General features: G+C 61.8%; 58 protein-coding genes and 1 pseudogene (1 of these 59 only partly in view). 29 read left to right on the top strand and 30 right to left on the bottom strand.

Annotation, left to right across the window (positions count from 1 at the left end; genetic code table 11):
• The 3 genes and pseudogenes from phbB to WAO69_RS08115 form a co-directional block, all read right to left on the bottom strand.
• A protein-coding gene (gene phbB / locus WAO69_RS08125; RefSeq protein ID WP_422177867.1) for an acetoacetyl-CoA reductase crosses the window boundary here: on the bottom strand, positions 1-134 show its 5' end (the start). It extends 589 nt beyond the left edge of the window; only the first 134 of its 723 coding nucleotides appear in the window; it begins with the start codon at positions 132-134; its stop codon lies beyond the left edge, outside the window.
• 129 nt (positions 135-263) lie between these two features.
• Positions 264-1,439 (bottom strand): acetyl-CoA C-acetyltransferase, encoded by a 1,176-nt coding sequence (locus tag WAO69_RS08120; RefSeq protein WP_422177865.1) that lies wholly within the window; start codon positions 1,437-1,439, stop codon positions 264-266.
• Positions 1,440-1,604: 165 nt separating this feature from the next.
• Positions 1,605-2,443, bottom strand: a pseudogene (locus WAO69_RS08115) (EAL domain-containing protein).
• A 129-nt stretch (positions 2,444-2,572) separates the two neighbouring features.
• On the opposite strand from WAO69_RS08115, the gene WAO69_RS08110 reads away from it, so the two are divergent.
• Positions 2,573-3,142, top strand: coding sequence for a DNA-3-methyladenine glycosylase I (locus WAO69_RS08110; protein WP_422177863.1), 570 nt, complete (start codon positions 2,573-2,575; stop codon positions 3,140-3,142).
• Here the strand turns inward: WAO69_RS08110 and WAO69_RS08105 are convergent, their stop codons facing one another.
• The 3 genes from WAO69_RS08105 to WAO69_RS08095 all read right to left on the bottom strand — a co-directional run bounded on the left by WAO69_RS08105 (position 3,143) and on the right by WAO69_RS08095 (position 5,018).
• A complete protein-coding gene (locus WAO69_RS08105) occupies positions 3,143-3,859 on the bottom strand; it encodes an SGNH/GDSL hydrolase family protein (protein ID WP_422177861.1) in 717 nt (238 codons plus the stop codon).
• A gap of 112 nt (positions 3,860-3,971) precedes the next feature.
• A complete protein-coding gene (locus WAO69_RS08100) occupies positions 3,972-4,358 on the bottom strand; it encodes a hypothetical protein (protein ID WP_422177859.1) in 387 nt (128 codons plus the stop codon).
• Positions 4,359-4,451: 93 nt separating this feature from the next.
• Entirely contained in the window at positions 4,452-5,018 is a 567-nt protein-coding gene (locus WAO69_RS08095; RefSeq protein WP_422177857.1) for a TlpA disulfide reductase family protein, read from the bottom strand.
• Positions 5,019-5,042: 24 nt separating this feature from the next.
• On the opposite strand from WAO69_RS08095, the gene argH reads away from it, so the two are divergent.
• The 5 genes from argH to WAO69_RS08070 all read left to right on the top strand — a co-directional run bounded on the left by argH (position 5,043) and on the right by WAO69_RS08070 (position 11,069).
• Positions 5,043-6,434: an argininosuccinate lyase gene (gene argH / locus WAO69_RS08090; protein ID WP_422177855.1), complete on the top strand. Its 1,392-nt coding sequence runs from the start codon at positions 5,043-5,045 to the stop codon at positions 6,432-6,434.
• A gap of 157 nt (positions 6,435-6,591) precedes the next feature.
• Positions 6,592-6,807: a hypothetical protein gene (locus WAO69_RS08085; protein ID WP_422177853.1), complete on the top strand. Its 216-nt coding sequence runs from the start codon at positions 6,592-6,594 to the stop codon at positions 6,805-6,807.
• A gap of 5 nt (positions 6,808-6,812) precedes the next feature.
• Positions 6,813-7,130 (top strand): DUF2834 domain-containing protein, encoded by a 318-nt coding sequence (locus WAO69_RS08080; RefSeq protein WP_422177851.1) that lies wholly within the window; start codon positions 6,813-6,815, stop codon positions 7,128-7,130.
• A 4-nt stretch (positions 7,131-7,134) separates the two neighbouring features.
• On the top strand, positions 7,135-8,400 hold the full coding sequence (gene lysA, locus WAO69_RS08075; RefSeq protein WP_422177849.1) for a diaminopimelate decarboxylase: 1,266 nt from the start codon (positions 7,135-7,137) through the stop codon (positions 8,398-8,400).
• Positions 8,401-8,435: 35 nt separating this feature from the next.
• Positions 8,436-11,069, top strand: coding sequence for a TIGR02302 family protein (locus WAO69_RS08070; RefSeq protein ID WP_422177847.1), 2,634 nt, complete (start codon positions 8,436-8,438; stop codon positions 11,067-11,069).
• A 46-nt stretch (positions 11,070-11,115) separates the two neighbouring features.
• Here WAO69_RS08070 and WAO69_RS08065 read toward each other — a convergent pair whose 3' ends face one another.
• Positions 11,116-11,991 carry a zinc-ribbon domain-containing protein gene (locus WAO69_RS08065; RefSeq protein WP_422177845.1) on the bottom strand — a complete coding sequence of 292 codons (876 nt, stop codon included), beginning with the start codon at positions 11,989-11,991 and terminating at the stop codon, positions 11,116-11,118.
• Between the two features lie 193 nt (positions 11,992-12,184).
• Between WAO69_RS08065 and WAO69_RS08060 the strand changes: the two genes are divergently transcribed.
• From WAO69_RS08060 to WAO69_RS08045, 4 genes are read left to right on the top strand one after another with little or no spacing between them, the layout of a single operon-like run.
• Positions 12,185-12,862, top strand: a complete 678-nt coding sequence (locus WAO69_RS08060; RefSeq protein WP_422177843.1) for a cell division ATP-binding protein FtsE — start codon at positions 12,185-12,187, stop codon at positions 12,860-12,862.
• On the top strand, positions 12,859-13,758 hold the full coding sequence (locus WAO69_RS08055) for a cell division protein FtsX (RefSeq protein ID WP_422177841.1): 900 nt from the start codon (positions 12,859-12,861) through the stop codon (positions 13,756-13,758). The genes WAO69_RS08060 and WAO69_RS08055 overlap by 4 nt, the downstream gene beginning before the upstream one ends.
• Positions 13,758-14,501, top strand: coding sequence for a lysophospholipid acyltransferase family protein (locus tag WAO69_RS08050; RefSeq protein WP_422177839.1), 744 nt, complete (start codon positions 13,758-13,760; stop codon positions 14,499-14,501). The genes WAO69_RS08055 and WAO69_RS08050 overlap by 1 nt, the downstream gene beginning before the upstream one ends.
• Positions 14,485-15,087 carry a pyridoxamine 5'-phosphate oxidase family protein gene (locus tag WAO69_RS08045; protein ID WP_422177837.1) on the top strand — a complete coding sequence of 201 codons (603 nt, stop codon included), beginning with the start codon at positions 14,485-14,487 and terminating at the stop codon, positions 15,085-15,087. Before WAO69_RS08050 ends, WAO69_RS08045 begins: the two co-directional genes overlap by 17 nt.
• A gap of 76 nt (positions 15,088-15,163) precedes the next feature.
• Here WAO69_RS08045 and lpdA read toward each other — a convergent pair whose 3' ends face one another.
• From lpdA to mdh, 10 genes are all read right to left on the bottom strand, one after another.
• The gene (gene lpdA / locus WAO69_RS08040) at positions 15,164-16,552 is read right to left on the bottom strand and encodes a dihydrolipoyl dehydrogenase (protein ID WP_422177835.1); all 1,389 of its coding nucleotides are present in this window, start codon (positions 16,550-16,552) and stop codon (positions 15,164-15,166) included.
• A 76-nt stretch (positions 16,553-16,628) separates the two neighbouring features.
• On the bottom strand, positions 16,629-17,024 hold the full coding sequence (locus tag WAO69_RS08035; RefSeq protein ID WP_422177833.1) for an MAPEG family protein: 396 nt from the start codon (positions 17,022-17,024) through the stop codon (positions 16,629-16,631).
• 79 nt (positions 17,025-17,103) lie between these two features.
• Complete coding sequence (gene odhB / locus WAO69_RS08030) at positions 17,104-18,591, bottom strand: 2-oxoglutarate dehydrogenase complex dihydrolipoyllysine-residue succinyltransferase (protein WP_422177831.1); 1,488 nt, start codon at positions 18,589-18,591, stop codon at positions 17,104-17,106.
• Between the two features lie 5 nt (positions 18,592-18,596).
• On the bottom strand, positions 18,597-21,557 hold the full coding sequence (locus WAO69_RS08025; RefSeq protein WP_422177829.1) for a 2-oxoglutarate dehydrogenase E1 component: 2,961 nt from the start codon (positions 21,555-21,557) through the stop codon (positions 18,597-18,599).
• Positions 21,558-21,622: 65 nt separating this feature from the next.
• The gene (locus tag WAO69_RS08020) at positions 21,623-22,384 is read right to left on the bottom strand and encodes an alpha/beta hydrolase family protein (protein WP_422177827.1); all 762 of its coding nucleotides are present in this window, start codon (positions 22,382-22,384) and stop codon (positions 21,623-21,625) included.
• Positions 22,381-23,262: a succinate--CoA ligase subunit alpha gene (gene sucD / locus WAO69_RS08015; protein WP_422177825.1), complete on the bottom strand. Its 882-nt coding sequence runs from the start codon at positions 23,260-23,262 to the stop codon at positions 22,381-22,383. Before sucD ends, WAO69_RS08020 begins: the two co-directional genes overlap by 4 nt.
• Before the next feature lie 20 nt (positions 23,263-23,282).
• The gene (locus WAO69_RS08010) at positions 23,283-24,083 is read right to left on the bottom strand and encodes a class I SAM-dependent methyltransferase (RefSeq protein WP_422177823.1); all 801 of its coding nucleotides are present in this window, start codon (positions 24,081-24,083) and stop codon (positions 23,283-23,285) included.
• The gene (locus tag WAO69_RS08005; RefSeq protein ID WP_422177821.1) at positions 24,080-24,601 is read right to left on the bottom strand and encodes a hypothetical protein; all 522 of its coding nucleotides are present in this window, start codon (positions 24,599-24,601) and stop codon (positions 24,080-24,082) included. Before WAO69_RS08005 ends, WAO69_RS08010 begins: the two co-directional genes overlap by 4 nt.
• 22 nt (positions 24,602-24,623) lie before the next feature.
• A complete protein-coding gene (sucC, locus tag WAO69_RS08000) occupies positions 24,624-25,817 on the bottom strand; it encodes an ADP-forming succinate--CoA ligase subunit beta (RefSeq protein WP_422177819.1) in 1,194 nt (397 codons plus the stop codon).
• 244 nt (positions 25,818-26,061) lie between these two features.
• Positions 26,062-27,024 (bottom strand): malate dehydrogenase, encoded by a 963-nt coding sequence (gene mdh, locus WAO69_RS07995; RefSeq protein ID WP_422177817.1) that lies wholly within the window; start codon positions 27,022-27,024, stop codon positions 26,062-26,064.
• Between the two features lie 160 nt (positions 27,025-27,184).
• On the opposite strand from mdh, the gene WAO69_RS07990 reads away from it, so the two are divergent.
• The gene (locus WAO69_RS07990; protein ID WP_422177893.1) at positions 27,185-27,940 is read left to right on the top strand and encodes a sulfite exporter TauE/SafE family protein; all 756 of its coding nucleotides are present in this window, start codon (positions 27,185-27,187) and stop codon (positions 27,938-27,940) included.
• 31 nt (positions 27,941-27,971) lie between these two features.
• Here WAO69_RS07990 and WAO69_RS07985 read toward each other — a convergent pair whose 3' ends face one another.
• Positions 27,972-28,286, bottom strand: coding sequence for a hypothetical protein (locus WAO69_RS07985; RefSeq protein WP_422177815.1), 315 nt, complete (start codon positions 28,284-28,286; stop codon positions 27,972-27,974).
• A gap of 181 nt (positions 28,287-28,467) precedes the next feature.
• Here WAO69_RS07985 and WAO69_RS07980 point away from each other — a divergent pair, with 181 nt between their 5' ends.
• From WAO69_RS07980 to WAO69_RS07925, 12 genes are all read left to right on the top strand, one after another.
• On the top strand, positions 28,468-29,334 hold the full coding sequence (locus WAO69_RS07980) for an HpcH/HpaI aldolase/citrate lyase family protein (protein ID WP_422177813.1): 867 nt from the start codon (positions 28,468-28,470) through the stop codon (positions 29,332-29,334).
• The gene (locus WAO69_RS07975; RefSeq protein ID WP_422177811.1) at positions 29,331-29,888 is read left to right on the top strand and encodes an NnrU family protein; all 558 of its coding nucleotides are present in this window, start codon (positions 29,331-29,333) and stop codon (positions 29,886-29,888) included. The genes WAO69_RS07980 and WAO69_RS07975 overlap by 4 nt, the downstream gene beginning before the upstream one ends.
• Positions 29,885-30,091 carry a DUF1737 domain-containing protein gene (locus WAO69_RS07970; protein WP_422177809.1) on the top strand — a complete coding sequence of 69 codons (207 nt, stop codon included), beginning with the start codon at positions 29,885-29,887 and terminating at the stop codon, positions 30,089-30,091. The genes WAO69_RS07975 and WAO69_RS07970 overlap by 4 nt, the downstream gene beginning before the upstream one ends.
• Complete coding sequence (locus WAO69_RS07965) at positions 30,092-31,123, top strand: MaoC family dehydratase (RefSeq protein WP_422177807.1); 1,032 nt, start codon at positions 30,092-30,094, stop codon at positions 31,121-31,123.
• Positions 31,124-31,219: 96 nt separating this feature from the next.
• Entirely contained in the window at positions 31,220-31,942 is a 723-nt protein-coding gene (locus WAO69_RS07960; protein ID WP_422177805.1) for a DUF1194 domain-containing protein, read from the top strand.
• A 148-nt stretch (positions 31,943-32,090) separates the two neighbouring features.
• Positions 32,091-32,474, top strand: a complete 384-nt coding sequence (gene sdhC / locus WAO69_RS07955; RefSeq protein WP_422177803.1) for a succinate dehydrogenase, cytochrome b556 subunit — start codon at positions 32,091-32,093, stop codon at positions 32,472-32,474.
• A gap of 10 nt (positions 32,475-32,484) precedes the next feature.
• Complete coding sequence (sdhD, locus tag WAO69_RS07950; RefSeq protein ID WP_422177801.1) at positions 32,485-32,856, top strand: succinate dehydrogenase, hydrophobic membrane anchor protein; 372 nt, start codon at positions 32,485-32,487, stop codon at positions 32,854-32,856.
• A gap of 21 nt (positions 32,857-32,877) precedes the next feature.
• Positions 32,878-34,683 carry a succinate dehydrogenase flavoprotein subunit gene (gene sdhA, locus WAO69_RS07945; protein ID WP_422177799.1) on the top strand — a complete coding sequence of 602 codons (1,806 nt, stop codon included), beginning with the start codon at positions 32,878-32,880 and terminating at the stop codon, positions 34,681-34,683.
• Positions 34,684-34,697: 14 nt separating this feature from the next.
• Positions 34,698-35,477 (top strand): succinate dehydrogenase iron-sulfur subunit, encoded by a 780-nt coding sequence (locus tag WAO69_RS07940; protein WP_422177797.1) that lies wholly within the window; start codon positions 34,698-34,700, stop codon positions 35,475-35,477.
• A 19-nt stretch (positions 35,478-35,496) separates the two neighbouring features.
• Positions 35,497-36,213 carry a ZIP family metal transporter gene (locus WAO69_RS07935; RefSeq protein WP_422177795.1) on the top strand — a complete coding sequence of 239 codons (717 nt, stop codon included), beginning with the start codon at positions 35,497-35,499 and terminating at the stop codon, positions 36,211-36,213.
• Between the two features lie 51 nt (positions 36,214-36,264).
• Entirely contained in the window at positions 36,265-36,477 is a 213-nt protein-coding gene (locus WAO69_RS07930; RefSeq protein ID WP_422177793.1) for a hypothetical protein, read from the top strand.
• Positions 36,478-36,488: 11 nt separating this feature from the next.
• The gene (locus WAO69_RS07925; RefSeq protein ID WP_422177791.1) at positions 36,489-37,334 is read left to right on the top strand and encodes an urea carboxylase-associated family protein; all 846 of its coding nucleotides are present in this window, start codon (positions 36,489-36,491) and stop codon (positions 37,332-37,334) included.
• 66 nt (positions 37,335-37,400) lie between these two features.
• Here WAO69_RS07925 and deoD read toward each other — a convergent pair whose 3' ends face one another.
• From deoD to WAO69_RS07905, 4 genes are all read right to left on the bottom strand, one after another.
• The gene (gene deoD, locus WAO69_RS07920) at positions 37,401-38,105 is read right to left on the bottom strand and encodes a purine-nucleoside phosphorylase (RefSeq protein WP_422177789.1); all 705 of its coding nucleotides are present in this window, start codon (positions 38,103-38,105) and stop codon (positions 37,401-37,403) included.
• Positions 38,106-38,174: 69 nt separating this feature from the next.
• Positions 38,175-38,525, bottom strand: coding sequence for an H-NS family nucleoid-associated regulatory protein (locus WAO69_RS07915; protein ID WP_422177786.1), 351 nt, complete (start codon positions 38,523-38,525; stop codon positions 38,175-38,177).
• Between the two features lie 111 nt (positions 38,526-38,636).
• Positions 38,637-40,607 carry a methylmalonyl-CoA mutase family protein gene (locus WAO69_RS07910; RefSeq protein ID WP_422177891.1) on the bottom strand — a complete coding sequence of 657 codons (1,971 nt, stop codon included), beginning with the start codon at positions 40,605-40,607 and terminating at the stop codon, positions 38,637-38,639.
• Between the two features lie 93 nt (positions 40,608-40,700).
• Complete coding sequence (locus WAO69_RS07905; protein WP_422177784.1) at positions 40,701-41,300, bottom strand: GNAT family N-acetyltransferase; 600 nt, start codon at positions 41,298-41,300, stop codon at positions 40,701-40,703.
• A gap of 68 nt (positions 41,301-41,368) precedes the next feature.
• Between WAO69_RS07905 and WAO69_RS07900 the strand changes: the two genes are divergently transcribed.
• From WAO69_RS07900 to WAO69_RS07875, 6 genes are all read left to right on the top strand, one after another.
• On the top strand, positions 41,369-42,781 hold the full coding sequence (locus WAO69_RS07900) for a 1-acyl-sn-glycerol-3-phosphate acyltransferase (protein WP_422177782.1): 1,413 nt from the start codon (positions 41,369-41,371) through the stop codon (positions 42,779-42,781).
• 112 nt (positions 42,782-42,893) lie between these two features.
• Positions 42,894-44,174, top strand: a complete 1,281-nt coding sequence (gene ccrA, locus WAO69_RS07895) for a crotonyl-CoA carboxylase/reductase (protein ID WP_422177780.1) — start codon at positions 42,894-42,896, stop codon at positions 44,172-44,174.
• Positions 44,175-44,545: 371 nt separating this feature from the next.
• Entirely contained in the window at positions 44,546-45,265 is a 720-nt protein-coding gene (locus tag WAO69_RS07890; RefSeq protein WP_422177778.1) for a helix-turn-helix transcriptional regulator, read from the top strand.
• A gap of 98 nt (positions 45,266-45,363) precedes the next feature.
• The gene (locus tag WAO69_RS07885; protein ID WP_422177776.1) at positions 45,364-46,002 is read left to right on the top strand and encodes an acyl-homoserine-lactone synthase; all 639 of its coding nucleotides are present in this window, start codon (positions 45,364-45,366) and stop codon (positions 46,000-46,002) included.
• Between the two features lie 42 nt (positions 46,003-46,044).
• Positions 46,045-47,574 (top strand): ATP-dependent DNA helicase, encoded by a 1,530-nt coding sequence (locus WAO69_RS07880; protein WP_422177774.1) that lies wholly within the window; start codon positions 46,045-46,047, stop codon positions 47,572-47,574.
• Positions 47,571-48,284 carry an SDR family oxidoreductase gene (locus WAO69_RS07875; RefSeq protein WP_422177772.1) on the top strand — a complete coding sequence of 238 codons (714 nt, stop codon included), beginning with the start codon at positions 47,571-47,573 and terminating at the stop codon, positions 48,282-48,284. The genes WAO69_RS07880 and WAO69_RS07875 overlap by 4 nt, the downstream gene beginning before the upstream one ends.
• Before the next feature lie 74 nt (positions 48,285-48,358).
• On the opposite strand, the gene WAO69_RS07870 is transcribed toward WAO69_RS07875, so the two are convergent.
• From WAO69_RS07870 to WAO69_RS07835, 8 genes are all read right to left on the bottom strand, one after another.
• Complete coding sequence (locus WAO69_RS07870) at positions 48,359-48,565, bottom strand: cold-shock protein (protein ID WP_422177770.1); 207 nt, start codon at positions 48,563-48,565, stop codon at positions 48,359-48,361.
• 222 nt (positions 48,566-48,787) lie between these two features.
• On the bottom strand, positions 48,788-49,546 hold the full coding sequence (locus WAO69_RS07865; RefSeq protein ID WP_422177768.1) for a TIGR02186 family protein: 759 nt from the start codon (positions 49,544-49,546) through the stop codon (positions 48,788-48,790).
• Complete coding sequence (locus WAO69_RS07860; RefSeq protein WP_422177766.1) at positions 49,546-50,472, bottom strand: sulfite exporter TauE/SafE family protein; 927 nt, start codon at positions 50,470-50,472, stop codon at positions 49,546-49,548. Before WAO69_RS07860 ends, WAO69_RS07865 begins: the two co-directional genes overlap by 1 nt.
• Before the next feature lie 122 nt (positions 50,473-50,594).
• Positions 50,595-51,560: an ABC transporter permease gene (locus WAO69_RS07855; RefSeq protein ID WP_422177889.1), complete on the bottom strand. Its 966-nt coding sequence runs from the start codon at positions 51,558-51,560 to the stop codon at positions 50,595-50,597.
• Entirely contained in the window at positions 51,560-52,654 is a 1,095-nt protein-coding gene (locus tag WAO69_RS07850; RefSeq protein WP_422177764.1) for an ABC transporter permease, read from the bottom strand. The genes WAO69_RS07855 and WAO69_RS07850 overlap by 1 nt, the downstream gene beginning before the upstream one ends.
• Positions 52,654-54,219, bottom strand: a complete 1,566-nt coding sequence (locus WAO69_RS07845; protein ID WP_422177762.1) for an ABC transporter ATP-binding protein — start codon at positions 54,217-54,219, stop codon at positions 52,654-52,656. The genes WAO69_RS07850 and WAO69_RS07845 overlap by 1 nt, the downstream gene beginning before the upstream one ends.
• Before the next feature lie 9 nt (positions 54,220-54,228).
• On the bottom strand, positions 54,229-55,224 hold the full coding sequence (locus WAO69_RS07840) for a BMP family lipoprotein (RefSeq protein WP_422177760.1): 996 nt from the start codon (positions 55,222-55,224) through the stop codon (positions 54,229-54,231).
• Positions 55,225-55,375: 151 nt separating this feature from the next.
• Positions 55,376-55,656: GNAT family N-acetyltransferase (locus tag WAO69_RS07835; protein ID WP_422177758.1), on the bottom strand; the 281-nt coding region annotated here is incomplete at its 5' end.

The raw sequence follows: 55,656 nt of genomic DNA, 5'->3' as shown, positions 1-55,656 counted from the left end.
GCGGTGAACTTGGCCGCGGCCTCATCATTGCCGGCATAGGTCGCGGCGACCTCATAGCCTTCGGATTTCAGTTTTTTCGAGATGGCTTCGCCGATACCCCGGCTGCCGCCGGTGACAAGTGCTACACGGGCCATATTGGGCTCCTCCAAAATTCATTCAGTAACGTTGTTACGCCGGGGGAAGTTTCGGCGCAATAATATTTCGTGACGGATGTGGGATTAAGTTGGGTGGGGCGGAGCGCCTTGGCCCCCCGCCCGGCCGGATCAGTCGCGTTCGACGCAGAGCGCCACGCCCATGCCGCCGCCGATGCACAGCGTTGCAAGGCCTTTCTTGGCGTCGCGGCGCTTCATTTCGAACAGCAGGGTGTTGAGAACCCGCGCGCCAGATGCACCGATCGGGTGGCCGATGGCGATGGCACCGCCGTTGACGTTCACAATCGCCGGATCCCAGCCCATGTCCTTGTTCACGGCGCAGGCCTGTGCGGCAAAGGCTTCGTTGGCTTCCACCAGGTCAAGGTCTTCAACCTTCCAGCCGGCTTTTTCCAATGCCTTGCGCGAGGCATAGATCGGGCCGACGCCCATGATCGACGGGTCCAGACCGGCTGTGGCATAGGAGGCGATACGGGCCAAAGGCTCGATCCCGCGCTTTTCGGCATTCGCCGCGCTCATCAGCAACATGCCGGCGGCACCGTCGTTCAGGCCAGAGGCATTCGCGGCCGTGACCGAACCGTCCCGGGTGAAGGCGGGGCGCAGTTTCTGCATCGCTTCCATGGTCGCCCCGTGGCGGATGTATTCGTCGGCATCCATCACGATGTCGCCCTTGCGGGTCTTGATGGTGAATGGGATGATTTCATCCGCGAATTTGCCGGCCTTCTGAGCCGCTTCGGCCTTGTTTTGCGAGCCGACGGCGAATTCATCCTGCATGTCCCGGGTGATCTGCCACTGATCGGCCACGTTTTCGGCGGTCTGACCCATGTGATAGCCGTTGAAGGCATCCCACAGACCATCGCGGATCATCGTATCGATATAGGACATGTCACCCATCTTGTGACCAGCGCGCAGGTTCGCGGCATGGGGAGACATTGTCATGTTCTCCTGACCGCCGGCTGCGACGATCTCAGCATCACCCAGTTGGATATGCTGGGCGGCCAGCGCCACGGCGCGCAGGCCCGAGCCGCAGACCTGGTTGATGCTCCAGGCGGCGCTTTCCTTGGGCAGGCCTGCGTTGATATGGGCCTGGCGGGCGGGGTTCTGGCCCTGTGCGGCGGTCAGAACCTGACCGAGGATGGTCTCGGAGACTTCGCCTTTTTCGATGCCTGCGCGTTCTACGATGGCCTCGAGCACGGCTGCTCCCAGATCATGGGCGGGGGTGTTGGCGAAAGATCCGCCGAAGCTGCCGACGCCGGTGCGGGCGGCGGATGCGATTACGACATTGGTCATGTATCCTGTCCTCTAGGTCCTGTGTGCGACGGGACCGCTCCGGGGTACGAAAACCAGTCGAATTGGCGCGCACCCCTGATCCCCGCCTTCAGGTTGCTGATAACGCCTGAGTGCCGGAGCGGCAACAGTCAGGGTGTCTCAGGCAGGATGTGGCATCCGGGTTGTTTATCCGAACAGGCCGGGTTTGGGTTGCGGCAGCCAGGGCGGTCGCACGGTGGGCGCGCCATAGAGATAGCCCTGAAGGCAATCCGCCCCCGATGAGATCAGGAAATCGGCATCCGCCTTGGTTTCGACATTCTCGGCGATGACGAACATGTCGAACTGGCGGGCAACCGAGATCAGTGCCGCCGTGACCACCTGTTTGTCGGGATCGGCGTGGATGCCATTGATGAACTGGCCGTCCACCTTGACCATGTCGAAATAGAAATCCTTGAGATAGCGAATGGATGTCATGCCCGACCCAAAGTCATCCAGGGCAAAGCAAATGCCGTTGGATTGCAACTCGGCCATGAAACCGGTCACGATCTCGGGCACGGTCATTGCGGATGTTTCGCTGATCTCAAGGATCAGCCGTTCGCCCAGGGTGACATCCTGTTTGAGAAACCGCCCCAGGATCTGGCGCCAGCGGTTATAGCCGATCGAGCGGGCGGACATGTTGATCGAGAGCCGCAGTTTGGGATGCGCCTTAGCGCCTTGAGCCCGAGTTTGAGCGCCTTACAGTCCAGCATCCGGCCCAGTTCGCTTTCTTCGGCCTGCCCGATGAATTCACGGGCGGGAATGACGCGGCCGGTGGCGTCAAGCACGCGAATCAACCCCTCATAGAATGCCACCTGACCGGGTGCGCGCGCCTGCATTACCGGCTGAAAGGCCAACAGCACCTCATCCGCCTCAAGCGCGCGGCGCACGTTGCCCAGCACATCCCGGTCGCGCAGCTTGACGGCCATGTTCAGCGGGCTGTCGGCCCCGTCAGGCAGATCGGCGAACCGGGTTTTTCTGATCGGCATCGGCTGCCCCCTTGCGTTTCATCCCCCGCGCAGAATGGCGCATGCTCTGCTAACATCTGCTTAATGCCGGCGGTGGTTCCCATTTCAGCCAAAAGCTGGAAAAGTCTGGCCAACAGCAGGAGGGTGCGCATGGAACGTTGCGGCTGGGCCGGTCCGGAGCCGATTTATCTGGAGTATCACGACACCGAATGGGGGGTGCCGGAATATGACAGCCGCGCTTTGTGGGAAAAGCTGATCCTGGATGGGTTTCAGGCCGGTCTGAGCTGGATCACCATCCTGAAAAAGCGGGATAATTTCCGCGCCGCCTTTGCCGGGTTCGACCCGGATGTGATTGCAGGATGGGGCGAGGCGGATGTTCTGCGTCTGCTTGGCGATCCCGGCATCATTCGCCATCGCGGCAAGATCGAGGCGACCATCGGGAATGCACAGGCCTGGCAGCGGATCGAGGCCGACAGGGGGTTCGACCGCTTTCTATGGGACTATGTCGGTGGCAAGCCGCTGCGAAACACCTGGCACAGGCTGGAGGATGTGCCGGCCTTCACGCCACTGTCGACACAGATTTCCAAGGATCTGAAAAAGGCGGGCTTTCGGTTTTGCGGGCCGACGATCGTTTATGCATTCATGCAGGCGACCGGTCTGATCAATGACCATCTGGTGGGCTGTCCCTGTCATGACCGGGTGGCCGCGCTTGCACGTTGATCAGGGCGTGAAATCCCCGATCTGACCCATCAGCATATCTGCCCAGGCGGCATAGACTTCGGGACCGGGATGAAACCCGTCCTCGGCCATGTGATCGACACTGAGGTCGAACGCCAAGGATGTGACCGAGACCGCCGGATAGCTGTCGGCCAAACTGCGCAGATGGGTATCTAAGCGGCGCGCTTGGCGTCCCAACACCCAGCGCAGCGGGTGGGGCAGGAGCGGAAACTCACCCATGGGCGGCAGGCCGGACAGGCAGATATGACGCACTGCGAACGACTGCTGCAGGCGCAGGATCAGGCGTTCTTGTTGCGCAAGCCACACCCTGAGGGGCACGGCGCGGGTCACGTCATTCACCCCCAGGGCGACAACGGCGATGTCGAACCGCTCGGGCCCAAGCCGATCCAGTCGGGTCAGCGCGTCCCTGGTCGTGGCACCGGTTCGGGCTTCGAGCCGCCAGGTAACGCGATGGTTCTGGCCAAGACGTCGGACAAGCTGGCCGCTGAGCGCCTGATCCTGATGCGCGACGCCGACACCCGCAGCCGAGCTGTCTCCCAGAATCAGCAGTTTCAGCTCGGACCCGGTTCCGTCCTCTCCGAATCGTGGTCCTGCCGCTTCGGGCAGTTTGAGCGCGCGTCGGCGCACCTGAAGCGCCTGGACGATCAGAAGGGGAAACAGGCCGATCCGCGCGGGTATGTCGATCAGATAGTGGTTCATCGCGAGGCGGTTGTCCTGTGATCTTCGGGATGGTGGTCGCTGTCGCGCCCTCTCACGATTCCTGCGCGGTCGATCAGGAGGGCAAGCGCCATCTGCGCAGGGCCATGTGCGGTCATTGCGGATAGATCAGCTTTTGCCAGACCAGCCGTTCATCGCTGTCCAGATGAAGGTGGACACTGGGTGCGGTGTAGTCGTGGAACGTTATGGTCAGCCCGTGTGCTTCGTCGATCAGGTCGAAATCCAGCAGGTGACGCGCGGTGGTATCCGCGCCGGTGACCCAGAGCAGGCCCGGGCCATCCTGGGTCATCACAAGGGCGGCGCGGCTGTCATGGGTGATCCAGACAGAGCGCACCATGTCATCGGGAAAGTGGCGCGCCCATTGGGTGCGTGCATCGTCTTCATCAAGCTGGCGCGGTTTGGCCAGACCCGCGATCCAGGTCAGAAAAACGATGCCCGCGACTCCTCCGATCACCACTATGAGCAGGATTTCCAGCGGCATGCGCCCTCCTTGTGTCAGCGCAGTCAAGCGCAACAGGGCAAGCCTGTCAAAGAGCGCGTCGCGTCAGAGCTGCGTCCTGCGGTCCGTGCCGCGTCAGCCCCTGGGCTGTGCAAGGATCGCCGCGATGATCGCCTTGGCATTGTCGCTGGCCCAATCTGCGTCACCGCGCAGCCGCGCGATTTCGTTGCCGTCCGGGTCGATGATGACGGTGATCGGCAGGCCGAACACGCCCATTTCTCGGGCGACATTCTGTTTGGGGTCCTGATGGCGGGGCAGGTTGGTGATGCCGGTCTCGGCAAAGAACTTCACGATTCCCTGCGGCGAGTTGCGCCCCGTGGCCAGGGTCACGACCTCGAATGTCTCGCCGCCGAACTCATCCTGCAACTCGGACAGCATCGGCATTTCCTTGCGGCAGGGCGCGCACCATGTGGCCCAGAAATTCAGCAGGACATATTTCCCGCGATAGTCCGAGAGCCGGCCCTCGCCGGCGTCGTCTTCCAGGTTGAACGGCGCATCCGACACGGCCGTGGGTTCGCTGAGGAAAACCAGTTTCTTCATGTCTCCTTCGCGCATGGCTTCGATTGTGGACATATCGGCACCTGCAGTGTTTGCACCAAGCGCAAGCGAGGTGTAGAGCAGCGCGGCAAAGAGTTTTTTCATGATCCCTCCAAAAGGGCAGGCAAGATGAGCGACAATTCCTCGAACCAGATGTGGGGCGGCCGGTTTGCGGCAGGTCCGGACGCGATCATGGAGGCAATCAATGCCTCGATCGGGTTCGACCAACGCATGGCAGCGCAGGACATTGCAGGCTCAAGGGCCCACGCCGCGATGCTCGCCGCGCAAGGCATCATCAGTACTAGCGATGCCGAGGCGATCCGGGAAGGGCTGCTCACGGTCTTGTCAGAGATCCAGGCAGGCACATTCACCTTTTCCACCGCCCTGGAAGATATTCACATGAATGTCGAAGCACGTCTGAAGGATGTGATTGGCGAGCCTGCGGGCCGGTTGCACACGGGGCGGTCGCGCAATGATCAGGTGGCGACGGATTTCAAACTCTGGGTCCGTGATCAGCTGGATGCGGCGGATGCGGGGCTTTTGGCACTGATCCGCGCGCTGCTGGATCAGGCCGAGGCAGGGGCGGCATGGGTCATGCCGGGCTTTACGCATCTGCAAACCGCACAGCCCGTGACATGGGGCCATCACATGATGGCCTATGTCGAGATGTTCGGCCGTGATCTGTCGCGGGTGCGCGATGCACGGGTGCGGATGAACGAAAGCCCGCTGGGGGCTGCGGCACTTGCCGGAACGTCCTTTCCGATCGACCGCGAGGCAACGGCCAGCGCGCTGGGGTTTGACCGGCCCGCCGCCAATTCGCTGGATGCGGTGAGTGACCGGGATTTCGCGCTGGAGTTCCTGAGCACCGCCTCGATCTGCGCCATGCATCTGAGCCGCTTTGCCGAAGAGCTGGTGATCTGGTCCTCGGCCCAGTTCCGCTTTGTGACACTGTCGGATCGGTTCTCGACCGGTTCCTCGATCATGCCGCAAAAGAAAAACCCCGATGCGGCCGAGCTGATCCGCGCCAAGGTCGGGCGCATCTTTGGTGCGAATACCGCGTTGATGATGGTGATGAAGGGGCTGCCGCTGGCCTATTCCAAGGATATGCAGGAAGACAAGGAACAGGTCTTTGATGCAGCGGACAACTGGATGCTTGCGCTGGCGGCGATGGAAGGCATGGTCAGGGACATGACCGCCAACCGCGACAGCCTTGCCGCCGCAGCCGGGGCGGGATTTTCGACCGCGACCGATCTGGCGGACTGGCTGGTGCGGGTTTTGGGGATGCCGTTCCGGGATGCCCATCACGTCACCGGAAGCCTTGTGGCGCTGGCGGAATCCAACGGCTGTGACCTGCCCGACCTGAGCCTTGCGCAGATGCAGTCCGTCCATGCCGAGATCACAAATGATGTGTTCGATGTGCTTGGCGTTGAAAACTCGGTCAACTCACGCACATCCTACGGGGGCACCGCACCCGTACAGGTGCGCGCCCAGATCGCCCGTTGGAGAGAGGGTTTGGGATGACACGTCTGATTGTCGCGGGGCTTTGCATGGCGACGCTGGCGGCTTGTGAGCCTGCCAGGGGCTCGTATGATCGTGCAGGACCTGCGCCCCAATCCAGTGTTGAATCCGGTGTCCGCATCAGCGGTTCGGTCCGCGTTGGCGCATCAAGGAGTTGGTGATGAAACATGTGACGTCAGTTCTGTTGTGCGCCATGGTGCTGAGCGCCTGCGGTGCCGATGGTGAGCCGCAACAACCGGTGCCAAGCGATGGCACAACAGGGGTTCCCGTTTCCGGGACGGCCTGGACGGGAATGGCGGTTGGCGACAGCGGAACGCGTGGCTTTGGCGGCATCGCCTTGAACAATGGACCTGTCACACTGGCGCTGGGATTTTGATCACCATGTCACCTCTGAGAATGATTTATCTGGCGCTTGCCATCTGGGGCGCAATCCATCCGATGTATTACTTCATCACGTGGTTCAACGAAAATGGCTTTGATATCATGGCCATGGTCGATGCCTGGCATGTCAATGCGGCCACCAGCGGACTGGTGTGGGATCTGACGATCGCGGCCGTCACCCTGACGGTCTTCGTCATTGCCGAGGTTGCCGTGCGCCGCAACTGGATCGGCCTGATCGCCATTCCGGCAACCTTCTGCATCGGGGTCAGCTGTGGTTTGCCGCTGTACCTGTTCTTGCGCTCGCGCCCGGTGACCTGAGCTCATGGATCATTTCCTGTATCGCGACGGGGTTCTGTACGCCGAAGACGTGCCCGTGGCCGAGATTGCCGCGCAGGTCGGCACGCCGTTTTACGTCTATTCCACCGCGACGCTCTTGCGCCACTTCCGCCTTTTCGACGAAGCGCTTGCGGGGATGGACCATCTGGTGTGCTACGCCATGAAAGCCGCAAGCAACCAGGCGATCCTCAGGACCCTTGCCGCGGCGGGGGCGGGGATGGATGTGGTATCGGCTGGCGAATATCTCAGGGCCAAGGCCGCCGGCGTGCCCGGAGAGCGAATCGTTTTCTCGGGTGTGGGCAAGACGGCGGATGAGATTCGCCTCGCGCTGGAGGGTGGGATCCGCCAGTTCAACGTCGAATCCGAGCCCGAGATGGAGCTTCTGAGCGCGATTGCCTCGAAAATGGGCAAAACCGCGCCGATCACCATTCGCGTCAATCCGGATGTTGATGCCAAGACCCATGCCAAGATCGCCACGGGCAAATCCGAGAACAAGTTCGGCATTCCGATTGCGCGCGCGCGTGAGGTCTATGCCCTTGCCGCATCGCTGCCCGGCCTCGAGGTGATCGGCATCGATGTGCATATCGGCAGCCAGTTGACCGACCTCGCACCTTATGAGCTGGCCTATAAGAAGGTGGCGGAACTGACCGGGGTTCTGCGGGCCGACGGGCATGATATCCGCCGTCTGGATCTGGGGGGCGGGCTGGGTATTCCCTATGAGCGCAGCAACCTGGCTCCGCCTTTGCCATCCGAGTACGGCGCGCTTGTGGAACGCACCGTAGGCCACCTGGGCTGTGAAATCGAGATCGAGCCGGGCCGTCTGATCGTGGGAAATGCGGGCATTCTGGTGAGCGAAGTCATCTATGTGAAATCCGGTGAAGGGCGGGATTTCCTGATCCTTGACGGGGCCATGAATGACCTGATCCGTCCGGCCATGTACGAGGCCTATCACGACATCATTCCTGTGGTCGAACCCGAGGCCGGGGCCGAGCAGGTGCCTTTCGACATCGTCGGTCCTGTCTGCGAATCGGGCGATACCTTCGCGCGCCAGCGCATGATGCCACCGCTGGCATCGGGCGACCTTGTGGCCTTCCGCAGCGCCGGAGCCTATGGCGCGGTGATGGCCAGCGAGTACAATTCGCGCCCTCTGGTGCCCGAAGTTCTGGTGCATGGAGATCAATTCGCGGTTATCCGCGCAAGACCAACCTTTGACGAAATGATCAATCGCGATACCATTCCAGAGTGGCTGTAACGCTATCCCGCATTATCGCCGGTTCGGAGACCGCAATGAGCGAACCCAAAACGTCCGCTCAGGACCCTGTTCTGAGAAAGCTGCGCCTGCCTTTGGCGCTTACGCGCCTTGGCATGGTGGCCGAGCGTGCGTTGCGCAGTTTCTGGCCCCTGTTCACCGTCGTGATGCTGGTCATGGCGGCCCTGATGCTGGGCCTGCAGGATGTTCTGGCGGTCGAAGCGGTCTGGGCCGCAGCGGTTCTGTCCGTCCTTGGGGCATTGGTTGCCTTTGGCTATGGGGTGCGCGCCTTTCGGGTGCCGACCCGGACCGAGGCGTTGGCCCGGCTGGACGAAAGCCTGCCGGGACGTCCGATTCAGGCCTTGATGGATCAGCAGGCCATCGGCGTGAACGATGCCGCCTCTGCCGCGGTGTGGCGCGCCCATCAGCAGCGCATGGCGCGCAGGATGGAAGCGGCGCGCGCGGTCAAACCGAATCTGCGGATTGCCGAACGCGACCCCTTTGCGGTGCGCTATGTGGCCATTCTGGCTTTTGCGGTTGCGCTTATCTTCGGTTCGATCCTGCGGGTGGGCTCGGTTGCGGATATGGCACCGGGCAGCGCGCAGGCGGCCGCCGGTCCCAGCTGGGAAGGCTGGGCCGAGCCGCCGCGCTATACCGGGCTGCCGACGATCTATCTGCCGGACATCACGGATGAGAGGGTCTCGTTGCCCGAAGGCACGCGCATCACCATCCGCATGTATGGCGAGCCGGGCGCGCTGACGCTGGCGGAAACCGTCTCGGGACGCATTGGCGAGGTGCCTTCCGCTGCTGATCCGGTGCAGGATTTCGTCATCGCCCGTGACGGTGAACTGAGCATCAATGGTCCCGGCGGGCGCGGCTGGAGCGTCGTGATGATCGAAGATGCAGCCCCCGAGATCGCAGTCTCGGGCATCGCCGAAGCCGGCGCGATGGGTGAGATGACTTTGCCCTTCACGGCCAGCGATGACTATGGCGTGGAAATGGGCGAAGCGGTGATTTCTCTGGATCTGGCTGCGGTGCAGCGGCGCTATGGGTTGGCGACGGAGCCCGAAGCACGCGAGAGCATCACGCTTCCGTTGCCCATGCCGATCGCCGGTGATCGCGACGCCTTCACGGAAAACCTGATCGAGGATTTCTCTCAGCACCCATGGGCGAACCTGCCGGTCACCATCTCGTTGTCGGCCAGCGATGCGGCGGGCAATACCACGATCGGCGAACCGGTCGCGACACCGCTTCCGGCGCGCCGGTTCTTTGATCCGATGGCCGCAACTGTCGCCGAACAGCGCCGCGATCTGCTGTGGACGCGCGAGAATGCAACGCGTGTGTCTCAGGTCTTGCGGGCGGTCTCGCACCGGCCTGATGGGCTTTTCCGCTCGGAAACCGCCTATCTGCGCTTGCGGGTGATCCTGCGGCGCCTTGAGACGCAGACGCAGATCGGTCTGACCCCCGAGGTGCGCGACGAGATCGCCGCGGCCCTGTGGGATCTGGCTGTTCTGCTTGAGGAGGGCGATCTGAGCGATGCTTTGGAACGCATGCGGCGCGCGCAGGAGCGGCTGAGCGAAGCCATGCGCAACGGTGCTTCGGATCAGGAGATCGCCGAGTTGATGCAGGAACTGCGCGAAGCAACGGATGACTACATGCGCCAGTTGTCTCGTCAGGCCCAGCAGGACGGCCAGCAGGGCGAGCAGGGTCAGCAACAAAGCGGCGAAAACGCGATGCAGATGACGCAGGACGATCTGCAACGCATGATGGACCGGATTCAGGAGCTGATGGAGCAGGGCCGCATGGCTGAAGCCCAGCAGGCGCTGGAGGAATTCCAGCGGATGATGGAAAACATGCGCGTCACGCAAGGGCAGGGCCAGAGCGGCCAGTCCGAGGGTCAGCGCGCCATGGAAGGTCTGGCCGAGACGCTGCGCGAACAGCAGGGCCTGTCGGATCAGGCGTTCCGCGATCTGCAGGAACAGTTCAATCCCGGCGCAAACGCGGGTGAGAATGAAGGCAATGAAGGCCGCAGTGGCGGTCAGGGTCGCGGAGTTCAGCACGAGGGCCAGAGCGGCGAAGGCCAGGGACAACAGCAGGGTCAGGGTCAGGCGCAGGGGCAGGGGCAGGGCAATCAACAACCCGGTCAGAACGGTGAAAACGGCGGCGAAGGCGGGCTTGAGGAAAACCTTGCGCAGCGCCAGCGCGAATTGCGTGATGAACTGCGCCGCCAACAGGGCCAGTTGCCCGGTGCGGGCACCGCCGAAGGCGACGCGGCACGCGACGCTCTGGACCGCGCGGGGCGTGCCATGGAAGGTGCCGAAGAGGCGCTGCGCGGCGATAACCTGGCCGAAGCGATCGACCAGCAGTCCGAAGCCATGGAGGCCCTGCGTGAAGGCATGCGTTCACTGGGCGAAGCCATGGCTCAGCAACAGCAGGAAGGCCAGCCGGGTCAGGGTATGGAAGGCGCGGACATGCGCGGCCAGAACCGTGATCCGCTGGGCCGCAACGCCGGATCGAACGGCACTATCGGGACCGACGAGGGCCTGTTGCAGGGCGAGGACGTCTATCGCCGCGCGCGCGACCTGCTGGACGAGATCCGCCGCCGTTCAGGCGACGGGGAACGCCCGGATGTCGAATTGGATTATCTCAAGCGGTTGCTTGAACGGTTCTGATGCCAGAGCATGCAGCGTGTCGCCCAAGGGGCGGCACGTCAGTTCGTCAGGGCATGAACGCGCTGAGTTGCTCATTGAGCCACATGCGCAGCTGATCCACTGCCAGCACATAGGAATTCAATGCGGACCCCAGCGCCGGAACCGCCTCGGCGATGCGCGGGGCGTTCGCATAGATCAGCACCAGAATGACCATGATCAGCAATGGAATGGCAAAGCCACGGGCGAAACCGCTTTTGCGCGGTTCGTCGTCCATCGCGCCCCTGTCGTGATCCTGAACCCCTGCGGGGGCGTTGGAGGGGCGCAGGCTTGAATTGATCTCATCAATATCGGGCAACCGATCCCGCCGGGATGGTTGCGCGGTCGCCGCGGCTGCGGCTGCGGCGGCTGCAACCGCCTCCTCGACTTTCATGTCCGCGTCGGGGCCTTTCAGCCGCTCCATACGGCTGCGTGCCTCATAGGCGCGACGCTCGGCATCATCCGCAGTATCGTCGAGCCCCAGATCAGGTTGTGTTTCCAGGCTCGAGCTTTCTCGGGCGCGCAACTGGGCCTCATGCTCGGCTTCTTCCTTCAGGATGTCGGTGACCTCGGGGTCAAGGCTGCGCCGCGCCGGTGCGGGCGCAGGTGACGGGGTCTGATCGGGCATGGTGGCGGTGTCATCGCCCTTATCCTCGTCCTCGTGATGGACCTCATCGGCGAGGTCTGCCTTGTGGGATTCGGGTTCGGGAGGGGTCTCGCCCAGATCTGCGAGCGCGCTGCGCAGTTCCTCGGGATCGGGCCGGGTCGGTTCGGGGTTCATGGCATCGCCATGCGGCTGAAACCACGTTGTTCCGCAATTGGAACATTGCACATCCCGTCCATCCTTCGGGATTACATCATCGGGTACTTCGTATTGCGCGCCGCAATTCGGACATGTCAGCCGCATCCTGCCCTCTCGTTGCAAAAACTACTGTTTTGCCTACCCAAGTTTCTTTTTATTTGAGCATAGGTGTTTACGGCAAAAGAAAAAAGGGTGCAATTGGCAAGTCTTTCCCAGCGTTGCCGATCTGCCCAAGACGGATTGAATCCGGGCAGTCTCTCAGGCACAACAGGTCGAACCATCCAAGGAAGCGGCGCACGTGATCGAGCTGGAAAATGTAGCCTATAGCTATGGCGGAGGTGAGTTGTTGAGCGACATCTCGGTGCGCTTGCAGCCGGGTTCGTTTCACTTTCTGACCGGGCCATCGGGGTCTGGAAAAACAACGCTGCTCAAGCTGTGTTATGGCGCGCTTTTGGCCACGGCGGGCAGCGTGAAGGTATTTGACACCGAAATGCGCAGTCTGGATCGCGACCAGATAGCGCTGATGCGCCGGCGCATCGGTGTCGTGCATCAGGATTGCCGGTTTCTGGATCATTTTCCGGTCGATGAAAACATCGCGCTTCCCCTCACGGTGTCGGGGCGTGATCTGGCACAGGCGGCGGGAAACCTGTCCGAGCTCATGTCCTGGGTCGGGCTGAATGATCGGGCCAGTGCCCTGCCGCCAGAGCTGTCTGGTGGGGAAAGGCAGAGGGCCGCTCTGGCGCGTGCGCTGATCATGTCACCGGATGTGATCCTTGCAGATGAGCCGACGGGCAATGTCGATTGGGAGATGTCCCAGCGCCTGCTGCATTTGCTGGTGGAACTGAACCGGATGGGCAAAACCGTTCTGATCGCCAGCCATGATCTGCAACTGATCCGCGCGGCCAAGGCGCAGGTGCAGGCCCGCGTGCTGCGCATCTCGAACCGTCGCCTCCAGCTTGCGGGGGCGGATCTGTGAACCTGAGCAACCTGACTTCGGTGCTGGCCCCGGACAACCATGCAGACCGCGTGGTGCCACCGACCGGGTTTACCGCAAATCTCACGCTGTTCGCCGCCGGGGCGATGGCCTTTCTGGCGGTGTTCGCCTTGGCGCTGTCTCTGGCGGCGGGACGTCTTGCGGATCGCTGGGCCGAGGAACTGGCGCGCAGTGCCACGTTGCGCATCAGTGCCCCCGCCGATCAGATGATCACGCAGACCGATGCGGCGTTGCGCGTGCTGCGCCAGACCCCGGGCGTGGCCAGCGCCCGCGCGCTGAGCGATGCGGAACAGTCCGCGCTGCTGGCGCCGTGGTTCGGAGCGGATCTGCCGCTGGATCAACTTCCGGTGCCGCGCCTGATCGAAGTGATCGAGACCGCCGAGGGCTATGATGCGCAGGGGCTGCGCCTGCGGTTGTCGGCCGAGGTGCCCGGTGCGGTTCTGGATGACCATACGCGCTGGCGCCGCCCCCTAGTGGAGGCTGCCGGCACGCTGCGCAGGCTGGGGTTCTTTTCGATCCTTCTGATCACCGGTGCGATGGCGGCGATGATCACGCTGGCGGCCAATTCGGCCCTTTCGGCCAATGGGCAGGTCATCGAGGTGATGCGGCTGGTGGGCGCACGCGACAGCACCATCGCGCGCGCCTTCGTGCGCCGCTTTACCCTGCGCGCGCTGATCGGGGCGACGGTTGGCATGCTGGCGGGCGTTCTTGCCGTGTCTCTCTTGCCGTCCACATCCGAGGCCGGCGATTTCCTCACGGGGCTTGGCTTTGAGGGCATGGGCTGGTTCGCACCGCTGTTGATCCCGGTTCTGGGAGCCGTCGTGGCCTTTGGTGCAACGCGCTATGCGGCCGGGCGCACGCTCAGGGGGTTGAGCTGATGCCATTTGCGATACGCTGGGTCGTTTCCCTGATCTATGTGGTGCAGATCTATCTGGCGATGCTGGTGATCGGCCTGCTGTTTGCGCCCTATGCTCTGGTGTCGCGCAACGGGGCCTTTGCGGCCTGCAAGACCTATTGCCGCTGGGTGTTCTGGACTGCGCGCTGGATGGTGGGCATCCGCACCGAAGTGCGCGGTGTCGTGCCCACCGGCGAAGTGATGATCGCGGCCAAACATCAATCCTTTCTGGACATCATGATGATCTTCAACGCCGTGCCGCGTGGAAAATTCATCATGAAGCGTGAGCTGCTCTGGACGCCGGTCATCGGGATCTATGCCAAGCGCCTTGGATGTGTGCCGGTCAATCGCGGCAAGCGCGGTGCGGCGATTGCCAAGATGGTGCGGGACGTGGCGCGCGAGTTCTCCGATCCGGGCCAGTTGATCATCTATTCCCAGGGCACGCGCGTCGCGCCGGGCGACAAGGTGCCCTACAAGGTGGGCACCGGCGTGCTCTATCAGGAGCTGGACCAGACCTGCGTGCCGGCGGCGACAAATGTCGGTCTGTTCTGGCCGCGCAAGGGTATCCTGCGCAACCCGGGCCTTGCGGTCGTGGAATTCCTCGAGCCGGTCGCGCCGGGCAAGGATCGGCTGCAATTCATGGCCGATCTGGAGCAGGCGGTCGAGACGCGTTCGGATGCTCTGATGGCGGAGGCGGGGTTTCAGGCAGATGGATCACATCGATAGTATCGAGGCTCTGGAAGCGCTTTATGGCAGCCCGGGAGCGCCGGCGCTGCGCAAGGTGGCGGGCCAGCTTACACCGCTTTACCGGCAGTGGATCATGGCCTCGCGGTTTTGCATGCTGACCACGGTCGGACCTGATGGCAGCGATGGCAGCCCGCGCGGAGATGATGGCCCGGTGGTTCTGGAACTGGATCCGGGCACCCTGGCGATGCCCGATTGGCGGGGTAACAACCGTCTGGATTCATTGCGCAATATCGTGCTGGACGGGCGTGTGTCACTGATGTTCATGGTGCCCGGGTCGAACACGGTTGTGCGGGCGAACGGGCAGGCGCGGCTGACATCGGATGCAGCGCTTCGGGCCCGGTTTGAGCGCAATGATCGCCAGCCTGCCACGGTGATCGTGATCGCGATATCCGAAGTCTATACGCAATGCGCCCGTGCCCTGATGCGCGCGGGTCTGTGGACGCGCGATGACAGCGCGGGCCTGCCGACGCCGGGCGAGATTCTGGCCGAGATCAGCCAGGGCGCAGAGGGCGGCGCGCCCTATGATGCGGCCTGGCATGCGCGGGCGCTGCGCACCATGTGGTAGCGCCGGGGGGTTCTACCCCCCGAACCCCCCGGGGTATTTCAGACCAGAAAGAAGCCGGTGGGCCCGAAGGCCCTGGTCAGCTGTGGATGGGGCCGTCGCCGCAGGCAAGGGCGGCTTCGCGCACGGCTTCCGAATAGGTCGGGTGGGCGTGGCAGGTCATGGCCAGGTCTTCGGCGGAGGCACCGAACTCCATCGCGACGCAGATTTCATGGATCAGATCGCCGGCGGCGGGGCCGATGATATGGGCCCCCAGGATGCGATCGCTGTTCTTGTCGGCGAGGATCTTGACGAAACCGTCGGCGGCGAAATTGGCTTTGGCGCGTCCGTTGCCCATGAAGGAGAACTTTCCGACCTTGTAGCTGCATCCCCGTTCTTTCAGGGATTCCTCGGTCTCTCCGACATTGGCGACTTCGGGGTGGGTGTAGATCACGCCGGGAATCACGCCATAGTTCACATGGCCATGTTTGCCCGCCACCTGTTCGGCGGCGGCCATGCCTTCGTCTTCGGCCTTGTGGGCCAGCATCGGGCCGTCGATGCAATCGCCGATCGCATAGATGCCGGGGATGTTGGTTTGCCAGTCCTTGCCGACCTTGATCTGGCCACGCGGGGAGGTGTCGATGCCGAGTGCGTCGAGGCCGAGCCCGTCGGTATAGGGGCGCCGGCCGGTGGCGACAAGGACGACGTCGGCATCCAGCGTGTGCTCACTGTCATCCTTGCGCAGTTTATAGGTGAGTGTGGCTTTGGATCTGGTTGTTTCCACCTTTTGGACGGCAGCACCCATGATGAAGTTGAGCCCTTGTTTAGCAAGCAACCTTTGGAAGGTTTTCTGGACTTCGCCATCCATGCCGGGGGTGACCACGTCGAGGTATTCCACGACCGTGACCTTCGAGCCGAGGCGCTTGTAGACCGAGCCGAGTTCGAGGCCGATCACGCCTGCGCCGATCACCGCCAGATGTTTGGGAACCTTGCCCAGTTCCAGCGCGCCTGTGGAGGTCACGACGGTCTTTTCGTCGATCTCGACGCCGGGCAATGCGGCGGGTTCGGAGCCGGATGCGATGATGATGTTGCTGGCTGTGTGGATGGTGTCAGCGACCTTGACCTGGCCTGCGGCGGGGATCGTGGCCCAGCCTTTGATCCAGTCTATCTTGTTCTTCTTGAACAGAAATTCGATACCCTTGGTGTTCTGGGCAATGGTGTCGTCCTTATAGGCGAGCATCTGTTTCCAGTCGACCGTGGGGGATTTGCCTTTCAGGCCCATGGCGGCAAAGTTGTGTTCCGCCTCATGCAGCATATGCGAGGCGTGCAGCAGGGCCTTGGAGGGGATGCAGCCCACGTTGAGGCAGGTGCCGCCCAGGGTTTCGCGGCCTTCGACACAGGCCACCTTGAGGCCCAGTTGCGCGCAGCGGATGGCACAGACATAGCCGCCGGGGCCAGAGCCGATGATGATCACGTCATAATTTGCCATAGCGTTGGTCCTTTTGTCTGGCGGAGCCGGGGGCGCTGCCCCCGGACCCCCGGGAATATTTGGAGCAAGATGAAGATCACAGCAGGGCTGCGATCAGCATGAAGAGCGTGGCGAAAAACCCCACCGCCCAGATGATCGAACGCCAGGGCCGCCAGCCGAAGGCATAGGCCGGCAGGTAGAGCACGCGCGCGCCCAGATAGGCCCAGGCGCAGCCGGCGGTGAACGGCGTTGAGGCTTCGCCCAGCGTGACGACCACGCAGGCGATGGTGAAGAGGATCAGCCCCTCGAAATGGTTGTTGAGCGCCCGCTGCAGGCGGCCCGTCATCACCGACAGGTCGCGCGAGGGAGGCCGGTCGCGTGGCCCGGAGGTGTATCCGGGGCCGAGATCGCGGTTCGCCGGAATCGCAAACAGCACGAATTGCCCGATCTGAAACAGGGCGGCGAGGGTGAGGGCGGTGAGTTCGGGGGTCATGACCTGGCTCTTTGTCCGTGGCGGGATGAATCCCGCCCTACGGCGTTCGGGGATGCCGGGCCCTGGCCCGGCACCCGATTTACAAATCCATCAACAGCCGGCGGGGATCTTCCAGCGCCTCTTTCACGCGCACAAGGAAGGTGACGGCGCCCTTGCCGTCGACGATGCGGTGGTCGTAAGACAGCGCCAGGTACATCATCGGGCGGATCACGATCTGCCCGCCCACGACCATGGGGCGGTCCTGGATCTTGTGCATGCCGAGGATACCCGATTGTGGCGGGTTCAGGATCGGTGAGGACATCAGCGAGCCATAGACGCCACCGTTGGAGATGGTGAAGGTGCCGCCCTGCATTTCGGCCATGGAGAGCTTGCCGTCGCGCGCCCGTTTTCCCTTTTCGGCGATGGCTTTTTCGATTTCGGCAAAGCTCATGCGGTCGGCGTCGCGGATCACCGGGACCACCAGGCCTTGCGGGGTGCCGGCGGCGATGCCCATGTGGACGAAGTTCTTGTAGACAATGTCGGTGCCGTCGATCTCGGCATTGACCTCGGGGACTTCGCGCAGGGCGTGGCAGCAGGCTTTGGTGAAGAAGGACATGAAGCCCAGTTTGACGCCGTGCTTCTGCTCGAACGCGTCCTTGTAGGTTTTGCGCAGCTCCATGCAGGCACCCATGTCCACCTCGTTATAGGTGGTCAGGATTGCCGCCGTGTTCTGGGCATCCTTGAGGCGGCGCGCGATGGTCTGGCGCAGGCGGGTCATTTTCACCCGCTCCTCGCGTGCGGCATCCTCGGCGGCGACCGGGGCGCGCGGGGCGGCGGCGACCGGGGTGGCCGGGGCCGGAGCGGCAGCGGCGGCTTTGGCGACGTCCTCTTTCATGATGCGGCCGTCGCGGCCCGAGCCTGTGACCTGAGCGGGGTCGAGACCGGCCTCGGCCATGGCTTTCTGAGCGGAGGGCGCGTTAGCCACATCCTTGCCAGTGGTGGCAGCCGCGGGAGCCGAGGCGGCCGGGGCGGTGGCCGGGGTCGCCGGGATCTTGCCCGAGGTGGAGATCACCGCCAGTTTGCCAGAGGCCTCGACGGTGGTGCCTTCGGGGGCGCTGATTTCCACCAGCACGCCCGCGGCGGGGGCGGGCACTTCGACCGAGACCTTGTCGGTCTCCAGCTCACAGAGCATTTCGTCCTGCGCGACCGTGTCGCCCACGGCTTTGAACCAGGTCGAAACCGTGGCTTCGGTGACGGATTCTCCCAAGGTGGGAACCATCACATCGACGCTGCCGCCCTTGGCCGCCGGGGCGGATCTGGCGGCCGGCGGATCGCCCACGGGGGCACCGGCGCCTTCGGCAATCGTGGCCAGCAGCGCGTCGACGCCGACGGTGTCACCTTCGCCGGCGACGATATCGCCCATGGTGCCGGCCACGGGGCTGGGCACTTCGACGGTGACCTTGTCGGTTTCCAGCTCGCAGAGCATTTCATCCACGGCCACGGCATCTCCGGGTTTCTTGAACCAGGTGGCGACGGTCGCTTCGGTCACGGATTCGCCCAGGGTGGGCACGCGGACTTCGATGGTCATCTCGTTTATCCTTCAATCGTCAGCGCTTCGTTCACGAGCGCGTCTTGTTGGGCTTTGTGTTGGCTGGCCAGACCCGTGGCGGGCGAGGCAGAGGTGGCGCGGCCGACGTAAACCGGGCGTTTGTACTGGGCGTCGATGCGGCTGAGCACCCATTCGATATTGGGTTCGATGAAGGTCCAGGCACCTTGGTTCTTGGGTTCTTCCTGGCACCAGACCATCTCGGCCTGTTTGAAGCGTTCCAGTTCCTTCACGAGGCTGATGGCGGGGAAGGGATAGAACTGTTCCACGCGCAGCAGGTAGATGTCGTCGATGCCGCGCGCGTCGCGTTCCTCGAGCAGGTCGAAATAGACTTTGCCCGAGCACATGATCACGCGTTTGATCTTGTCATCCGGTTTCAGCTTGGTGTCGGAATTGCCGCGTTCGGCATCGTCCCACAGAACGCGGTGGAAGGAGGATCCGGTGGTGAAATCCTCGGTCCGCGAAACGGCGAGCTTGTGGCGCAGCAGCGATTTCGGCGTCATCAGGATCAGCGGCTTGCGGAAGTCGCGGTGCAGCTGGCGGCGCAGGATGTGGAAATAGTTGGCCGGTGTGGTGCAATTGGCCACGATCCAGTTGTCCTGTCCGCATTGCTGCAGGAAGCGTTCGAGCCGGGCCGAGGAATGTTCGGGGCCCTGGCCTTCGAAGCCGTGCGGCAGCAGGCAGACCAGCCCGGACATGCGCAGCCATTTGCTTTCGCCCGATGAGAGGAACTGATCGAACATGATCTGCGCGCCATTGGCGAAATCGCCGAATTGCGCCTCCCAGAGGGTAAGGGCGTTGGGTTCGGCCAGCGAATAGCCGTATTCAAAGCCAAGCACGGCATATTCGCTGAGCATGGAGTCGATCACGTCGAACTGAGCCTGCCCCTCGCGGATGTTGTTGAGGGGGAAGTAACGCTCTTCGGTTTGCTGGTTGATGATCCCGGAATGGCGCTGGGAGAAGGTGCCGCGCGTGGAGTCCTGGCCGGCAAGGCGCACCGGGTAGCCTTCGGTGAGCAGCGAGCCGAAGGCCAGCGCTTCGCCTGTGGCCCAGTCGAAATTCTCGCCGGTTTCGAACATCTGGGCGCGGTTTTCCAGCAGGCGGCCCACGGTCTTGTGCAGCGGGAAACCCTCGGGGACGCGGGTGAGGGCGGTGCCGATCTGGGTCAGCGTTTCGGGCGGGATGGCGGTGTCGCCGCGTACATAGTCGTCCTTGTTGCGATCCAGGTGCGACCAGCGCCCGTCAAGCCAGTCGGCCCGGTTGGGTTTATAGTTCTTGCCGGCTTCGAACTCATCGTTGAGATGGGCCTGGAAGGCGGTTTTCATATCCTCGATCTCGCCCTCGGGAATGAGGCCGTCCTTGACGAGGCGTTCGGTGTAAAGCGCCAGCGTGGTTTTGTGCGACTTGATCTTGTTGTACATGATCGGGTTGGTGAACATGGGCTCGTCGCCCTCGTTGTGACCGAACCGGCGATAGCAGAAGATATCCAGCACCACGTCCTTCTGGAACTTCTGGCGGAACTCGGTGGCGACCTTGGCGGCATGCACCACGGCCTCGGGGTCATCGCCGTTGACGTGAAAGATCGGGGCTTCGACCATCAGCGCGATATCGGTCGGATAGGGCGAGGAGCGCGAGAAATGCGGGGCGGTGGTAAAGCCGATCTGGTTGTTCACGACGATATGCATGGTGCCGCCGGTCTTGTGGCCGCGCAGGCCCGACAGGCCAAAGCCTTCGGCCACGACGCCCTGGCCGGCAAAGGCCGCATCGCCGTGCAGCAGCACGGCCATCACCGCCGTGCGGTCGCGGTCGTTCAACTGGTCCTGTTTGGCGCGCACCTTGCCCAGAACGACCGGGTTCACCGCTTCGAGATGCGAGGGGTTGGCGGTCAGCGACAGGTGCACCGAGTTGCCGTCAAAGTCGCGGTCCGATGAGGCTCCGAGGTGGTATTTCACATCGCCCGAGCCATCGACATCTTCGGGTTTGAAACTGCCGCCCTGAAACTCGTTGAAGATCGCGCGATAGGGTTTGCGCATCACATTGGCCAGAACCGACAGGCGGCCACGGTGGGGCATGCCGATCACGATCTCCTTGAGACCCAGCGCGCCTCCGCGCTTGATGATCTGCTCCATCGCCGGGATCAGCGCCTCGCCACCATCAAGGCCGAAGCGTTTGGTGCCCATGTATTTGACATGAAGGAATTTCTCGAAGCCCTCGGCTTCGACCAGCTTGTTCAGGATCGCCTTGCGCCCTTCACGGGTGAAGGCGATTTCCTTGCCATAGCCTTCGATGCGCTCTTTCAGCCAGGCGGCTTGCTCGGGGTCCGAGATGTGCATGTATTGCAGCGCAAAGGTGCCGCAATAGGTGCGTTTCACGATTTCGACGATCTGACGCATGGAGGCGGTTTGCAGACCCAGCACATTGTCGATGAAGATCGGGCGATCCATATCCGCATCGCCAAAGCCATAGGTGCGCGGGTCCAGTTCGGGATGGGTGGTCTGGTCGCGCATGCCCAGCGGATCCAGATCGGCCACCAGATGGCCCCGGATCCGATAGGCCCGGATCAGCATCAGGGCGCGGATGGAATCCAGAACCGCGCGCTTGATCTGCTCGTCGGTGACTGAGACGCCGGTCTCGGCTGCCTTGGCCTTGATCTTTTCGCCTGCGGCCTGCAGCTCGCCGGTGGCCTCGGCCCATTCGCCGGTCAGCGCGTGGGTCAGATCGTCAGAGGGAACCGGCGGCCAGTCGCGGCGCGCCCATGAGGGGCCCTCGGCCTCGCGTTTGACGTCGATCTCGGTATCGCCAAGCTGGCGGAAGAACTCGGCCCAGCTTTCGTCGACCGCGTTGGGGTCGTTGGCAAAGCGGGCATACATCTGTTCAAGGTATTCCGCGTTATGCCCTTGCATGAAGGACGAGGCGTGGAAGACGTCGTTGGGGCTTTGTTCGGTCATTGGGGTGCCTGTGTTGGGTTGGGACCGGGGGTATGTGGGCGGGGGCAAGCGACAGGGATCATGGGTTACCGCCTGAGCTCGGAGTTCACGGATTTCAGAACCGTGCCTTGAAGTTTGTTGAACCCGTGGCCTGCGCCATTGACCGGGATCAGCTGAACGTTGAGGCCGCGTGCCTTGGCGGAAGCGGCATAGCTTTCCGACAGGCTGAGACGGGTGTTGTCGTCGCGCGTGCCCACGATCAGCACCAGGCGGGTGCCCTTGGCGATCTTGCTGATCTGCTTGTCCGGAGATTGGCCTGCGCTGTTTTTCCAGGGGCCACGGCCCTTGGAGGCGCGCCAGGTTGCGATGTCGCAGGGGCAGGAGACCAGCACGGCGCTGTCCAAAAGGCCCGGGGCCAGCCCCAGAACACCACCCAGCTGCGCCGCGCCTCCGGAATGGCCGACGCCGATCACCTTGGTGGTGCCAAGTTGCTGGGCCATGTTCTGGATCGTCTGGGCAACAAGCTGGTTGTTGCGCTTGGTGTAATGGTCCGATCGGTTCGTGTTCGAGCCGGGCGATTTGAGCCCCGAGCCGCCGGAATAGCCGGGGCGGATCATCGCCATGACCGTGACGTTGGGGTTGGCTCTGGCGATGCTGTTGGCGATATCGAAATGATAGGTCGCCTGGCCGCCACTGCTGAGATCGCCATGCAGCACCACCACCAGGGCTTTGTTGCCCGAGCCATAGATCTTGCCCTGCAATGGTCCGGGCGATTGCGCCAAGGCCAGCGTGGCAAGAGCAACAAAGCTCAGCGCGGCAAGCGCGGCGGTGAGCGTTGCGCGTATCATCCGATGGCCTCCAGCACGGCTTCGCCCAGGCTTGCGGGGCTTTCCGCAACGACGATGCCGGCGGCTTTCATCGCTTCGATCTTGTCCTCGGCACCGCCCTTGCCACCTGCGACGATGGCGCCGGCATGGCCCATGCGGCGGCCCGGAGGGGCGGTGCGGCCTGCAATGAAGCCGGCGGTGGGTTTCCAGCGGCCTTTCTTGCGCTCATCGGCCAGGAATTGCGCGGCTTCTTCTTCGGCGCTGCCGCCGATTTCGCCGATCATGATGATCGCCTGGGTTTCATCATCGGCCAGGAACCATTCCAGCACGTCGATATGTTCCGTGCCCTTGATCGGATCACCGCCGATGCCGACGCAGGTGGACTGGCCCAGACCCACATCGGTGGTCTGTTTGACCGCCTCATAGGTCAGCGTGCCCGACCGGCTGACCACGCCGACGCTGCCGCGTTTGTGGATATGGCCGGGCATGATGCCGATCTTGCAGGCATCCGGCGTGATGACCCCCGGGCAGTTGGGCCCGATCAGGCGGGAGTTGGAGCCTTCGAGCGCGCGCTTGACCTTCATCATGTCCAGCACGGGAATGCCTTCGGTGATGCAGACGATCACCTCCATTTCGGCGTCGATGGCCTCGAGGATCGAATCCGCCGCAAAGGGGGGCGGGACATAGATCACCGTGGCATTGGCCCCGGTGACATGTCTGGCCTCGTGGACCGAGTTGAACACGGGCAGGTCCAGATGGGTCATGCCGCCTTTGCCGGGTGTCACGCCGCCAACCATCTTGGTGCCATAGGCGATGGCCTGTTCGGAATGGAACGTGCCCTGGCTTCCTGTGAAGCCCTGGCAGATCACTTTGGTGTTTTCGTCGATAAGTACGGCCATTGTCTTGGATGTTCCTTGCTTTAGGCGGCTGGCTTGATGGCGAGTGCCTGGATGTTGTCGTCCAGCCAGATTTTGAACCGGTTCACGAGTTTGAACTGAAATCCGGTGCGTTCGCAGACGCTCTGGAGTGTGGCGGGTGTGAAGTAGTTGACGTGATCGGGATGGCGCAGGCCGGCCCAGTTGGCACCCTGAATGCGCCGATTGAGGGCCGCGAAATTCGGAACCCGGATGAAAGCGCGCCCGTTCGGTTTGAGCACGCGAAAGCACCCCTCCAGCAGCTGCGGAAAGTTGACCTCATGTTCAAGAAAGCTGTGCATCAACACGGCGCTGAACATGTTTTCGGGCCAGTCACCGATCCTTTCGGCACCGGCACCTTGCAGGCAATAGCCGCCGCGTGCGCGCATCGTGGCGTCGGCCTTCGCGCAAAGCGCCTTGCTGAGTTCGATGCCATAGGGCGTGAACGGAGCGTCAAAGCGCACCACATCGCCGCAGCCGATGTCCAGAACGGGGCCGGGCTCGAGGTGCTTGAGATAGACCTGGGCGCGTTTGCCGCGCAGCCCATAACCCAGGATCCGCACCTGTCGCGCGATGCGGCGCACCATGCCGCGTTTGGCCTCGCGGGCCTCATGCTCGGTGCTATAGGTGGTTTCCCAGGCGTGCTTTTCTTCAAGTGCGGTGTAATCGACCGGGTTGCGCAGGAACACGAAATCGCACTCGGCACACCCGCCGATATGCCAGGGCTCCGGCGCAAGATCCGGCAGGGCCGCGACGGTCGCGGACCCGCAGGCCGGGCAGTCGCGGAGATCGGGATGCGCGTTCATGCCCGACCCTCCGGCGCATGGGCCCGGCGATAGGCCTGTATCGCCTCCAGCAGTTCATCCCCGGTGGCCGCCACGCACCAATGCGCGATCAGCAGGTGGGTTGGTCCGGCGTTCTTGCGTGTTGCCTTGAGTATCCGTTGCGAGGGTGAAAACCGATAGGACCGGGCGAACGTGCGTTTCAGCGTCAGGTAGACGAATTCGCCCTTTCGGACCGCGTTCCTGATTTCGGTCCACGGGATGACGGTACCGTTCACGCGTCGATCCTGAAACCCGTCAGGTGTCATGCGGATCAGCGCGCCGACCGGCCAGACGAGCCGATAGCCGACCCAGAGCGTGAAGGGCGCGATCAAGGGAAACACCAGCCAGGATTGACTCTGAAACCGCCTTTCAAAAAAGCTGTCCACCTGCATGGTCATGCCGAACCAGAATACCACCGACACCGCGATGCACAGCGCGGGCAGGGCCAGCGATCTGGCCCAGTCGCGTCCGACGCTCAGTTCGCCGGTGGTGTCGATCATGGTCGCGTCCACGGTCAAAGGATCAGCCCTTGACCGCTTTCACGATCTTTTCGGCCCCGTCGCGCAGATTGTCAGCGGCGATCACGTCCAGCCCGGAGGTGTTGATGATCTCTTTGCCTTTTTCCACATTGGTGCCTTCAAGACGCACGACCAGCGGAACCTTCAGGCCGACTTCCTTGACCGCGGCGACCACGCCCTCGGCGATCACGTCACAGCGCATGATGCCGCCGAAGATGTTCACGAGGATCCCTTTGACCTGAGGATCCGAGGTGATGATCTTGAACGCCTCGGTCACTTTTTCCTTGGTCGCGCCACCACCCACGTCGAGGAAGTTGGCCGGTTCCGCGCCATAAAGCTTGATGATGTCCATGGTGGCCATGGCAAGGCCCGCGCCGTTCACCATGCAGCCGATTTCGCCATCCAGAGCGATATAGTTGAGGTCGTATTTGGACGCCTCGAGTTCCTTGGGGTCCTCTTCGGTGGTGTCGCGCAGTTCGGCGATATCGGCATGGCGATACATCGCGTTGCCGTCAAAGCTGACCTTGGCATCCAGCACCTTGAGATCGCCGCTGTCGGTGACGATCAGGGGGTTGATCTCCAGCATCTCCATGTCTTTTTCGACGAAGGCCTTGTAAAGAAGGCCCATCAGGGCGACGCATTGCTTGACCTGCTTGCCTTCAAGGCCCAGCGAAAACGCGATGCGGCGGCCGTGAAAGGCCTGATAGCCGGTTGCGGGATCGACCGAGAAGGACAGGATCTTTTCGGGTGTGGCCGCGGCCACCTCTTCGATATCCATCCCGCCTTCGGTGGAACAGACAAAGCTGATGCGGCTGGTCTGGCGATCCACCAGAAGGGCAAGATACATCTCGGTCTCGATGCCCGCGCCGTCTTCGATATAGATGCGGTTCACCTGCTTGCCGGCGGGGCCGGTCTGGTGGGTGACCAATGTGCGGCCCAGCATCTTCTTGGCTTCTTCGGCGGCCTCTTCCACGGATTTGGTCAGGCGCACGCCGCCTTTTTCACCGGCGTCGGTTTCCTTGAACGATCCCTTGCCGCGACCGCCTGCGTGGATCTGTGCCTTGACGACCCACAACGGACCATCAAGTGCCCCGGCTGCGGTTTTTGCGTCTTCCGCCTTGAGCACGACGCGCCCGTCTGAAACCGGAGCTCCGTAGCTGCGCAGCAGGGCCTTGGCCTGGTATTCGTGGATGTTCATGAAAAAACTGTCCCGTTTTGCTATGATTGCCTGAGCTATAGGTCGCTCGTTTATGCCGGGTTAAACGATTTTTTGCCGCAGGTGCGAAATTCGGAGAAAAAAGCGACATTTGTGATCACAGCACGAAAAAGTGTGATCACATTATTTTCGAACGGCGTGCCGCCGCGATTCGTTTCGCTGTGATCACAAACGAAAAAGGCGCACCCGCGAAGGTGCGCCTTGGTGATTTTCAGGGGCTGCGGGCTTAGGCCAGCGAGCTGTCGATCCCCTTGCAGGCCTCGACCAGACCTTTCACGGCATTGACCGAATTGTCGAACATGGCCTGTTCGTCCTTGGTCATCTTGATGTCGACGATCTTTTCGATGCCGCCGGCCCCGATGATCGTCGGCACGCCGACATACATGTCCTTTAGGCCGAATTCACCGTCGCAATAGGCCGCGCAGGGCAGCAGGCGCTTTTGGTCCTTGAGGAAGGCTTCGGCCATTTCGATGGCCGATGTGGCGGGCGCATAAAACGCCGAGCCGGTTTTCAGCAGGCCGACGATTTCGGCGCCACCATCACGGGTGCGCTGAACGATGCCGTCCAGTTTCTCCTGGCTGGTCCAGCCCATCTCGACCAGATCGGGCAGCGGGATACCGGCCACGGTCGAATAGCGTGTCAGCGGGACCATCGTGTCGCCGTGACCGCCCAGAACAAAGGCGGTGACGTCTTTCATCGATACGTTGAATTCCAGGCTGAGGAAGTGGCGGAAGCGCGCGCTGTCCAGAACGCCGGCCATGCCGCAGACCATGTTGTGGGGCAGGCCCGAAAACTCGCGCAGCGCCCAGACCATCGCATCCAGCGGATTGGTGATGCAGATCACAAAGGCATTGGGTGCGTGATCGCGGATGCCTTCGCCGACGGATTTCATCACCTTGAGGTTGATGCCCAGAAGGTCGTCGCGGCTCATGCCGGGTTTGCGCGGCACACCGGCGGTGACGATGCACACGTCGGCACCTGCGATATCGGCATAGGATTGCGTGCCGCGCAGCGAAGCGTCAAAGCCTTCGGATGGGCCGGATTCCGCGATATCGAGCGCTTTGCCCTCGGGCGTGCCTTCGGCGATGTCGAACAGGACCACGTCGCCGAGTTCTTTGATTGCTGCAAGGTGCGCTAGGGTGCCACCGATTTGACCTGCGCCGATGAGGGCGATCTTGGGTCTGGCCATTGGATGTCTCTCCGATCCGATGAAATTTCGCCGCCTCGGTTAGAGCGTTATAGCCCTCCATGCAAGGGACAGGTTCTGCGGCATGTCGCGCGAGGGGGCCTGTTCCGGGCGGCGCGAACCGGGTAAGGCTTTGACCGGCAAGGCCCTTGGAGACCCGTGCATGCTGGAATTGAACCTTGAGTTTTTCGCAATCGCGGGCCCGGCGGTTCTGTTTGCCGGAGTATCAAAAGGCGGGTTCGGGTCGGGGGCGGCCTTTGCGGCGGCAGCGATTCTGGCGCTGGTGGTCGATCCGGGGCTGGCGCTGGGGGTGATGCTGCCTTTGTTGATGCTGATCGATGTGGCAACGCTGCGGCCCTATTGGCGCAAGTGGAGCTTTCCCGATGTCAGGGTGCTGATCATGGGCGGCGTGCCGGGCGTGGCCTTGGGGGCGGCGCTTTATTCGGTGGCGGATGCGGATCTGTTTCGGTTGCTGATCGGGGCGATCTCGATCGGCTTCGTGGCCTGGCAGGTGGTGCAGGCACGCGGGATGATCCGGCCCTTTCAGCAAAGATTGCCGGTCTGGGCGGGATGGATCGCCGGCTGTGTGGCCGGGTTCACCAGTTTCGTCAGCCATGCGGGCGGCCCGCCGGCAGCGGTCTATCTGCTGTCTCAGCGCCTGAGCAAAACCGAGTTTCAGGCGACCACGGTGCTGCTGTTCTGGGCGATCAACATCGTCAAGTTCATCCCTTACGCGTTTCTGGGTCTTTTCACGCTTGAGACCCTGATCGCCAATATCGTGCTGGCACCTTTCGCCCTTCTGGGGGCCTGGCTGGGTGTGAAGGCGCATCATCTGGTGCCCGAGTGGTTGTTTTTCCGGATCACCTATTTTCTGCTGGTCGTCACGGGGAGCAAACTGATCTGGGACGCATTGACATGACCCTGCGCAGTCTGCCCGCCCGGACCGAGCTTCATGCGTCGTCGTCGGTGTTGGGCAGTGCGTCGCTCACGGTCTCGAAGGATTGACCCGAGGCAACCAGGCAGGTGATGCCGCTGGGCGCTGTGACCGTGATCGTCCATGTGCCTGTTTCGCGCGAGGCGAAGGTTTCCACCATATGCCCCTGACCGCCGAGGCCAACGCTTCGGCGGCTTTCGCCAAAAGTGTCGGCAAGCCGTTCGATGACCACCTCGCGCGGGGCGCAATTGCCCGATTGTGCAGCCACTTCCGTCGCGGCCAGCGCCAGAAGGCCCAGTCCGAAGGTGATTTTATAGACCGTGTCGTTCATTGCATGCCCTTTCCCATGAAGCGCGTTTGATGTCGCAAGACTGATGCGGGACCTCTGAAAACAGGGTTAACGCAGCGTGCGGGCGGCTGGTTCTGCTGCAGTGCGGCACATTTGCGCTTGAACATATCGGAAAAAAGCTGCACCCCTTTGCGCAATTTTATGTCGCCAGCCGGAGCCTCGCATGGATCATCGCGCCCGCCCTTATCGTTCGGTTCTGTATATTCCCGGCTCAAAACCCCGTGCATTGGACAAGGCGCGCAGCCTGCCGGTGGATGCGATCATCTTTGATCTGGAAGATGCGGTTTCGGTCGATGAAAAGGTCAATGCCCGGGGCACGCTGGCCGAGGCTCTGGCGGCGGGCGGCTATGGCGCGCGCATGAAGATCGTGCGGATCAACGGGCTGGATACCGAATGGGGGGCCGATGATGCGCGCGCGGTTGCGGGCATGGATGCCGATGCGGTGCTGCTGCCCAAGGTGAACAGCCCCGCCGATCTGGACAAGCTTGCGGCACTGACCGGCGACCTGGCGATCTGGGCGATGATGGAAACACCGCGCGGCATGCTGAATGCCGATGCCATTGCCGCCCATCCCAAGCTGACGGGCATGGTGATGGGCACCAATGATCTGGCCAAGGATCTGCAGACCCGGTTTCGCGCCGACCGTGTGCCGCTGATCACCTCGCTGGGCCTGTGCCTGCTTGCGGCCAAGGCCAATGGGGTGGTGATCGTGGATGGCGTCTATAACGCCTTCAAGGATGACGCGGGCCTGAAGGCCGAATGCGATCAGGGGCGCGATATGGGATTTGACGGCAAAACGCTGATCCATCCCGCGCAGGTCGATGTGACCAATACCGCCTTTGCCCCGTCCGAGGCGGAAACCGATCTGGCGCGCCGCCAGATCGCCGCCTTCGAGGAGGCCGAGGCCGCCGGGCAGGGCGTTGCGGTCGTGGATGGCCGGATCGTGGAAAACCTGCATGTTGCAACTGCGCTTGAAATACTGGCAAAAGCCGAAGTGATCGAACTCATGGCTGCGGGAGTACCGAAATGAGCTGGCTTTTACTTGTTCTTGGCATTGCACTCTGGTGGGGGGCGCATCTGTTCAAACGCCTCGCTCCGGCGCAGCGTGCGGCATTGGGTGACGCTGGCAAGGGGATCCTTGCGGTTGCTCTGGTGGTTTCGATCGTGCTGATGGTGATCGGCTATCGCGGGGTGGATTTCATCCCGGTCTGGTCGCCGCCCAGTTTCCTGATCCATCTCAACAACCTGTTGATGGTGATCGCCCTGTACCTGTTCAGCCCGGCTGCGAAACGCGGCAAGCTGGTCTATGGCATGCGCCACCCGATGCTGACGGGGGTCAAGATCTGGGCGGTATCGCATTTGCTGGTGAACGGGGATCTGGCCGCGATCGTTCTGTTTGGCGGTTTGCTGGCCTGGGCGGTGGTCGAGGTGATCGTGATCAACAAATCCGAGCCCGGCTGGCAGAAACCGACCGAACCCGGCACGATTGCCAAGGACGCCATGTTCCTTGTCGGGTCCGTCCTGCTGCTGGGTGTGATCGGTTATGTGCACAGCCTGCTTGGTGTGTGGCCCTTCCCGTCATGACAACGCTATACCGGTTGCTGACCGAGGACGATAGTTCGGCCTTTTGTCACAAGGTCAGCGCTGCGCTGGCCAAGGGCTGGGAGCTTTATGGCGATCCGACCTATGCCTTTGACAGCGCGCGCGGTGTGATGCGCTGCGGGCAGGCGGTGATCAAGCAGGTCGAAGGGCCCTATACGCCCGAGATGAAGCTGGGAGATCACTGAATGGCCAAGACCAATGCGGGCCGGTTCTTTGAGGATTACGCCGTTGGTCGGCGCATTGATCACGCGGTGCCGCGCAGCGTGTCAGGCGGGGAGCGGGCGCTCTATCATGCGCTCTACCCTGCGCGCCATGCCGTGTATTCCTCGGATCAGTTTGCCCAAAGCTGCGGATTGGCGGCCAGCCCGATTGACGATCTGGCGGCGTTCCATGTGGTCTTCGGCAAGACCGTTCCGGATGTCTCGCTGAATGCGGTGGCCAATCTGGGCTATGCCGAGGGGCGCTGGCTTCGCCCGGTCTGGCCCGGCGATACGCTGCGCGCCAGTTCGGAGGTGATCGGGGTCAAGCAGAACTCGAACGGGAAGACCGGTGTGGTCTGGGTTCGCACGCGCGGGATGAACCAGCGCGACGAAACCGTGCTCGAATATGTGCGCTGGGTGATGGTGCGCAAGGGCGATATCGCGGCACCCGCGCCCGCAACGGTGGTGCCGGAATTGCGCCCGGTGGTGGCCCCGCAGGATCTGGTGATCCCGGAGGGGCTGGATTTCACGGGCTATGATTTCTCCCTTGCCGGAGAGCCGCATCGCTGGGGCGATTACGAGGTGGGCGAGACGATCGACCATGTCGACGGGGTCACCATCGAAGAGGCCGAACACATGATGGCCACGCGGCTCTGGCAGAACACGGCCAAGGTGCATTTCGATGCCACGTTCCGCCCGGACGGGCAGCGGTTGATCTATGGCGGCCACGTGATCTCGATGGCGCGCGCGCTCAGTTTCAATGGTCTGGCGAATGCCCAGATGATCGTGGGTCTGAACGCGGGTGCCCATGCCAACCCCTGTTTCGCGGGCGATACGATCCGGGCATGGTCCGAAGTGGTGGACAAGGCAGAGCTTGCCGCCCCCGGTGTCGGGGCGCTGCGCCTGCGTCTGGTGGCGACCAGGGGGGGCGCGCCTTTCGCGCTGCGCGCGGCGGATGGCGCATATCTGCCCGAGGTGCTGCTGGATCTGGATTACTGGGTGTTGTGCCCGCTTTAGGCCGGGTGCCGGGGTATTTTTCACCAGAAAGACGCAGCAGCGCTGTGCACGTCTATGTGATGTGCAAAACCTTGGTGCCTTGATAGGTTCGGTGCCATGCGCCTGTCTGTTTTCCTTGCCGGGCTTCTTGGCCCTGCCATGCCCGTGGCCGCCTGTGATCTGGCGCTGATCCTTGCTGTGGATGTGTCGGGATCGGTAGATGCGCAGGAGTATCGCATCCAGATGGACGGATTGGCCGAGGCCCTGCGCGATTCGGTGATTTCGGAGGCTCTGGTGCGCGCCGAGGCTGAGTTGATGCTGGTGCAATGGACCGGGGCCACGCGCCAGCGGGTGACCCTGCCCTGGGCGCATATGACGGATTTTGACGCGGTGGAGCGTTTTGCCGATGCGGTTGCGGATGATGCGCGGGTGTGGCGCAATTTCTCGACCGCCGTGGGCGAGGCGCTGAGTTTTTCCATGAGTCAGTTCGATGCGGTCGCCCATTGCACCCGTCATCTGATCGATCTGTCCGGGGATGGGGCGTCAAATGAAGGGATCTCGCCCGAGGGGCTGCATCCGGCCTTGCGTGCGGCCGGGGTGACGGTGAATGCCATCGCGATCGAAGAGAGTGAGCCTGACCTCACCGGGTATTTCTTTGAGAAGGTGATTGTCGGTGAGGGCGCGTTCGTGGAAACCGCCGTTGATTTTGACGACTATCCCGAGAAGATCCGGCGCAAGCTGCTGCGCGAGATCACCAAGCAGACTGCCGCGGTGCAGCATGTCTTGCCGGGCGACTCGGGCGGGGTGCGGATGCAGCCCATCGGGCTTCGTTTGCGGTAACGTGTGATCACGCGGGCCAAGAGTGTGATCACAACCTGCATTTTTCTGCACTGCCGCGCCAAAAAACCGCGCCATGCGTCCCCGTGCCCGCGTGACAGTGCGCGATAATCCGTTAGTAAAGAGACAGGGAACCGAAAGGACTTGAATGATGGCTGATGTGAACCGGGGCAATCGTCCCCTGTCGCCGCACCTCAGTATTTATCGCCCGCAGCTGACCTCGATGACCTCGATCCTGACGCGGATCACCGGAAATGCGATCCTGCTGGCCGCGTTGCTGATTGTATGGTGGTTTCTGGCTGCTGCGACATCTCCTGAATATTATGCCGTTGCCAACGGTGTTCTGACCAGCTGGTTTGGCGATCTGGTCATGTTTCTGTCGCTCTGGGGGCTGTGGTATCACACGCTTGCAGGTGTGCGGCATCTGATCTGGGACAATGCGATCGGTCTGGACATCCCGACGGCGGAAAAGCTGGGCTGGGCGGTGATTGGCGGGTCGGTGGTGATGACCCTGCTGACCGTAGCCGTGATCTGAGGAGGTTGAGATGCGTTATCTGACAGACCGCAAACGCGCCATGGGCATGGGATCGGCCAAGACCGGGACCGCGCATTTCTGGGCGATGAAAGTCAGTTCGGTCGGGCTTCTGGTTCTGATCCCGCTGTTTCTGCTGACCTTCGGGCCGATCCTTGGCGCGGATTATGCGACGATGACGGCCTATTATGCCAAGCCGTTCCCGGCGATCGTGGCGGCGCTGACGATTGTGGTCGCCTTCATGCATTTCAAGGATGGTGTGCAGGTGCTGATCGAGGACTATGTCCACGGGACGGCGCAGAAAATTCTGATTATCGCGATGATCTGCCTGAGCTATGCCGCAGCGGCGACCGGGCTTTTCGCTATCGCGCGACTGGCGCTTTGAGCGTTCAAGAGGAGAGACAAGATGGCTGCATATGATTACGAGACGCATGAGTATGACGTCGTGGTCGTGGGTGCCGGTGGTGCGGGTCTGCGCGCCACATTGGGTATGGCGGAACAGGGGCTGAGAACGGCCTGTGTGTCCAAGGTGTTCCCGACACGCTCGCATACCGTGGCCGCGCAGGGCGGTATCGCGGCGTCCCTTGGCAACATGGGACCGGACAGCTGGCAGTGGCATATGTATGACACGGTCAAGGGCTCGGACTGGCTGGGCGATACGGATGCGATGGAGTACCTGGCGCGTGAGGCACCCAAGGCGGTTTACGAGCTGGAGCATTACGGCGTGCCGTTCTCGCGTACCGAAGAGGGCAAGATCTATCAGCGCCCCTTCGGCGGGCATACCACCGAATATGGCGAAGGCCCGCCGGTGCAGCGCACCTGTGCTGCCGCCGACCGTACGGGGCATGCTATCTTGCACACGCTTTATGGGCAAAGCCTGAAGAACAATGCCGAGTTCTATATCGAGTATTTCGCCATCGATCTGATCATGTCCGATGATGGTGTCTGTCAGGGCGTGCTTTGCTGGAAGCTGGATGATGGCACGATGCATCTGTTTTCCGCCAAGATGGTCGTTCTGGCCACGGGCGGCTATGGGCGCGCCTATTTCAGCGCGACCTCGGCGCATACCTGCACCGGTGACGGTGGCGGGATGACCGCGCGGGCCGGCCTGCCTTTGCAGGATATGGAATTCGTGCAGTTCCACCCGACCGGAATCTATGGGTCGGGCTGCCTGATCACGGAAGGCGCACGCGGTGAAGGCGGGTATCTGACCAATTCCGAAGGCGAGCGGTTCATGGAGCGCTATGCGCCGACCTACAAGGATCTGGCCAGCCGCGATGTGGTCAGCCGCTGCATGACCATGGAGATCCGTGAAGGGCGCGGTGTGGGGGCCGGCAAGGATCACATCCACCTGCATCTCAACCATCTGCCAAAGGAAACGCTGGACCTGCGCCTGCCCGGCATCTCGGAAAGCGCGCGTATCTTTGCCGGAGTGGATCTGACCAAGGAACCGATCCCGGTTCTGCCGACCGTGCATTACAACATGGGCGGTATTCCGACGAATTACTGGGGCGAGGTTCTGGCCCCGACCAAAAGCAATTCAGAAGCCATCTCTCCCGGACTGATGGCCGTGGGCGAGGCGGGATGTGCCTCGGTGCACGGGGCCAACCGCCTTGGGTCGAACTCGCTGATCGATCTGGTTGTCTTCGGCCGTGCCGCGGCGATCCGGGCGGGCGAAATCGTCGATCCCAAGGCTCCGGTGCCGACGCCGAACCGGCGCAGCATCGAGGCCGCGTTCAGCCGGTTTGACGGGTTGCGCTATGCCAATGGTCATGTGCCCACGGCCGAGCTGCGCCTTGAGATGCAAAAGACCATGCAGGCGGATGCTGCGGTTTTCCGCACCGACAAGACGCTGGCCGAAGGTCAGGCCAAGATGGAAGAGGTCTCGGGCAAGCTGAGCGATGTCAAGGTGACTGACACCTCGCTGATCTGGAACTCGGATCTGATGGAGACGCTTGAGCTGACCAACCTCATGCCCAATGCCGTGGCCACGATCACGGCGGCAGCGGCGCGCAAGGAAAGCCGCGGTGCGCATGCCCACGAGGATTACCCGGATCGCGATGACGAGAACTGGCGCAAGCACAGCCTTGTCTGGTTCCAGGGCAACACGGCCTCGCTTGGGTATCGCGGCGTGATCACCAAGCCTCTGACCAGCCACAATGACGGCGGGATCGACCTGAAGAAAATCGCGCCGAAAGCGCGTGTGTATTGAGAAGGGGCTGAGACATGGTTCAACTGACGCTTCCCAAGAATTCCCGGATCAAGACTGGCAAGACATGGCCCAAGCCCGAGGGTGCCACCAATCTGCGCAAGTTCAGCATTTATCGCTGGAACCCCGATGACGGCGAAAACCCCCGCGTCGACACCTATTTCGTCGACATGGATACCTGCGGGCCGATGGTTCTGGACGCGCTGATCAAGATCAAGAACGAGATCGACCCGACCCTGACCTTCCGCCGGTCCTGCCGCGAAGGGATCTGCGGATCCTGCGCGATGAACATCGACGGGATCAACACGCTGGCCTGCATTTATGGCATGGATGAGATCAAGGGCGACGTGAAGATCTATCCTCTGCCGCATATGCCGGTGGTCAAGGACCTGATCCCGGACCTGACGCATTTCTATGCCCAGCATGCCTCGATCATGCCCTGGCTTGAGACCAAGACAAACCGTCCCGCGAAAGAATGGCGTCAGTCGATTGAGGACCGCAAGAAGCTGGATGGGCTGTATGAATGCGTGATGTGCGGTTCCTGTTCGGCGGCCTGTCCGTCCTATTGGTGGAATGGCGATCGCTATCTTGGACCGGCGGCCTTGCTGCATGCCTATCGCTGGATCATCGATTCCCGCGACGAGGCGACGGGCGAGCGGCTGGATGATCTGGAAGATCCGTTCAAGCTGTATCGCTGCCACACCATCATGAACTGTGCCAAGACCTGCCCCAAGGGGCTGAACCCGGCCAAGGCGATTGCCGAGATCAAGAAGCTGATGGTCGAGCGGACAGTCTGAGCCGGCAGGGCGCAGGGACATGCCCTCTGATGTGGTTCTGGTCCTGATCCTGGCCGGTCTGGCCGGTGCGACCATTCCCATTGGTGCGGCCCTTGCGCTGTGGCAATCCCACCTTGTCCCCGAGTGGATGCGCAGCGAATTGCGTCATGGCGTGGTTGCGTTCGGGGCCGGGGCCTTGCTGGCGGCAGTGGCTCTGGTGCTCTTGCCCGAGGGCTCGGAGCGGCTGCAGCCGGTACCGGCGCTGCTCTGGTTCTGTGCTGGCAGTCTGATCTTTGCGGTGACCGATATCTGGCTGGCTGCGCGCGAGGGGCCGGGCGCGCAGTTTCTGGCGATGATGATGGATTACCTGCCCGAGGCCATGGCTCTGGGAGCCTTGGCCACGGGGCAGTTTGATACCGCTTTGCTGGTGGCGCTGCTGATCGGATTGCAGAACCTGCCCGAGGGGTTCAACGCGATGGGTGAAATGCTGCATCCGAATGGTACGTCGGGCAAGAAGCTGTTGGTGTTCTTTGTCTGCCTTGTGCCGCTTGGCCCGATTGCCGCCCTGATCGGAATGTCGCTGCCTGCGTCGGCGGATCCGGCGCTGGGGGCGATCATGATGCTGTCTTCGGGCGGTATCGTGTATCTGATGTTTCAGGATATCGCTCCCGAGGTGCGCCTTGAGGCATCCTGGTTGCCGCCCTTCGGCGCAGTGGCGGGGTTCACTCTGGGGTTGGCAGGCGATCTTCTGATCTGAACGCGCAGGCAAATGCTGGAACGCGGTGTGGCAAGGCGCTAAGAGTGAGCCATGCATATTCTTCTTGGCCTGCTCATTGCTTTTGTCATTGTCGTGATCATGACCCGGTCGCGCCGCGCCACCCGCGCGTGCCGCTGGCGTGAAGAACGCTCGGGCAATCGCGGCAGCTTGCGGAAACATCAATGCATGGCCTGCGGAGCCGAGGTCTATCGTGCCGCCAAAGGCGATCCCGACATGTGCCGCGACCCCAACAAACGCGGCTGAAGGAGACCAAGATGACCAAGGCCCCGGCAGATGCCGACACCCGCCGCGCCGTGCGCCCCGTGATCTGCTATCCCAACGAGACATTGCCCCAACCCGACATGGTGCTTTATGCTGCGGCGCGCGCCGGTGCACAGAAGGTCGACGAGGTGCTGGTGCCTGCGCGCGAGGCGCGGGTTTTCACGGTCAGGGCCGGCCAGTTTTTTCGCATCCGCTCGGTCGAGGGGCCGCAGGTCGGCGATCTGAACCTGCATCATCTGCACGATCTTTCAGAGCGGTTCTATTCCGGAAAATCCCGTGCCTTGCACGGCACCCATCTCACCACCGGCGAGAGGATGTGGTCCAGCTTTCCGCATCTGCGCCCCATGGCCACGATTACCGAAGATACGCTGGGCTGGTACGGGATCGACGCATTTGGTGGCTCTGTCCATGATGTGATCGGCACACGCTGTGATCCCTATACCAATACTCTTCTGAGCGGCGGACAGTATCACCATTGCTGCCATTCGAACCTGACGCGGGCCTTGGCCGATCATATGGGGGTCACGCGCGCCCAGGCCGAGCCCTTGGTGCATGATGTGCTGAACGTCTTCATGTGCACCGGATTCACCCGGGATACGGGCCAGTATTTCATGAAGGCCAGCCCGGTGCGGCCCGGCGATTACATTGAATTCTTCGCCGAGATTGATCTGCTGGGCAATCTCAGCGCCTGTCCCGGTGGGGATTGTTCGGCGCAACATTCCTCGGATGCGGCTGCCTGCCACCCGCTTCTGGTCGAGGTCTTCGCCCCGGCGGATGGGGCGCTCGCGGGGTGGAGTTCTCCGGAGCGCAACGCATATATCGGCACCCATGGCCAATAGCAGGGGCGGCTTCTGGCAAAGCCTTGTGCTGCACAATCCTGCGTCTTGCTTTGGGATGCCGGCGCGTCAGGCGAATGCGGCGCTCAGGGCGATTTCAACCATATCTGCGAAGCTTTTCTCGCGATCCTCCGAGGGCAGGGCCTCGCCCGTGCCAAGATGGTCCGAAACAGTCAGCACCGCCAGGGCGCGACGGTTATAGCGCGCGGCCAGCGTATAAAGCTCCGCAGCCTCCATTTCGACGCCCAGAATACCGTGACGCACCATTTCGGCGTTCAGATCAGGGCGTTCATCGTAAAACACATCCGAGGAATAGATCGCGCCCACATGAGGCTGAATGGAGTTCGCTTCACAGGCCGCAACAGCCGCGCGCAAAAGCCCCCAATCTGCAGTTGGCGCGTAATTGAATTCCCGGAAAATGCCGGAAGACGGCGTGCTGATCGAGCTGGCCGTCATCGCCACAATGATATCGCGCAGCTTCACATGCGGCTGCATACCCCCGCAGGACCCAATTCGGATCAGCGTCTGCGCATCAAAATCGCGGATCAGTTCATTGGCGTAAATCGACAGGGATGGCATGCCCATGCCCGATCCCTGAATGGTGACAGGATGTCCCTTCCAGGTCCCGGTATAGCCCAGCATGCCGCGGGTTTCATTCACCAGTTCAGGTGCATCCAGAAAGGTCTGGGCCGCCCATCGCGCGCGATATGGATCGCCCGGCATCAAGACCGTGGGCGCGATCTGGCCCTTTTCAGCACCGATATGGATCGTCATGCGTGACTCCCTTTTTGTCTTGTCCGCCTTTATCTGCGAACAGCCGGGGTCACGCAATCCGATCGCGTATCAGATTTCCATCGTCGCGGGATCGATGCCTTTTTCCATCGCGGTCTTGAACCAATTGGGCTGACGCCCCTTGCCGGTCCATGTCTGCTTGGCATCGTCGGGGTTGCGGTACTTCGCAACGCCAGTGCCTTTGGAAGGTTTGCGCTTTTTATAGGCGCGCTTTGGTTTTTCCGCAGCGCTGTCACCGCCGGATATTTCACCCAGTGAAAAGCCGAATTCAGCGGCAGCTTTTTCAGCTGCTTTCTTGGCTGCGCGCAAATCGCGGGCTTGTGCCGAGATCAGGGCCTTTTCAACGTCCGACTTGAGCTTTTCAAGCTCTTTTCGATTCATTCCGGATAGATCGATCGCCATCTTGGATTTTCCTTTTTGCGGCTTTCGCGAAACAACAAAGAAAATACAGATGAAATTCGGGGACTTACAGTCCCTTGCGTGAACTATTTTGTGTCAGATCTGATTGGCAACCTATTGCGCGGCAATTGCCTTTGGGTCAGCCAGCGCGACGATATCCATCATGATGGCGTTCAATTCAAAGTCTTTCGGCGTATAGACTTTCGCAACACCCATTTTCAACAGGCGCCGTGCGTCATCATCGGGAATAATACCGCCAACGATCAGGGGCACATGGCCCAGACCGGCCGCATCCAACTTTTTCAGCAGGTCCTCGACCAGAGGCATATGGCTGCCCGACAGGATAGACAGACCCACCACATGGGCGTCATCCTCGAGAGCGGCGGCCACGATTTCATCCGGCGTGAGGCGAATACCCTCATAGCTGATGTCCATGCCGCAATCGCGCGCGCGGAATGCGATTTGTTCAGCACCGTTGGAATGTCCATCCAGCCCCGGTTTGCCCACAAGGAATTTCAGACGCCGCCCCAGTTTGTCGCTGACTGCATCCACGGCCTCGCGGATGTGCTCCAGACCTTCGGTCTTGTTGGACACGGATCCGGAAACTCCGGTGGGTCCGCGATAGGTGCCATGGACGCGGCGCATTTCCTCGGCCCATTCGCCCGTGGTCACACCGGCACGCGCGGCCGCGATCGAGGCCGGCATGATGTTCTCGCCCTTTTGCGAGGCGTCGCGCAAAGCCGCCAGAGCCGCCGCGACCGCCGCGCCGTCGCGTTCGGCGCGCCAGGTGTTCAGGCGGTCGATCTGTTCCTGTTCCACCGCCGGATCCACAACCATGATGCCGCCGTCTTCGGTCTGCAAAGGCGAGGGTTCAGTCGTGGTGTATTTGTTCACGCCGACCACGACCGTCTGGCCGGCCTCGATCCGGTTCAACCGGTCCGCATTGGAATCCACAAGACGGGACTTCATGTATTCGATGGATTGCACCGCACCGCCCATGGTCTCGAGATTCGCCAATTCGGCGCGCGCGCCGTTTTTCAATTCCTCGACCTTGGCATCGACAACCGGGTTTCCGTCAAACAGATCGCCATATTCCAGAAGATCGGTTTCATAGGCCAGGATCTGTTGCATCCGCATCGACCATTGCTGATCCCAGGGGCGCGGCAGGCCCAGTGCCTCGTTCCATGCAGGCAGTTGCACGGCACGGGCGCGCGCCTTCTTGGACAGGGTCACCGCCAGCATTTCAATCAGAATGCGATAGACGTTGTTTTCCGGTTGCTGCTCGGTCAGGCCCAGCGAGTTGACCTGAACCCCATATCGGAAGCGGCGCATCTTGGGATCGCTGACCCCATAGCGTTCCTCGCAGATCTCATCCCAGAGATCGACGAAGGCGCGCATCTTGCACATCTCGGTTATGAAACGAATGCCGGCATTGACGAAAAACGAAATCCGTCCAACCAGAACCGGGAAATCCTCGGCTGGGACACGCGGGCGCAATTCATCCAGAACCGCCTGCGCCGTGGCCAATGCAAAGGCCAGTTCCTGTTCGGGTGTCGCGCCGGCTTCCTGCAGGTGATAGGAACACACGTTCATCGGGTTCCATTTCGGGATACTGGTATAGCAATACTCGGCCACATCCGCGATCATCTTCAGCGACGGTTTGGGCGGGCAGATATAGGTGCCACGCGACAGGTATTCCTTGATCAGGTCATTTTGCACCGTGCCCTGCAATTGTGTGACATCCGCGCCCTGTTCCTCGGCCACCGCGATATACAGTGCCAGAAGCCAGGGCGCCGTCGCGTTGATCGTCATCGAGGTGTTCATCTGTTCCAGCGGAATCTCGTCGAACAGGCTGCGCATGTCGCCCAAGTGGCAGATCGGCACGCCGACCTTGCCCACTTCGCCGCGCGACAGCACATGATCGCTGTCATAGCCCGTCTGCGTGGGCAGATCGAAGGCAACGGACAGACCGGTCTGACCTTTGGCCAGATTGCCGCGATACAGCGCGTTGGACGCCTTGGCCGTGGAATGTCCGGCATAGGTGCGGATCAGCCAGGGGCGATCTTTTTGCGCGTCAGTCATCAGGCAACCTCGTGAATCAGGGTGGGCAATTTTATTGCGTCTAGGGCCTGATACTTGAAAGATTATGGCAAAGTCAATTCGCCGCAACGCGGCAATTTACGGGGCTTGCCCGATCTGGAAACGCAAGCCGGTCGCTTTGGAAAATCCGAAAACCCATTTCAGCGGCCCGGTCTGGCTTTCGCCCACGGCGACAAACCCCTCACGCTCGTAAAGGCGGCGTGCCCGGGGGTTGGTATCGATCACATCCAGCCGCACGGCCTTTGCGCCCTGATCCACGGCCTGTTGTTTGATCGCACTCAGCAGGGCTGTGCCCACACCGCGGCCCCGGCCTTCGGGCGCAACACAGATGCCGTCCATCAGCAACACGCCGTCTTCGATGTCGCGCTCAAGTGCCGACAGCAGCAAACCCCGCCAAAGGGCCCCGAACCAGCCATAGCTGCGCGCCAGATCGGACAGGTTTCCGCCAACCATGCTCCCCGCGCTGGTCTTATAGCCCGCCAGCCCGATCAGCGTGCCATTCTCATCCACTGCGCTGAGAGCATATCGCGGGTCCATCACCTCTCGGAAAAAACCATGAGCCCGATCCGCTGGCCCCATCAGTCGACCCAGCTTTCCTTCGAACGCCTGCCAATACAGCTTGGCGGCGCGATCAATCTGATCGACCGGAATCCCGGTTTGAATGGTCCATTCCTGCATGATCTGCCCTGTACCGGTTGCCGATATGTCATATTTACCTGTCGACGCTTTGCTGCAAGGGTCTGACCATGACATCGACCGTGGAACTACCGCTCTGGCTTTTTGTGCTGATCCTGCTGTTTGCGGTGGTCACCTTTGCTTCGCATTTTCTGTTTCCGTCCGTGCGCTGGTTCTTTCGGCGACGGTTGGAAAAGGCGGTCTCCCGTCTGAACGAACGGTTGGAACGTCCGATCCAGCCGTTCAAGCTGGCCCGGCGCTATGACATGATCCAGCGGTTGATCTATGATCCCGAGGTCACCTCGGCCATTGTCAAACATGCCCAGGAGCAGGGCATCCCCGATAACGTCGCCTTCGAGCAGGCGCGCCGCTATGCGCGCGAAATCGTGCCGTCCTTTTCGGCATCGGCCTATTTCGGCTTTGCCATTCGCCTTGCGCGGTTTCTGTCGAATGCCTTTTATCGCGTGCGCCTTGGCCATCACGACGAAGAGGCGCTCAAGGCGATCGACCCCGAGGCGACCGTGGTCTTTGTCATGAACCATCGCAGCAACATGGATTATGTGCTGGTCACCTATCTGGCCGCCGAACGCTCGGCTCTGTCCTATGCGGTGGGCGAGTGGGCGCGGGTCTGGCCGCTGAGCGGGCTGATCCGGGCCATGGGGGCGTATTTCATCCGCCGCAAGTCGCGCAATGATCTCTATCGCACGGTTCTGGCGCGCTATGTGCGTCTGGCCACCGAAGCCGGGGTCACCCAGGCGATGTTTCCCGAAGGCGGGCTGAGCCTTACGGGCAAGCTGATGACACCCAAGCTGGGTTTGTTGAAATACATAGCGGACGGTGTCGGACCGGACACGCGCGATGTGGTCTTTGTCCCCGTGGCGCTGAATTATGACCGCGTGCTTGAGGATCGCATCCTGCTGGCCGCCGTGCATCATCCCCGGCGCCGGTTTGACGCCTCGATCGGGATGATCGCGGCCAAGTCGTTCAAACAGATCTGGCTGCGTGCGACCGGGCGGTATCACAAGTTCGGATATGCTGCGGTCAGCTTTGGTGCGCCGATGTCGCTCAAGGCGTTCTCGGCGGGCAAACAGGGCGACCTCACCGTGCCGCTGGGGCGCGAGTTGATGAAGCGGATCGGCGAGGTTGTCCCGGTGTTGCCGGTTCCCATGACCGCCTGGATCATGCAGGACGGCGTCGCGCGCAGCCGGGCTGAGGTGGAACTGGCCTTTACGGCGTTGATGGACACAGTGCCAAACGCCCATATCCACCTGCCGCGCAACAACCGCGATTATGCGGCCGAAACCGGTCTGCGCCAGCTTTGCCAGCGCGGCATCCTGATCGCAGAGGGCGAGCAATACCGCCTCAACCCCGACGAGGAAGAGGTCTGCCGGTTCTATGCCAATTCCATCCGGCATTTGTTCCAAAGCAAGAATCGAAAAGATTCTGCGTCTGCAAAGGAAATTTCTGCGCCTGCAGGGTTATAAAATTACAAAAAGACAGGTTTCAAGGTTGCAATATTGCGCTGCGCCTCCTATCCCATTCCCGTAAAGCTGCGATTCCGCATCGCGGCACAGCTTGGATATGAAGGAGGCGCTGATGGCCTTGGATCAGGATGGCGGTATCGCTCAATACGAAGCCCCCGAGAAGGATCTCTACGATATGGGAGAGATGCCTCCGATGGGCTATGTGCCCGCTCAGATGCATGCCTGGGTTCTGCGCCGCGAGCGTCATGGCAACCCCGACACGGCGCTGCAGCTTGAAGTCGTGGATGTGCCCGAGATCGGCGACCAGGATGTGCTGATCCTGGTCATGGCGGCCGGTGTGAATTACAACGGGGTCTGGGCCTGCCTTGGCCAGCCCGTGTCGGTCTTTGATGGTCACCGCGCGCCCTATGCCATTGTCGGTTCGGATGCCGCCGGGATCGTCTGGGCGGTGGGTGCCAAGGTCAAGCGCTGGAAAGTCGGCGACGAGGTCGTGGTGCATTGCAACCAGGACGATGGCGATGACGAGGAATGCAACGGCGGCGACCCGATGTATTCGCCCAGCCAGCGCATCTGGGGTTATGAGACCGCGGACGGTTCATTCGCGCAATTCAGCGTGGTGCAAAGCCAGCAGCTCATGCCGCGCCCCAAGCATCTGACATGGGAGGAAAGCGCGTGCTATACGCTGACGCTGGCCACCGCCTATCGGATGTTGTTCGGCCATGCGCCGCATGATCTCAAACCCGGCCAGAACGTTCTGGTCTGGGGCGCATCGGGTGGTCTGGGCTCCTACGCGATCCAGCTGATCAATACCGCAGGTGCCAATGCCATCGGCGTAATCTCGGATGAAAGCAAACGCGATTTCGTCATGGGGCTGGGTGCCAAGGGCGTTCTGAACCGCAAGGATTTCAATTGCTGGGGCCAGATGCCCACGGTGAATACGCCGGAATATGCCGAATGGTTCGCCGAAACCCGCAAGTTCGGCAAGGCCATCTGGGACATCACCGGCAAGGGCGTGAATGTCGACATGGTGTTCGAACATCCCGGAGAAAGCACATTCCCGGTCTCGACCTTCGTATGCAAGAAGGGCGGCATGGTGGTGATCTGCGCGGGAACCACCGGGTTCAACTGCACGTTTGACGTCCGCTATATGTGGATGCACCAAAAGCGCCTTCAGGGCAGCCACTTTGCCCATCTCAAACAGGCCAGTGCCGCCAACCAGCTGATGCTGGAGCGCCGTCTGGATCCGTGCATGTCCGAAGTGTTCACCTGGGCCGATCTGCCCATGGCGCATATGAAAATGCTGCGCAATGAGCACAAGCCCGGCAATATGGCCGTCCTGGTGCAGTCCCCCAGAACCGGGTTGCGCACCTTCGAAGACGTTCTGAACGCCTGAACACTCCACGGGGTCCGCCCCGTCGGCGCGCCCGCGAATCGCTTGGCTGATTCGCGGGCGTTTTGCGTTTTCGGGGACCTTGTTTTGCCTGTTCAAAGCGTTGCAAACCCGCGACCCCACTATTTCTGGGGAGTGAAAAGCAGCGAATTCAACAATATACCAGAATCGTGCTAGAGTTGTGTTAACGATTTGTTAACCACTTTAAAGGGATAAATCCATGTTACATGAGTGGGTGCTGGACGTATTGTCAGATCTTCGATCATTCGCTCAGGAAAATGATCTGGCTGCTCTGGCTGCGCATCTGGACGATGCGGGCCTGATCGCCGCAGCGGAAATCGCGTCACATCAGGAAAGGGCCCCGGCGCAGCTCTATGGAAAAGCAATCGCAGCTGGACGCAATCCTGAGGGATTTGGAAGCCACCGATAAGCTGGAAGGCATGCACCGGGCTTCGGTGGCCCTGCGCGATCTGTTTGATATCAAGCACATGGTTTATCACTGGGTGGATTCAGCCGGTGAGCAATATGGCTGCGGTACCTATTCCGACGCCTGGCGGCAGCGGTATCTTGAACAGAATTACCTGCGGATCGATCCTGTCATTCAGGGCTGCTACCAACATTTCCACCCGGTTGACTGGAAGCGTCTGGACTGGTCAAGCAAGGCCGCACGCGCCTTTCTGGCCGAAGCCCGGGAATATGGCGTGGGCAACCAGGGCTTTTCTGTCCCCATTCGCGGCCCCAACGGGCAATTCGCGCTGTATACCTGCAATGACTGCTGTGATGACGACGCCTGGGCGCGCTTCATCGAGGCCAACAGCCGCAACCTGATCCTGATCGGTCATTACTTCAATCAAAAGGCGCTGGAGTTCGAGCCGGACCGCCACCCCGATCCGGCCCAACCTCTTTCTCCGCGTGAAGTGGATGCGATGACGATGCTGGCCCTTGGCTATAACCGCGCGCAGGTCGCCAATTCGCTGTCGATCTCGGAACATACGCTGCGCGTCTATATCGAAAGCGCGCGCTTCAAGCTGGGCGCGCTCAACACCACGCATGCGGTCGCGCGCGCGCTCAGCCGCGGGCTGATCGTGCTGTGACGTTCATCCGCCCTTAACTGTCCTTGCACGGTCCTGTCAGAGCACCTTAACCATGGCCCGATAGCCCTTGTCGCCTCACAGGCTGACAGGGGCTTTGCATGTTGCGCTATATCTATGGTCACGATCTTCACCATTTCCCGAAACTCGCAGGTGCCATGTTCCGCGATCGTGCGGATCAGTTTTCGACCCGGTTGGGCTGGGATGTGCAGATCGATGCAAATGGCGAAGAGCGCGATCAGTATGATGCGCTTGATCCGCTCTATGTGATCTGGGAAACGCCGGGCGGGGGCCATGGCGGATCAATGCGGTTCCTGCCGACCACCGGGCCGGTGATGGTGAACGATATCTTCGGCCATCTCACCGGAGGCGGGCCGATCCAGAGCCCGCTGATCTGGGAATGCACCCGCTTTTGTCTTGCCCGCAACGCAGGTCCGCGCGCGGCGGCTGCCCTCATGCTGGGCGGGGGCGAGATCATGCGGGGCTTTGGCATCTGCCATTTCGCCGGCGTCTTTGACCGCCGGATGGAGCGCATCTATCGCGCCATCGGCTCCTGGCCTGAAATTCTGGGCAGCGAAGGCGAAGGCCGCGATCGGATCAGTGTGGGCATCTGGGAGTTCGACGCCACCGCGCAGGCGCGCGTGGCCAGACGGGCCGGAATATCCCCGGAACTTTCCCAGCTTTGGTTCCGGCGCGCCTTTGGCGAGGAAACCCGCTCCAAGGTGGCCCTGAGCGCCTGACACCTCTGGCCCCCGGACGGGTGCGGCTGTAGGGTCGCGCCCATGTCCGAACCCGCGTTGACGTTCTCTGATGATCAGGCCCAGGCCTTTGACAGCGTGGCTGAGATGCTGCGCAGTGCCGGCGTTGATCTGGACGACGCTCTGCTGACCCCGCCGCGCGATGCGGGCGCGGGGGTCCTGGCGGTGATCGGCAAGGCTGGATCGGGCAAGACCCTGCTTCTGGCGGAACTTTACAAGGCGCTGCTTGGTGCCGGGGTCGACGTGGTTTCCGGCGATTACGAGGGGCGCAAACGCAAGGATCGCCGCACGCTTGCCATCCTTGCGCCTACCAACAAGGCCGCATCGGTGCTGCGCTTGCGCGGCGTTCCTGCGACCACGATCCACCGTATCCTCTATACGCCGGTTTATGATCCGGAGTACGAGCGCATCGCCCAATGGCTGGCCGGGCAGGGCGAGCGCCCGGAGATCGAGGGTCTGACCGATCTGGCACTGGATCGCGCGCACGCATTTTTTGACACCAACAAATCCATCCCCGGCGCATTGGCGGCCGCCGGTCTGCGCGGCTCGGATTTCATCACCGGCTGGAAACGGCGCGAAGAACCGCTGGATATCGGTTTTGTCGACGAAGCGTCGATGCTGGATGAAAAGCAGTTCCAGGACCTGCAGGAGATTTTCCCTAACCTGCTGCTGTTTGGCGACCCGGCGCAGCTTGCCCCGGTCAATCAATCCGGCTCGATGGTGTTTGAAAGCCTCAAGGAGGATCGCAAACTCACGCTCAGCCGCATTCACCGCCAGACACAGGATAACCCCATTCTTGATCTGGCCCATGCGCTGGCGGATCCCCAGCTTGAATTTCAGGATTTCGAGAGGATGGTCGAGCAAAAGGCCGCGCAGGATGAGCGCGTGGTCTGGGGCCAGCGGGTCGAAGTCGATCTCATGGCCCGTTCTCCGGTGCTGGTCTGGCGCAATGCCACGCGCATCCGGCTGATCAATGCCTTTCGCGCCGTCCACGGTGCGCCCGAGACCGAGTTGATGGCAGGCGAGCCGCTGATCTGCGACGGGATCGAACTGCCGCTGAAGCACCGCAAGAAACGGCTGGATCTGGAAGCGCGCGGCCTGATCAAGGGTGCGCAGGTCGTTTATCTTGGCCCCGGGAACAAACCGGGCTTTTCGCGCCTGCATGTGATCGGAGCCGAAGATCCCCGGGTGTCCGCGGCCTCGATCGTGAAAATTGAAAAACCCGACGAGGAAGAGCCCTTCATTCCCTTTGCCGCGCGGATGGGGGCGACCTTTCTGCACGGTGCGGCGGTCACGATCCACAAGGCGCAGGGGTCGCAATGGGACACGGTGCAGGTCTTTGCGCCCGATATCTTTGTCGCCGCCCGCATGGGCCGCACCGAAGCCGGGCAGCCTCTGTGGAAACGCCTGGCCTATGTCGCCATCACCCGCGCACAGGACCGCCTGATCTGGGTGGTGCGCAATCGTCTGTCCAAACCCACCCATGATCTGCGCGTGGATGATCTGCGCTCGGTTCCTGTTGCCCCGTTGACACTGGAGAACGAAGTCCAATGAAATCCATCCTGATCACTGGTGCCAGTTCGGGCATCGGACGCGCCACCGCCACGCTGTTCCTGCAGGAAGGCTGGCGGGTCGGTCTGGTCGCGCGCCGCGCCGAGCTTTTGGAAGAGGTCGCCGCCGGCCATGACAACGCCACCATCCTGCCTGCGGATGTGACCGATGCGGATGCGATGGAACAGGCCTTCAGCCGCTTTGCTCAGGACGCGCCGCATCTGGATGCGGTCTTCAACAATGCCGGGATGTTCGGCCCGATGGCCCCGATTGACGAACTTGCGCTGGAGGATTGGCACAAGGTCCTTGCGGTCAATCTCACGGGCATGTTCATCACCGCGCGCCTTGCCTTTGGGCGCATGCGCGCGCAAGATCCTCAAGGCGGGCGCATCATCAACAACGGGTCGATCTCGGCACATAGCCCGCGCGAAGGGGCGGTGTGCTATACCACCACCAAACACGCGATCACCGGCCTGACCAAGTCGCTGTCACTGGACGGGCGGCCCTTTGATATCGCCTGCGGGCAGATCGACATTGGCAATGCCGAAAGCCAGATCATCACCGATCTCAAGGCGCAAAACCCCGCGATGGAGACCATGGATGTGATCCATGCGGCTCAATCGGTACTGCATATGGCCCGGCTCCCGCTTTCGGCAAATGTGCAAAGCATGACCGTGATCGCCACCAAGATGCCCTTTGTCGGCCGGGGCTGAACGGAAAACGGGCGCATCCTTGCAGATACGCCCGTCCGGATTTTCAAGCTCGACACCCCTTGCGGGGATGAGGCTCAGGCCAGTTGCAGATTGGCCGCGCTCTCGCGGCCATCACGGCCGGATTCGATGTCGAAGGTCACTTTTTGATCGTCTGCAAGACCGGTCAGGCCCGCACGCTCGACCGCAGAGATGTGTACGAACACGTCCTTGCTTCCGCCTTCGGGGGCGATAAATCCAAAACCTTTTGTGGTGTTAAACCATTTGACAGTGCCATTGGCCATTGTCGTTCTCCTTTAAAATCTGCCCACGGAATGCGGCAGTACGGCTAGGTCATTGCAAGATCGCAAACGCTGAGCCGTTAGGAGCAGAATCGTCGATGAAGGTAACGTCGCACCCCTCACTTAGTGTGCCGCGCTCTCATAAACAAGGTTCAAACGCTTTGGCGGGCAAATGATATTTCGGACAGGGCCGGGCGTGCGGGGCCGGCAAGCACCGTTTTGCGCTCAGCCGCGCACCATGCGGAAGGCCGCCGAGGCACCCCAGCCGGCGGCAATGGCAATGGCCAGCGACATCAGCCCATAGAGCAACGGCTGCTGGCGAGAGAGGGTGAACAGCCAGCGTTCCAGCCCCACCTTGCGCACATTGATCGTGGTATCCAGTTCCGACACCACCGCGCCATCGCGTGCGAGGAAAATGCGCGTGACGTAATCGCCCTCGGTCAGGTTGGCCGGCAGACGGATCGAGGTGCGAAACAAGGTCTGCTGATCCACGGCCACATGGCTTTCAAGCTCCTGATACAGCTGGTTGGCCTTGCGGATCCGGATCAGCGCTTCGGTAAAGCTTTCGGAATCCTGGATATTCATCGGTGCCCCGACCGAGCGGATGGCCCGGCTGATGCTGATCTTGTGGCGCAGGTCTTCGGTATCGGACAACACGCTGCTCAGCGGGCCGGACGAGGCCACCGCGTAAAAGCTGGGGGCCTTGTCCACTTCGACGGCATCGGTGTTCACCCAGATGCCAAAGCGGTTTTCCTTGCGGCGCACCATGACCGCTTCAGAGGGTCCTTCGACGGTCACGATCACATCCAGTTCGGGACCCTCCGGAATCGGCTTTTCGCGTTTGACCGCGCCAAAGATCAGGATGTCTGAGCCTTCGAACCTTGTGGTGATCGACACCTGGTCGCGCGACAGGCCCAGCACGACCTCTTCGGCCCAGACGCTCAGAGGGGCAAGGATCACGCAGAGAGCCAGCCAGAAGCGCATCAGTGACCGCCCCCGGGGCTGCCCAGCGAATACAGCTCGCTTGGCATCAGCAACAGATCCATCGCCAGCTTGCCACAGACCGCCAGAACCATGATCGCCAGCAGGATGCGCAACTGTTCGGCCTTCAGCTTGACGCCGATCTGCGCGCCGATCTGCGCCCCGATGACGCCACCGATCAGCAGCAGAACCGCCAGCACGATATCCACGGTAAAGTTCGTCGTGGCATGCAGCATGGTGGTGAAGGCGGTCACGAAAATGATCTGGAACAGCGATGTCCCCACCACGACCTTGGTGGGCATCCCCAGCAGATAGATCATCGCGGGCACCATGATGAACCCGCCGCCGACCCCCATGATCGCGGCAAGCACACCCACCAGAAGACCGACCATGAGCGGCGGAATGACCGAGATATACAGCCCCGATGTGCGAAACCGCATCTTGAACGGCAGGGCATGGATCCAGCCGCGCTGCTTGCGGCGCGGGGCAGGGGCTCCGCCGCGGGCGCGGGATTTGCGGATCGCGTTCAGGCTTTCAACGAACATCAGCGCGCCGATCACGCCCAGGAACACGACATAGCAAAGCTTGACCAGCAGATCGACCTGACCCAGCGCCTTGAGATAGTTGAACACCAACACGCCAAGCGCGGCACCGAACAGGCCGCCGACCAGCAGCACAACGCCCATCTTGAGATCAACGGTCTTGCGCCTGAGATGGGCCAGAACACCCGAAAAGGACGAGGCAACGATCTGGTTGGCCTCGGTCGCAACGGCCACAGCCGGAGGGATGCCGATGAAGAACAAAAGCGGCGTCATCAGAAACCCGCCGCCCACGCCGAACATGCCCGACAACACGCCCACAAGCCCACCCAGGCCCAGCAGCACAAAGGCGTTCACCGACACCTCTGCAATGGGCAGGTAGATCAACATGGGGCGATGTCCTTTACAAACGCTTAATGTGTGTACGAAAAGCGACTGACTATGGGTAGGTGTTCACCTGCGACATTTCGGAACGGTTTGCAATCTGCATTCCCTTGCGGCACGCACGGATTTCAGCGTTCCTTGACATATGGCTCTCCGCCCGCGCGCGGCGGGATCGCCTTGCCGACAAAGCCGGCAAGGATCACCACAGTCAGAATATAGGGCAGCGCATCCATCACCTGCACCGGCACCACAAAGGCTCCGAGGTCGATGTTCTGATAGCGCAGCGCGATAGCCTGCAGGAACCCGAACAGAAGGCAGGCCCAGAGCGCATGCCAGGGACGCCACTTGGCAAAGATCAGGGCCGCCAGCGCGATGAAGCCGCGCCCGGCGGTCATGTCCTTGACGAACCCGGCCTGCAGTGCGGTTGCCAGATAGGCTCCGGCAATCCCGCACAGCACACCGCAAATCGCCACCGCGGCAAAGCGCAACCCGACCACGCTGACGCCCGCGGTATCCACCGCTGCGGGGTTTTCACCCACCGCGCGCAGGCGCAGACCAAAGCGCGTGCGATACAGCAGCCACCATGTCCCCGGCACCGCCAGCAGCGCGATATAGACAAGGATCGAATGCCCCGAGAGCAACTCGGCATAGATCGGACCCAGGATCGGCACGGGGGCAAGCGCTTCGGCAAAGGGCAGCTCGATCGGGTTGAACCGTGCGCCGCCCACCAGAGACGGCGTGCGCCCGCCCTGGCTGAACCAGTCCTGTGCGATCAGCACGGTCATGCCCGCCGCCAGAAAGTTGATCGCGACTCCGGAAATCAGCTGATTGCCCCTGAAGGTGATCGAGGCCAGCCCGTGCAACCCGCTCAGCACCAGAGAGGATGCAATCCCCGCCAGCAGCCCCAGCCAGACCGACCCGGTCATGGCCGCCACGGCCGCCGAGAAAAACGCCGACATCAGCATCTTGCCTTCCAGCCCGATGTCGAAAATCCCCGCCCTTTCCGAATAAAGCCCGGCAAGACAAGCCAGCAACAAGGGTGTGGCCAGCCGAACGGTGGAATCAAGGATCTGGATGATCGTGATGAAATCCATCATCCGCGCCCCCGGTTCAGCCGCAGGAACAGTTTTTCCAGCGGCATGCGCACCATGTTGTCCAAAGCCCCGGTGAACAGGATCACCAGCGCCTGAATGACCACGATAAGTTCACGCGGGATCGAGGTCCAAAGCGCCAGTTCGGCACCGCCCTGATAGAGGAACCCGAACAGGATTGCCGCCAGGAACACGCCGAAGGGATGGCTGCGCCCCATCAGGGCCACGGCGATGCCGATGAAGCCCGCGCCTTCGGTCGCGTTCAGCACCAGCCGTTCGGCCTCGCCCATGACGTTGTTGATCGCCATCATCCCGGCCAGCCCGCCCGAGATCAGCATGGCGATCATGGTGATCTTCACCGGCGAGATCCCGGCATACAAAGCGCCGGTTTCCGAATGCCCATAGGCGCGGATTTCATATCCCAGCCGCGTGCGCCAGATCAGCAGCCAGACAATGACGCAGGCCGCAATCGCGACCAGCAGGCTGATGTTCGCAGGTGCCGCGCGCGAAAACTCGATGCCGAACGGGGCCAGCATGTCATGCAGCGTGGGCAGATGAACGGTCTCGGGGAACCGTGCGGTGGCCGGATCCATCGACCCGTCCGGGCGCAGTACATTGACCAGAACATAGTTCAGAACCGCCGCTGCGATGAAATTGAACATGATGGTTGTGATCACGATATGGCTGCCGCGCTTGGCCTGCAGCCAGGCCGGCACCGCCGCCCAGAGCGCTCCGAATGCCATGGATCCTGCAATCGCCGCGATCAGCGCCATGGACCAATGCGGCCAGGGGATCATCAGGCAGACCAGAGCCACGCCAAGGCCGCCCAGCATGGCCTGTCCCTCGCCGCCTATATTGAACAGCCTGGCATGGAAGGCCACGGCCACGGCCAGCCCGGTGAACATGAAATTCGTGGCGTAATACAGCGTATAGCCCCAACCATAGGTCGAGCCCAGCGCGCCCTGCACCATCAGCTTGACCGCCGCCACCGGATCTTCGCCAATCGCCAGGATCACCAGGGCCGACAGGAGTGCCGCCAGCAGCAACGAGATCAGCGGGATCAGGATCACATCGGCCCAATGCGGCATCTTTTCCATCAGGCGGCCTCTCCGCTGACCCCGGCCATCAGCAGGCCCAGCTCTTTTTCATCGGTCTGATCGGGCAGGCGTTCGCCCATGATATGACCGTCGAACATCACCGCGATCCGGTCGGACAGCGAAAAGATCTCTTCCAGTTCGACCGAAACCAGAAGGATCGCCTTGCCCTGATCGCGCAGGCTCACGATCTGCTGGTGGATGAATTCGATCGCACCGATATCCACGCCACGCGTCGGCTGACCCACCAGCAACAGATCCGGGTTGCGTTCGATCTCGCGGGCCACGACGATCTTCTGCTGATTGCCGCCGGAAAAATTCTTGGCCTTCAGCCATGGGTCGGGCGGGCGCACGTCAAAGGTCTTCATCTTGGCTTCTGTGTCGGCGCGCAGGGCCGCATTGTCCATCAGCAACCGGTTGCGCTGATAGCGCGGATCATGGTGATAGCCGAAGGCGACGTTCTCCCAGGCGTGATACTCCATGATCAGCCCCTCGCGCTGGCGATCCTCGGGCACATGGGCAATGCCGCGCGCGCGCCGCGATTGCCCGTCCGAGCCGCGCCCGGTGAGATCCAGAGCCTGACCGTTCACCCGGATCGTGCCCATGCCCGGATGCATCCCACCCAGAACCTGCAGCAATTCCGATTGTCCATTCCCGGCGACTCCGGCGATGCCCAGAATCTCTCCCGCGCGCACGGTCAGATTTATGCCTTTGACACGCTCGACCCCGGCCTCGTCCACGACGCGCAGGTTTTCAACCTCAAGCACGGCACCACCGGGGCGGGCGGGGGCCTTGTCGACCCGCAACAGGACCTTGCGCCCCACCATGAGTTCGGCCAGTTCTTCGGGGCTGGTCTGGTCGGTTTTCACATGGCCCACCATCTCGCCGCGCCGCATGACGCTGACCGTATCGGTGATCTCCATGATCTCGCGCAGCTTGTGGGTGATCAGGATGATGGTTTTGCCTTCTTCGCGCAGACGATGCAGGATGCGAAACAGCTGATCGGCCTCGGCCGGGGTCAGCACGCCGGTCGGTTCGTCAAGGATGAGGATATCGGCCTGGCGGTAAAGCGCCTTAAGGATCTCGACGCGCTGCTGCTTGCCCACACCCAGGTCCTGGATCACCGCGTCCGGGTCCACCTGCAGCCCGTATTCCTGTTCCAGCGCCACAAGCTCCCTGCGCGCCTTTGACAGCGAGGGGGCCAGCAGGCGGCCCTCTTCGGCGCCAAGAATGATGTTTTCCAGAACGGTGAAGTTTTCCACCAGCTTGAAATGCTGAAAGACCATGCCGATGCCCGCGGCAATCGCGGCCTGGCTGTCGGGAATCTCGGTCTTTTTGCCGGCGATGAAAATCTCACCCGCGTCGGCTTTGTAAAATCCATAAAGGATGCTCATCAGCGTGGATTTGCCCGCGCCGTTCTCGCCGATGATCCCGTGGATCGTGCCGGGGGTCACGCTGATCGAGATGTCCTTGTTCGCCTGAACGGCCCCAAAGGCCTTGGAGATGCCTTTGAGTTCAATGGCCGGAGCGGCAGTCGCCTGCCGCTCCGTTTGATTTTGCGCTTTCATATCCGTGACTTAGAACGTCAGTACCGGGCAGCTGTCATCGGACATATAGTCATGCACGGTGAGGTCGCCTGCCGCGATCTTCTTTGATGCGTTCTCGACGGCGTTCTGCATGTTCGCGTCCACGAGGTCCTTGTTGAATTCGTCCATGGCATAGCCGACGCCGCCATTGGCCAGACCCATCACGCGAAAGCCGGTCTCAAGACCGGGGCCATCGGTGAAGGCTTCGAAAACCGCGTTATCCACGCGCTTCAGCATCGAGGTCAGGACTTTGCCGGGGTGCAGATAGTTCTGGTTGCTGTCCACGCCGATCGACAGGATGCCTTCGTCGGCTGCGGTTTGCAGTACACCCACGCCGGTGCCGCCAGCGGCCGCATAGACCACGTCTGCACCCTGAGATATCTGCGCCTTGGTCAGTTCCGAGCCCTTGACCGGATCATTCCAGGCCGCCGGAGTGGTGCCTGTCATATTGGCGATCACGGTCGCATCGGGGTTCACCGCTTTGACACCCTGGGCATAGCCACAGGCGAATTTGCGGATCAGCGGGATGTCCATGCCGCCGATAAAGCCGACAGTGTTGGATTTCGACGCCATCGCCGCCATCATGCCCACAAGATACGAGCCCTCATGCTCGTTGAACACGACCGAGCGCACGTTGGGCGCATCCACGACCATGTCGATGATCACGAAAGACGTATCGGGATAATCGCCCGCCACCTGACCCAAGGCATCGGCAAAGGCAAAGCCTGCCATCACGATCGGGTTGGAGCCGGATTCAGCAAAGCGGCGCAGCGCCTGTTCGCGCTGGGCTTCGGATTGCAGTTCGATATCGCGAAAGCTGTTGCCGGTTTCATTGGCCCAACGCTGCGCGCCGTTGAAGGCGGCTTCGTTGAAGGATTTGTCGAACTTGCCACCCAGGTCAAAGATCAGGGCAGGCTCGGCGGCGGCTGCTCCTGCGCTCAGGGCGATGGCCGCTGTGGCACCCATGATTTTCTTCATGAAGGTCATAAATAGTCTCCCAGTTGGTTCTGATTGGGGCCGCAGCCTTGGCCGGCGCAACCCATGGGTCATCTCGGATCGGAGTAGATCGTTATAAATAAGGCCGCAGGCAGGGCCGAGGGTCAACCGATTCTTGAGATCAGGCTTGCGAAACGAGATGTTAACCTTGGGTCAGATCGCAGGCCATGATCACGGCATCGGCAGCGCGCGCACCTGTGCGCGGATAATAGGCCGGCCGCAGACCGGTGCGGATGTATCCGCAGCTGGCATAAAGCGCGCGGGCGGCGTCATTGTCCAGCGCGACCTCCAGAAACGCGCGCCGGGCACCGCGCCGTGCGGCCTCGGTCTGCCATGTGTCCATCAGCGCGCGCGCCAGCCCCTGTCGGTGAGCATCCGGATGGGTGGCAATGGTCAACAGTTCGGCCTCATCCAGCACGACGC

Source organism: Aestuariivita sp. (assembly GCF_049276915.1).
Taxonomy (GTDB): domain Bacteria; phylum Pseudomonadota; class Alphaproteobacteria; order Rhodobacterales; family Rhodobacteraceae; genus Aestuariivita.
Note: the sequence above shows the minus strand (reverse complement) of the source record. Positions and strands in the feature narration are given on the sequence as shown.

Bases quoted from the DNA above. Each gene is read 5' to 3' on its own strand.
- WAO69_RS08095 (WP_422177857.1), bottom strand. From the start codon at position 5,018: ATGAAAAAACTCTTTGCCGCGCTGCTCTACACCTCGCTTGCGCTTGGT.
- WAO69_RS07880 (WP_422177774.1), top strand. From the start codon at position 46,045: ATGTCCGAACCCGCGTTGACGTTCTCTGATGATCAGGCCCAGGCCTTT.
- WAO69_RS07970 (WP_422177809.1), top strand. From the start codon at position 29,885: ATGACAACGCTATACCGGTTGCTGACCGAGGACGATAGTTCGGCCTTT.
- WAO69_RS07960 (WP_422177805.1), top strand. From the start codon at position 31,220: ATGCGCCTGTCTGTTTTCCTTGCCGGGCTTCTTGGCCCTGCCATGCCC.
- ccrA (WP_422177780.1), top strand. From the start codon at position 42,894: ATGGCCTTGGATCAGGATGGCGGTATCGCTCAATACGAAGCCCCCGAG.
- WAO69_RS07965 (WP_422177807.1), top strand. From the start codon at position 30,092: ATGGCCAAGACCAATGCGGGCCGGTTCTTTGAGGATTACGCCGTTGGT.
- lpdA (WP_422177835.1), bottom strand. From the start codon at position 16,552: ATGGCAAATTATGACGTGATCATCATCGGCTCTGGCCCCGGCGGCTAT.
- WAO69_RS07925 (WP_422177791.1), top strand. From the start codon at position 36,489: ATGACCAAGGCCCCGGCAGATGCCGACACCCGCCGCGCCGTGCGCCCC.
- WAO69_RS07975 (WP_422177811.1), top strand. From the start codon at position 29,331: ATGAGCTGGCTTTTACTTGTTCTTGGCATTGCACTCTGGTGGGGGGCG.
- deoD (WP_422177789.1), bottom strand. From the start codon at position 38,105: ATGACGATCCATATCGGTGCTGAAAAGGGCCAGATCGCGCCCACGGTC.
- WAO69_RS07915 (WP_422177786.1), bottom strand. From the start codon at position 38,525: ATGGCGATCGATCTATCCGGAATGAATCGAAAAGAGCTTGAAAAGCTC.
- sdhC (WP_422177803.1), top strand. From the start codon at position 32,091: ATGGCTGATGTGAACCGGGGCAATCGTCCCCTGTCGCCGCACCTCAGT.
- WAO69_RS07980 (WP_422177813.1), top strand. From the start codon at position 28,468: ATGGATCATCGCGCCCGCCCTTATCGTTCGGTTCTGTATATTCCCGGC.
- WAO69_RS07935 (WP_422177795.1), top strand. From the start codon at position 35,497: ATGCCCTCTGATGTGGTTCTGGTCCTGATCCTGGCCGGTCTGGCCGGT.
- WAO69_RS07870 (WP_422177770.1), bottom strand. From the start codon at position 48,565: ATGGCCAATGGCACTGTCAAATGGTTTAACACCACAAAAGGTTTTGGA.
- WAO69_RS08105 (WP_422177861.1), bottom strand. From the start codon at position 3,859: ATGAACCACTATCTGATCGACATACCCGCGCGGATCGGCCTGTTTCCC.
- mdh (WP_422177817.1), bottom strand. From the start codon at position 27,024: ATGGCCAGACCCAAGATCGCCCTCATCGGCGCAGGTCAAATCGGTGGC.
- WAO69_RS08110 (WP_422177863.1), top strand. From the start codon at position 2,573: ATGGAACGTTGCGGCTGGGCCGGTCCGGAGCCGATTTATCTGGAGTAT.
- WAO69_RS08050 (WP_422177839.1), top strand. From the start codon at position 13,758: ATGCCATTTGCGATACGCTGGGTCGTTTCCCTGATCTATGTGGTGCAG.
- WAO69_RS08085 (WP_422177853.1), top strand. From the start codon at position 6,592: ATGAAACATGTGACGTCAGTTCTGTTGTGCGCCATGGTGCTGAGCGCC.
- WAO69_RS07990 (WP_422177893.1), top strand. From the start codon at position 27,185: ATGCTGGAATTGAACCTTGAGTTTTTCGCAATCGCGGGCCCGGCGGTT.
- WAO69_RS07840 (WP_422177760.1), bottom strand. From the start codon at position 55,224: ATGACCTTCATGAAGAAAATCATGGGTGCCACAGCGGCCATCGCCCTG.
- WAO69_RS08100 (WP_422177859.1), bottom strand. From the start codon at position 4,358: ATGCCGCTGGAAATCCTGCTCATAGTGGTGATCGGAGGAGTCGCGGGC.
- WAO69_RS08080 (WP_422177851.1), top strand. From the start codon at position 6,813: ATGTCACCTCTGAGAATGATTTATCTGGCGCTTGCCATCTGGGGCGCA.
- WAO69_RS07940 (WP_422177797.1), top strand. From the start codon at position 34,698: ATGGTTCAACTGACGCTTCCCAAGAATTCCCGGATCAAGACTGGCAAG.
- WAO69_RS07845 (WP_422177762.1), bottom strand. From the start codon at position 54,219: ATGAAAGCGCAAAATCAAACGGAGCGGCAGGCGACTGCCGCTCCGGCC.
- sdhA (WP_422177799.1), top strand. From the start codon at position 32,878: ATGGCTGCATATGATTACGAGACGCATGAGTATGACGTCGTGGTCGTG.
- WAO69_RS08070 (WP_422177847.1), top strand. From the start codon at position 8,436: ATGAGCGAACCCAAAACGTCCGCTCAGGACCCTGTTCTGAGAAAGCTG.
- sucD (WP_422177825.1), bottom strand. From the start codon at position 23,262: ATGGCCGTACTTATCGACGAAAACACCAAAGTGATCTGCCAGGGCTTC.
- WAO69_RS07985 (WP_422177815.1), bottom strand. From the start codon at position 28,286: ATGAACGACACGGTCTATAAAATCACCTTCGGACTGGGCCTTCTGGCG.
- WAO69_RS07855 (WP_422177889.1), bottom strand. From the start codon at position 51,560: ATGGATTTCATCACGATCATCCAGATCCTTGATTCCACCGTTCGGCTG.
- WAO69_RS07890 (WP_422177778.1), top strand. From the start codon at position 44,546: ATGGAAAAGCAATCGCAGCTGGACGCAATCCTGAGGGATTTGGAAGCC.
- WAO69_RS07885 (WP_422177776.1), top strand. From the start codon at position 45,364: ATGTTGCGCTATATCTATGGTCACGATCTTCACCATTTCCCGAAACTC.
- WAO69_RS08035 (WP_422177833.1), bottom strand. From the start codon at position 17,024: ATGACCCCCGAACTCACCGCCCTCACCCTCGCCGCCCTGTTTCAGATC.
- odhB (WP_422177831.1), bottom strand. From the start codon at position 18,591: ATGACCATCGAAGTCCGCGTGCCCACCCTGGGCGAATCCGTGACCGAA.
- WAO69_RS07930 (WP_422177793.1), top strand. From the start codon at position 36,265: ATGCATATTCTTCTTGGCCTGCTCATTGCTTTTGTCATTGTCGTGATC.
- WAO69_RS08065 (WP_422177845.1), bottom strand. From the start codon at position 11,991: ATGCGGCTGACATGTCCGAATTGCGGCGCGCAATACGAAGTACCCGAT.
- WAO69_RS07860 (WP_422177766.1), bottom strand. From the start codon at position 50,472: ATGTTGATCTACCTGCCCATTGCAGAGGTGTCGGTGAACGCCTTTGTG.
- WAO69_RS07900 (WP_422177782.1), top strand. From the start codon at position 41,369: ATGACATCGACCGTGGAACTACCGCTCTGGCTTTTTGTGCTGATCCTG.
- argH (WP_422177855.1), top strand. From the start codon at position 5,043: ATGAGCGACAATTCCTCGAACCAGATGTGGGGCGGCCGGTTTGCGGCA.
- lysA (WP_422177849.1), top strand. From the start codon at position 7,135: ATGGATCATTTCCTGTATCGCGACGGGGTTCTGTACGCCGAAGACGTG.
- WAO69_RS07865 (WP_422177768.1), bottom strand. From the start codon at position 49,546: ATGCGCTTCTGGCTGGCTCTCTGCGTGATCCTTGCCCCTCTGAGCGTC.
- WAO69_RS07875 (WP_422177772.1), top strand. From the start codon at position 47,571: ATGAAATCCATCCTGATCACTGGTGCCAGTTCGGGCATCGGACGCGCC.
- WAO69_RS08010 (WP_422177823.1), bottom strand. From the start codon at position 24,083: ATGAACGCGCATCCCGATCTCCGCGACTGCCCGGCCTGCGGGTCCGCG.
- WAO69_RS08025 (WP_422177829.1), bottom strand. From the start codon at position 21,557: ATGACCGAACAAAGCCCCAACGACGTCTTCCACGCCTCGTCCTTCATG.
- WAO69_RS08045 (WP_422177837.1), top strand. From the start codon at position 14,485: ATGGATCACATCGATAGTATCGAGGCTCTGGAAGCGCTTTATGGCAGC.
- sucC (WP_422177819.1), bottom strand. From the start codon at position 25,817: ATGAACATCCACGAATACCAGGCCAAGGCCCTGCTGCGCAGCTACGGA.
- WAO69_RS08005 (WP_422177821.1), bottom strand. From the start codon at position 24,601: ATGATCGACACCACCGGCGAACTGAGCGTCGGACGCGACTGGGCCAGA.
- WAO69_RS08120 (WP_422177865.1), bottom strand. From the start codon at position 1,439: ATGACCAATGTCGTAATCGCATCCGCCGCCCGCACCGGCGTCGGCAGC.
- sdhD (WP_422177801.1), top strand. From the start codon at position 32,485: ATGCGTTATCTGACAGACCGCAAACGCGCCATGGGCATGGGATCGGCC.
- WAO69_RS08020 (WP_422177827.1), bottom strand. From the start codon at position 22,384: ATGATACGCGCAACGCTCACCGCCGCGCTTGCCGCGCTGAGCTTTGTT.
- WAO69_RS07850 (WP_422177764.1), bottom strand. From the start codon at position 52,654: ATGGAAAAGATGCCGCATTGGGCCGATGTGATCCTGATCCCGCTGATC.
- WAO69_RS07905 (WP_422177784.1), bottom strand. From the start codon at position 41,300: ATGCAGGAATGGACCATTCAAACCGGGATTCCGGTCGATCAGATTGAT.